The sequence below is a fragment of the Allobosea sp. 05T433 genome, from assembly GCF_056396065.1.
The window spans coordinates 1-54,959 of sequence record NZ_JBFTKS010000014.1 but is presented as its reverse complement, the minus strand read 5'-3'; the positions used below and the strand labels follow the sequence as shown (position 1 = coordinate 54,959).

The following is a 54,959-nucleotide window of genomic DNA, read 5'->3' as shown; positions in this document are numbered from 1 at the left end:
CATGCGCGGACAGCGAGCCGTTGTTGATGATCCGGCCACCCTGAGGCGTCTGGCTCTTCATCAGCCTGAACGCCTCCTGGGTGCAGAGGAACGGGCCGGTGAGATTGGTCGAGACCGTCGTCATCCAATCCTCGTAGGCGATATCCTCGATCGATCCTCCGCGGGTGACGCCAGCATTGTTGAAGAGCACATCAAGCCGGCCAAAGCGCTGTTTGCATTGAGCGAACAGATCCCTCACGGCCTCAGGCCGCGTGACGTCGCACGAGACGCACAAGGCGTTCCCGGGCGACCCGCCGAGATCGGCCGTTTCCTGCAAGGCATCGAGCCTGCGGCCAGTCAGCACCACGTGATAGCCGCTCTTGAGAAACGCTACCGCCGTGGCGCGGCCGATGCCGGATCCGGCGCCCGTAACGAGCGCTACCTTCTGAAGAGATGGCATATCCGCCTCCTTGGCCGATATCGATGTCAGGCGTCGACAGCGCCGGATGTGGTCAAATCGTAGATCGTCAGCGCGATCACTTCGATCGCGGCCATCAGCTCGTCATCCGAGACCGTGGGATCGCCCGCCTCGATCACGACCTTGCCGTGGTCGACGGCGCCGGGGGTGTATGCGACGGCCGCGCTGCCCCAGCCCGCCGTGAAATAGTGAAGTCCAAGATAATGCGACCAGACGATCGAACGGGCCTCACGTCCGGTGACGGCCTTCAGGTTGTCGCTCAGCGCCTTGTGCAAGGGATGCTCAGGCGGCGTGTACGAACTCGAAACAGTGTGGGGGAAGGAGACCTCCATTCGCATTCCGGTCTCGCGCGAAGCGTCAGCGACGAGTTCCCTCAGCGCCGCCATCGCATCGTCCAGCTTCTCCTCGGGATTCATGCGCCGATCGACATAGAGTGCGCATTCGTCCGGGATGAACGTCACGTCCAGGTTGGCCGCGATGCGGCACATGACGATCGTCGGCGTGTTGGCATGCGCCGGAACGATCTCCAGGGGCGTCTTGATCGCCGTAAATTCCTGAGCGAGTTTCCGAACTCTGTCCTGTACCGCCATCATGCCTTCGATGGCATTCACGCCTTCCGTTGGCCGCGAACCATGCGTTGCCTTGCCGAAAGCGGTGATCTTCGCCCAGAAGTGGCCTTTATAGCCGGCCGTGACGATATCCGGGCCGCCCAGGCTGCTGGCCAGAACGACCGGGCTGCGACCCATGCCCTGCTGCACCAGATAGCCCGCGCCGGTCTCCCCGCCGATATAAGCGTCGGGCGTGGCAGAGAGGAAAGCCGATTTGTCGAGCTTCACACCGCTCTTGGCGACGGCCTTGAGCGCCAGAATTTGGGCGATCGAGCCGGCGCGTTCCTTTCGCGGTCCCCAGTAAAGATCGTAGTTGTTGTTCAGATGGATGCCGATCTCGTCGCTTCGACCCGGCAGCATCGCCGTGACAAGCACGCGCGGAGCAGCGCGGTACACCGGCAGATACTCGCGTGAAAGCGACAGATCGCTTCCCCAATGGTCATCGAGATAGCTTTGTGGAATGTCGATCTCTTCGGTGGGAGCAAAGGTGGCGAGCTGCTTCTTCAGATAGGCAACTGTTTCGGGGTAGCCGGTCCCCGTCGTCGCATCGGCCGGAATGGCCGTCATGTCTTTCAGCATCACGAGCGCTTCTGCGCGCAACGCTTTGGCCGCCTCGGCGACCTTAAGTCTATTCTGCTCAGACAAGCTGCTCTCCATGGCCGAGATTGCAAGCCTCCAACGGGCTTTGGTCTTAGTAATATGTTACCGGTTACATACTGTAAGTCAACAGCGATCGACGCTCTGTTCCGCGGGAATGCTGGCTGTTCCGGCCCAGAGGCCGCGGGTATGCCGAAGGTGCCGCCCCATGAGCTCCCGGGCTGCCGGGACATCGCCAGCCTCGATGAGATCGATCAGCGCGCGGTGCTCCTTCGCCGAGGACAGCAGTTCGTGCGAGCCTCGCAAGCGCGTCAGGCCGTGGAGGCGTGTCTGATCTCTCAGGGTCGCAACCATCTCCACCAACCGGGAATTGCCCGTCTCTGAGAGCAAGAGCACGTGAAATTGCCGGTCAGCGGTGAGAAACGAGAGAAGGTCGCCCTCGGCTGCCGCTTTCTCGGTCTGCGACGCCAAGTCGACGAGGAGGGCACGTCCGGCGAGCCTGGATTTCTGCGTGAGGCTCACGATTGCCGGCACTTCGAGATAATGCCGACATTCGGCCAGTTCATCGAGGTCGTGGTCATCGATCTCGCGAACCGAAAAGCCTCGATTCCGGACCATGACGATCAGGCGCTCGCCGGCGAGATGGAGCAGGGCTTCCCGCACTGGAGTCGGCGACACCTTGAGCTGTTCGGCAATCTCTCCGATCGAATAGAGGCGGCCGGGCGCAAGCGCGCCAATCAGGATCTGGGTGCGAAGAATCTGGATCGCCTGCTGTCGAAGGCTGACCCCAGACAGGCCTTCGGCAGCGGCATAGGTGAGCGTCATCGAAATCAACCTCACGGGAAGACGAGCCCAGGTATCCCCGTGGCCTCAGGTTTGATGTGCGCCTGCCATTCCCGCGAAATGGCAGGCCCGACCCTATCGGTTCTGGCAGAGCGACTGCGCGGTCACGCTGACCGGGGCGATGTCATTCTCGCCAAGGCCGAATGGCGCCATGATCCTCAGCGCCTCTCCTGATTGCCGGGCCGCGCGCAGCCAGGCGTTCCATGCGCCCAGAAGCTCGGTATCGCCTTGCCGGAAGCCCATGCCTGCATAGGCGGTCACCGACTGGCCCTTTTCATCCACGGGTTGCTGGGAGAGTTCGGCAAACTCGACCTCCGGGCTGTTGATCTTCGACAGAATGTATTTCAGTGCAACGCTGGCACCGGCCGCCGCCTCGACGCGGCCTGCTTGCAGCCCTGCAACCGACTTGTCGAAGTCAGGGAACAGAATCTGCTGATCCCTGGTCACCCCAGCAATGTCAGCGAAACGGATTTGCCCGGCGCCGGTCAGCATTCCCAGCCGGGCGTTCCTGTTGTCAGCCACATCCTTGAAGCTCTTCAGCGCAAGTGGGTTGCCCTTCTTGACGACAAATCCTTGAAGCAACTGCATCTCCGGGTCACCGAAGGCGATCTGCTCGCAGCGCCGCGGCTGGATTTGCATCGCGACCGCGATCATGTCGAACCGCTGCGCCTGCAGGCCTCCGATCAGTGAGCCGAATTCGCCGACCACTCCTTCGACCTTTTCGACGCCGAGGCTCTTGAAGAACGCCTTCGCCAATTCGGGGGAGGAGCCAGTGATCTCACCCCCAGGCCCAACGAAAGACGTCGGAGCGAAATTTGAGAAGCCGACCCTGACCGATTTCTGGCTCTTGATCCGCTCAAGGGTGTTCTGGGCATAAGACGGGCTAATCAGGCCGGCGACGGCGATTCCGCTAAGGAACGCGAGGCCGAGTACACGGGAAAGCGGTCGCAAAAATCGGATCTGCATGTGCGAAATCTCCTGACGGCAGAAATCTTCAAGCTGTGCGAGGCGCCATGCCTTAACGGGATCTCCCGTCGCAGTGGCACTAAGACGTAAGGCGTAACATATTACTGCTACGCCCAATTGATTGCAGGGTCAACGCAGTGCGCTTCGGTGGTCGCCGCCACCGGCCATGGCGGGGCTGTTTGCCGGGAGTTGGGGCGGTGAATATCACCCGCGCCATGACCGCAGCTCTCAGTGAGGTGCCAAACCTGCGGCGCACTGCCGGTCAGCATCGGGTGAAATCGGCCTTCTTCGGGCTATTGCCGTCCGTGGGCGGAACTGGAAGGCGCTCGAGGACAGGTCCGCCGCTTTAGCTGGGGCGCGGACTCTCGGCTCAATGACGGACGGGGGCGGCCTGCGCCGTGCCAGCTGGAGGGAAGGCGTGCCTCGGATTTCGCCATCCCGATCATCAAGCCGGACCCACCGGCCCTTGTGACAAGCCGATAGGCCGCGTATCGACGACCGAGCGAGGGCGATCTCGGCTCTCTGCACCACAAAGTTGCATGGAAGCCGCACCTGGCAGCTTTCGGATTCCCGGCGCGCCGGAGGACTCCATCTCGGACCGATGATTTGGTATCGCTGTGGGTGAAGAGCTTTGGCGCACCGAGGTCGACTTTGCCTAAGTAAACACCGGTCTCAATCCAGTTTCACCCGTACTGTCGGATAGCAACGCGCTGTCCGCGTATGATCATGTTCATCGGGTGGCGGCAAGAGACCGGTTTGGCATTGTTATTTTGTGCCATGAGCAGCGCCGCTGTCTCAGCTCTTCAGCCGCCCGAAACATCGCCACACCGTGCCCGCAAGGGTCGTCTCATGCACCCTCTTGGTGGACTTCCGAACGGAAGACCAAGACGTCATGTGCAATGCATTTCGGGTTCGATGGACCATCATCCCCCAGACTGCTCCCCAGCCTTGGATTGCCTGCAGCGGATGCGGGGGCTTGAGAGCCTTCCAATCCAGCGGCAAGATCCGGCTCAACGCCAACGGTCGCAAGCTTGATGCGTGGCTGATCTACAAATGCCTGAGCTGCGATAAGACATGGAACCGACCGATCTTCGAGCGGCAGAATGTCCGCGACATCGATCCTGCCGTGCTGGAAGCGCTACACGCGAACGATCCGCAATGGATCCGGAGAGAGACCTTCAATCTCGAAGCATTGAGGCGCAAGGCGCAGCGCGTCGAAGAATTCCCCGAGTTTGATATCCAAAAGGAGGTCCTGCGCGACACCCTGAATTGGACGACATTGGAAATCGACCTGAAGGTTACGCTTCCGACCAGCACGCGCCTTGACCGGCTGCTGGCGTCCGAGCTGCGGGTCTCGCGTGCACGGCTCCAAACGCTTCACGAGGGCGGCGCGCTTCGGACGAGTCCGGACCGCACCGACATCCTGAAGCGGCGTATCAGAACGGGTACGCAGGTGACGATCGACCTCTCCACCGAGGCTGACCGGGAACACGCATGGAGACCCCTGGCGCAGGGCGGTCCGCTGTAACGACGTCACGTGGGCCTGAAATCTCAGGCCCACGTGACGTCATGGTTCATTCGCAACGGGCGTCCTGGCCTCCTGGATCGCGCGCCAGATCCGGGCCGGGGTCGCCGGCATGTCGATGTGGCTGACGCCGAGCGGGCGCAGCGCATCGAGGATCGCGTGGATCACCGTCTGCGGCGCCCCGATGCAGCCGGCCTGCCCGGMGCCCTTGACGCCGAGCGGGTTGGCCGTCGTCGGCAGCTCGACCAGCGAGAGCTCGAAACAGGGTAGGTCGGCTGCGCGCGGCAGCGCGTAGTCCATGAAGGTCGCGCTGAGGAGCTGGCCGCCTTCCGGATCGTAGCGGATGTCCTCCATCAGCGCCTGGCCGATGCCCTGCGCCAGGCCGCCATGGACCTGGGCCTCTGTCAGGAGCGGGTTGATCAGGGTGCCGTAGTCGTCGACGGCGACATAGCGCAGCAGCGTCACTGCGCCGGTCTCGGGATCGATCTCGACCTCGGCCGTCTGCGCGCCGTTCGGGAAGGTGAGGGGGGCGTCGCGATGGGCGCCATGGCCTGAGAGCGCCCGGCCGGTCGTCTCCCCGATATGGCGCGCGACCGTCGCGAGAGCGACGTTGCCGGCGCCGGGCGCACGGAACCAGCCGTCCTGGAAGAGCACGGCCTCGGTTGGGGCCTGGAGCAACTCTGCGGCGGCGGGTTTGGCGGCCCGGATCAAGGCACGCGCCGCCAGGACGAGGGCGCCGCCCCCCATATGCAGCGAGCGGGCGCCGCCATGGCCGCCGCCGGTGGGGACGCGCGCCGTGTCGCCCTGCACGAGATGGAAATGCTCGGCCGGCAGGCCGAGCTGTTGCGACAGGACCTGCGCAAAGCTCGTCTCGTGCCCCTGGCCGTTCGACTGGGTGCCGACCGCCATCTCGACCCGGCCGTCGGCGCGGAAGCTGAGCCAGGCATCCTCATTCGGTCCGCCGCGCGCGGTTTCCAGGAAGCAGCCGATGCCGAAGCCCCGCAATTGTCCGCGCCGGCGCGAGACGGCGCGGCGGCGGCGGAAGCCGGCGCGGTCGGCCGCCGCCAGCACGCGCTCGAGATTCCCCGTGAAGGCACCGCAGTCGAGGACAGCGCCAAAGGGCTTTCGATAGGGGAAGCTGCGGATGAAATTGCGTTTGCGCAGCACGGCCGGATCGATCCGCAGCAGATGCGCCGCCTCATCGGCCAGCCGTTCGATCAGGTAGTTCGCTTCCGGCTTGCCGGCGCCACGATAGGCGTCGACCGGCGCGGTGTTGGTGAAGACGCAGCGGACATCCATGCTCATCGCCGGAATGTCGTAGAGCCCGCCCATGGCGGGCGTCGGCGCGGTCGTCGAACTGCCGGGCCCGAGCGAGGAGACATAGGCGCCGAGATTGGCGATGGTTTCCACCGCCAGCGCCAGGAAACGGCCTCTGGCATCGAGGGCAAGCCGCCCCGTCGTCAGGTTGTCGCGGGCATGGGCGCCGCCGGCGAAATCCTCGATCCGCTCGGCAAGCCAGCGCACCGGCCGGCCCAGGCGCTGCGCCGCGATCAGCACGAGCGCATATTCGGGGTAGGTGACATTCTTCATGCCAAAGCCGCCGCCGACATCGGGGCAGGCGACATCGATCCGCTCGGGCCCGACCTTGAGAACGAGGCCAAGCTCGCGGCGGATGTCGTGAACGGAGGCGCCGCTGAGCGAGAGCCGGTAGCGGCCGCTCTCCGCGTCGAAGCGCCCGAGCGCCGCCCGCGGCTCGAGGGCGGCAGCCGTGATCCGGTTGTTCACGAGCCGGCAGGTCACGACATGTGCGGCGCGGCGGAATGCGGCGGCGACGGCATCGTCATCGCCGAGACGGTAGCGCAGGGCGAGATTGCCCGCGGCTTGCGGCCAGATCTCTGGAGCGGCGGGCTCGGCAGCTGCGGCGAGCTCCGTGACCGCAGGCAGGATCTCGTAATCGACGGCAATCAGCTCGCAGGCCTGGCGCGCCGCGTCCGCGCTTTCGGCCACGACGAAGGCGACGGGGTCCCCGACATGGCGGACGCGCCCGCGCGCCAGGGGGAAACGCGGCGGCACGATCAGCGGCGGCTCGGCCTTCAGCGCGAGCGAGCAGGGCAGTGGGCCGAGATCCTCGATCTCCGCTGCGGTATAGATGGCTGTGACCCCAGGCAGGCTTTTCGCGGCTTGCGCATCGATTGCAAGGATTTCGGCATGGGCATGGGGTGAGCGCAGCACCACGGCGTGCAGGGCACCGGGCACGTGCTCATCGTCCTGGTACTGACCCCGACCCGTGAGGAAGCGCTCATCTTCGAAACGACGCAACGATCGTGGATCTGTTGCCGCATCCGAAACCACATCGATCGTCGCCACGCCGATATCATTCATAGGCCGGTATCATTCATGTCGTCTCGCCAACCCCCAGCCGTCCCATCCTGCCGTAGGGCAGCGACCGGCGCGAAGGATGCGAACATGGCATTCGGGGTCGGCTTTTGAAACAGGGCAGCGCCGACCCACGAAGCGTCGGGTGCGTCGTCGCCCGGCCATGGAGCAGCCTGGTCTCGCGGCAATCGCCGCAGCGCTGCGCAAAGGCGGGCGCTACCGAAAGTGCGCCGGTGCCTAGGAACGCTGGTTGGCGGCCCGCTGCCGCGCCACTTCGCGGATGAACGGCATGAAGGCGGGCGGAATCTCGACCGGCGCCAGGGCCTCCTGGCGGATGTCGAACTCGGCGATGGCCTCGGTCAGCATCTCGAATTCATGGTCTTCGTCGGAGCCCCTCGCGCTTTGGAGCAGCGCGGCCGCTCTCAGGACGGCGGCCTTGCGTTCCTCGAAGGAGCCAATCGTCACGGTGTCGGCGTTCGGCATAGCCACCTCCCGTTCAAGATCCTCGCTTGCTAGGCTAGCGACGGAATGGGGGCTTGACGAGTCAAACGAATCAAAATTCGCGGACCTGCGACCGGAAGGCGAGGGCGCGTTCGCGGTGCCGTGGCGCGGCGGTTCGGTGAACGCAGGGAGTTCTTTTACCACGCGGTCAAGGCGCCCGAGCCGGCGGCTCAGTCACGCCAGCGTGGTCCGCTTCCCAGATCCGAATAGCCTCCCTGAGCGCTATCGATTCGCGGTAGCTGCTGCCGTCCTGCACGGTGAGCGCTTTGAGGCGGCGCCTTGCGATCTTATAATCTTCAACAGTCTCGATCGTGAACATCGGCGGGTCCGACCTGCAGGATTCCGGCCCGTGCTTGATTGTCGTTTTCATTGCCGCCTCCGCGATTCAGAATATCCGACAGTGGGGTATCCTCAACTGATGCTACTGCACGTGTGGCTGCTCGGCTTTGCGACAGAACAATGTCACCGCAAGCCACTGCGTGACGCATGACGTCTCGGATTGCTCGCCGTCGGGTCATGCAGAGCCTCGCTCCGCCAAGTCTGTTGCTGCCGGCCAAGTGCTGGCAGCGCAGGAACGCGATGCGGGCAGGAGGTCTACGCATAGAGCTGACCGACGAGTAAAATCGGGCCGTTATTGCGGTAGGTCAACGCAAACCTGTCTTGGCCGTGGTGGCACAGCGACATCGACTGCAAGGAGCGTTGTCATGTCATCCTACGCGAGCCTGATGGTGAATCTGGATCTCGGCCCTCATGCGGCCAGCCGGACTGCGCTTGCGGTCGGCTTGGCAGAGCGCTTCCATGCGCGCTTGATCGGCTCGGCATCGCGCTGCATCATTCCCGCGCTCCCCTTGGAGGCCGGTTTTTCCGCCCAGACGCTGATCGAGCAATGGCGCGAGATCGCTGCGGAAGAATTGCAGCAGATCGAGGCCAATTTCATCAAGGTCGCCAAGTCCGGCGAAAGCACGTCGTTGCGAACCGGTATGGACGAGACGGCACCATTTCTTCTCGAGCAGGCCTCTGCTGCCGATCTCCTGATCGTCGGCCGACAGGGGAGCGGCGACCACCGGGACTGGCGCTTCGCCGTCGATCCCGGGGCGATCGTGCTGGAAGCCGGGCGCCCTGTCCTGCTCGTGCCGCCAACCTCTGACCGCCTTTCGGCGCAGCGTATCGTCATTGCCTGGAAGAACACGCGTGAAGCGCGCCGCGCGGTCTGCGATGCGTTGCCCTTCCTGAAGACTGCCGAAGGCGTGTTCGTCGTCACAGCCGGAGAAAGCGCCGAGAGATCGAGCGCGCAAGACCTGCAGGACTATTTGCGTCATCACGGCATCACCGCCGATCTTGTCCAGGACAGCGCGATGCGGGAAGCCCGCATCGCCGACGAACTGATCCACCGGGCCCGGCAGGAAGGCGCGGACCTCTTGGTGTCCGGTGCCTATGGTCACAGCCGAACGCGCGAGTGGATATTCGGCGGCGTCACGCGTGATCTCCTCGATCATGCGTCGATCTGCTGTTTGATGAGCCATTGATCGTGGCGGCGTCCGGGGGGCGCTGCGTCGATCAGAACCAATCATGTGGGGGGCGGTTCGGAGCTTCGCTGATGGCAAGGCACGTCATCCCGCCCCTTGGCCATCAAGTGCGGGGGGACGCCCGGATGTTGTCCGCCTGCCTTTCGGTGAGATCGCAGACGCAGGCATCGCTGATCTGGGCGCGCTGCGGACTTGGCAGTCGCAGCACAGGAAGGCAGCCCGGCGTGGCGATGCCCCTCTGGGACTCATCGAAACAAACATGTTATCATTCCGTTAAGGAATTCACCGAATTGCGTCGCGGACAAGCCCAGCCGCGTCTGCAATCCAGTGGTGGGCTTTGCGCAGGTGAAGTCATGAATACGCTCCTTGCCCTCCCTGTTGTCGCCCTGATTGGCGTTGGCGGTCTCGTCTTCACCGCGAGTGATGCCGAAGCCCAACACCGTGGTATCGGCGCCGGTGGATACCGAGGCACTGCCATTGGCGGTGGCTACCGCGTTGGATATCGTGGCGCGTACCGTGCCGGATACCGTGGAGCTTACCGTGGGGCGGCATACCGTGGCGGTTACTACGGCAACCGTTACTACGGTGGTCGGGCGCTCGCAGCGGGCGTCGGACTCGCAGCAGGTGCAGCCTATTACGGCAGCGGCTACGGTTCAGGCTACGGCTACGGTTCGGGCTATGGCTACGCCGCTCCCGCCGCATACGGCTATAATGCCTATGGCGGCTATGGCGACGCTACCTATGCCACCACCACATATTCCGGCAGTGCATATTGCGATCCGGGAATCGCGAGCGGCTATCCGCAGACCGTCTATTACAACACACCGGCCTCAACTTACTACGGCGGTAGCGGCTATTATGGCGGCGGATACTACGGGAGAAGCTACTATGGCGGCGGCTATTATGGCCGACCTGTCGTTCGTGCGGGCATCCGCCGCGCCGCATACTACAATAACCGACCAGTTGTTGGGTACTACGGTAGGCGCTGGTAGATCTCCAACACCTGTAGGGCATCAGCGCACGCGTCGCGGTCCTGGTTGCTTCTGGGGCGAACTGCGCGCAGCGACGATCGCTTCAAGCCGAGCCCTATCCGAAGCCGTAATGTCGATGCTGATACCAGTACGCATCCCGCAATGTCGCATGCCGCAGCGGCGCGGGGAATCCCAAACAGGACTCTTCCGTCCCGATCAATCCACTAGATTGAGATCTTTGGTTGTTGAGGGTTTCAGAGTTTCAGTCCTCGGACCATCGTAAAAGAGTGGTCCCAGAAAGGGGCCACTCAGCTGGCCATCATTTAATATGCTGCTACGACTTGGCGACCGCCTCTATCGCGCTCGTCAGCGTGGCAGCGGGATTCGCTTTGCAATAGTCAGCGATCTTCTGGGCATTGGCATGCGCCTTGTCACCGTCCACCATGGCATTGCCGGCTTTGCCATGGACATAGCCGTTCACCCACATGGCGACGCCAATAGTCTGCGCGGCAGGCATAGCGCCAACCTCCTTGCAAGTGAGCTTCGACATGTCCACTTCCGCCGCCCTTACTTGGCCTGCCAAAACGATAGTTGAAGCGGCGAGTGCGATCGGAAAACAGAGTTTCATGGTCACGACCTCCTTCTAGAAGTCCCCCGCCTTGCAAGAAGCGCTAGTGCCCTGTTGGAAATATGACAGTCGTGCCAAATTTACCGGGACAGCTTTGTGGCCCCAGCGACGATCGCTTCAAGCCGAGCCCTGTCCGAAGCCGTAATGTCGATGCTGATACCGGTATGCATCCCGCAATGTCGCATGCTGCAGCGGCGCGGGGAATTCCAACCAGGACTCTTCCGTCCCGATCAATCCACCAGGCTTTTTGAGCCTTGGAGGATGCCGATTATGCCGAAGAAGACAGACAGGCCATTTCTTCTGACCTCCGTCGGCTCAAAGGCCATACCTCCGGGAGGGCCACTTTTCAGGGAGGCAGGCCACTGTCCTCCGGTCTTGAAACCATGTCCGGCTTCTCCATCTTATTTGGACTAGCGCGCAACTTTCCGATCGAGGAAGCGCCAGGATCAGCTGGCCTCCGACACTTCAGAGCGGGCCGCCGATGATCATCGTCTTGGCGGGCAGCAGTGAGAATCAAGCGTCTTCCTCTTCGTGCCTGACGAAGGAAGATATAAAATGGCAAAGGTTGTTTGCGTCCTCTATGACGATCCAGCCGACGGTTACCCGGCAGGATATGCGCGGGACGGTCTGCCGGAACTCGACCGCTACCCCGGCGGCCAGACACTTCCCACGCCGAAGGCGATCGACTTTGAACCGGGGGTTCTGCTCGGCAGTGTGTCGGGCGAACTCGGCCTGAGGAAATTTCTCGAAAGCGCCGGGCACAGCCTGGTTGTGACCTCGGACAAAGACGGTCCCGGCAGCGTTTTCGAACGCGAGCTCCCCGACGCCGAAATCGTGATCTCGCAGCCCTTCTGGCCGGCCTATCTGACCGAAGAGCGCATTGCCAAGGCGAGCAAACTGAAGCTTGCGATCACGGCCGGCATTGGATCAGACCATGTCGACCTTCAAGCCGCGATGGATCGTGGTGTAACGGTTGCCGAGGTGACCTACTGCAACTCGATCAGCGTCTCTGAACATGTGGTCATGATGATCCTGGCGCTCGTGCGAAACTACATCCCCTCCTATCAGTGGGTGCTCCGTGGGGGCTGGAACATCGCCGATTGCGTCGCGCGCTCTTACGATGTCGAGGGGATGCAGATCGGAACCGTCGGTGCCGGCCGGATCGGCAGCGCCGTGCTGCGCCGGTTGAAGCCGTTCGACGTGAAGCTGCACTACACCGACCGCCACCGTCTTCCGCTGGCGGTCGAGCAGGAACTTGGCGTTACCTTCCACGCGGACGCGGCATCCATGGTTGGCTTTTGCGATGTCGTCACGATCAATGCACCTCTGCATCCGGAGACAGAGAATCTCTTCGACGAGGCGATGATCGCCAGGATGAAACGCGGCGCCTATCTGGTGAACACGGCGCGCGGCAAGATCTGCAATCGTGACGCTGTGGCCCGCGCTCTGGAGGGCGGGCAGCTCGGCGGCTATGCTGGCGATGTCTGGTTCCCGCAGCCGGCCCCCCAGGACCATCCTTGGCGATCAATGTCGCATCACGGCATGACGCCGCATATCTCGGGATCTACGCTCTCCGCCCAAGCCCGCTACGCCGCAGGCACGCGCGAAATCCTGGAATGCTGGTTCGAGGGCCGGCCGATCCGGGAGGAATATCTGATCGTCGATGGCGGCAAGCTCGCGGGCGCTGGCGCGCATTCTTATAGCGCCGGCGACGCCACCCATGGTTCGGAAGAGGCGGCGCGCTTCAAGACCAGGACGTGATCCAATCGGAATCTGTTCCGCAAGCGGCAAACCTGAGACGGACAGCCGCTGGCTTCCGAGGTCAATGCGGGCTCCCTGAGGCGCCGTTGCCTTGGCCATTCCGAGAGCTTGCGCGCCTTCGCCGTTGTTCCGGAGAGGGGAGACGGCTCCGCCATCTTCAGCGATGCGCGGTTTCGCCAGCGACCTTGCGCAGAGCCATTCCGATCTGACCGCCGCAATAGGTTTCGTCGCCATAGTCCCTGCGGGCCTTCTCGGCCAATGCGGCCAAGGGGGGCAGGGCGGAGACGCGGCGCGCGAGCCCGCTCGTGAGCGGCGCGGTCTCCTCGAGGATCGATGCGAGGACCGGGAAGCGATCGGCCATCGTCGTCCACAAGGTTGCGGTCACGACATCGGCGATGCCCGGCGCCTTGCCGCCGAGGAGAAAACCAGCCTCTGCCGTCAGCCCGTGCCGACGCCCGGTCTCTTCCCAGAACGACATCCACTTCTCGAGGCGCGGCACGAATTCGCGCCAGCGCTCTTGCGTCCACATCGACTGGCCGCCTTGCAGCGTGATTTCGTCGATGACGTCATTGGCGTCGTTGACGATCTTCATGGTCAACGCCCGCAAGGGCGGCGTGGCCGGCATGAGGCCGAGCGTCTCGCCGAGATAGAGAATGATGGCGGGCATCTGCGCGATGGCGAAGCCGTCCGCGTTGTCGATCAGCAGCGGCGGCCCCATGAACGGGACCGGCACGAGCTCGACCGGCTCGTCCATGAGCTTTGCGATCTCGCCGTCGCCGGCTTCGCGCCAGGTCTTGCCGGCCCATGCCAGCACCGCCCGCACGAACTGACCGCGAAACGGGACCGACCAGTAATAGAGCGTGTAGTCCTGCATGGAGCTGGCCTCCTTCGCGATCGGTCTCCGCCGGCGAATACTTTTGTCGGAGCCTCGAGACCTGTCAGGTCAGGCACCCAATCCCCTCATTTCGGCACGCCATTGATGACGAAGAGGGCACGGATGAACTGATCCGGCGGGAAGCTTCCAAAACTGCGGGCATAGATCTGCTTCACGCGATCGGTGCGATAGAGCTCCGCCAGCGTGGCATCGACAAGCAGGCGCAGCTTTTCATCGCCGCGCGGCAGAGCCAGCGCATAGGTCTCGAAGGTGAAATACTGGTCGGAGAGCTTCATGCCGGAGCGGTTCTCGCTGTTGAGCAGGTGATAGCTCAGGATCCCGCGATCGGCGAAATAGGCGTCGATCTTTCCCGCCGCCAGGCTGCGGACCCCGTCGGGATGAGCCAGCATCGGAACGATCTCGGCTTCGATCCCGAGTTGCGTCAAAGTCGTCTTCAGAACCTCCTCGGTCGTCGTGCCCCGGAGCACGCCGATCTTCTTGCCGCGCAGGTCCTCGAGCCGCGTCAGTTCATTGGTCCGATGCAGGACGCCGGCGCCATCGATGAAGGTCGGGAGCGAGAAATCGACCATGGCGCGGCGCGACATGGTCATCGATGTCGGATCGCAGAGAATATCGATCTTGCCGTCGCGCAACGCCTCCAGGCGAGCCGTGGACGAGACCTCGACATAGTCGATCTTGAGCGCCGGCAGACCCTGCGCCTTCTTCACGCCGGCGGCGACTTCGCGGCAGAGATCGACGATATAGCCGGAGGGTTCGCCGCTGGTCGTCCGATAGGAATACGGGGGCGCATCGACCCGGAAGCCAAGCCGCAATGTCCCGGTCTCGCGGGCCCGTGCCAGGGTGTCCGCCGCCAGGCTTGCCGCCGATGTCGCCACGCAGAGAAATGCGATCAATAAAGCTTGCATAGTCGCGTTCCGCCCTTTGGTCATGGCGCACACTAAGCCGGTCGGATGGATCGAAGAACGTCGTTTCTGGCGGCCGGGGCTTGCGATGCGTGCGTATCGGTTCTCGTATTCTTGCCGTGTCTTCTTGCCGATGAGTGCTCCATCGAGGATGCGCCGCGCCTCATGACAATCCAGCAGAACGACATCGCCGGCATCACCATGTTATGCAGCTTGTCACGCAGCGGCAAGAATGCCTGTTCTCGATCCTTCGGGGATCGCAGGAGCCGGGTCGGGACCGTGACGCGATCCGAGAGATGATCGCCCCGGCGGCGCAGTCAGACTGGATGCGATTGCGCCCTATTGCCGGGGAGATCCACGCACAGAACGGCGCCGGCAACCAGCGATGCGGCGGCGATGCTCAGGGAGATGTCGAACGCCTGGGTACGGGCATAGATCGCATTGGCCATGAGCGGGCCGACGATCTGCCCGATGCCGAAGGAGGCGGTCATCAGCGCCAGCATGTTGAAACGGACCGCCGCCGCCACCTTGCGCGCGGCCGGCATGGCGATCGTCGCCGTGCCCATGAAGGTGCCGCCGACGAGCAATGCGCTCAGCACGTAGGCTGCGGGCGTGTGCAGCACAGGCAGTGCGACGCCGATCGCTTGAACGACCAGATTGCTCGCCAGGCTCCGACGTGTGCCGAAGCGCTCGTGCATGGCATGCCAGAAGAAGCAGGACGGCACGGCGCCAAGTCCGAAGACCGCCCAGATATGCACGGGATCGGTGGCCGTGAGCACCTGTCCGACCAGAAGGGGGAGATAGGTCGCGGTGACGATGTAGCCGAATCCGGCCAGCCCATAGATCACGATCAGCCGCAGGGGAGCGAGCAACTGCGCACTATGGGCTTGCCCATGCGCCGACAGCGGTTGGGGCGCCACCGCCGGTGCCCGGTCGCTGCGCCGCTGCAGGTTCAGGGCAGCAGCTGCGAGAGCCGCTGCCGCCACGGCAAGGGTGAGCCAGATCGCCCGGCTCGACAATGCGTTGAGATGCGCAAGGGCGATCAGCTCCGCCGACACCACGATGCCGATGCCGACGCCGGCGAAGAGGGCGGGCGCTCCCTGATGGTGCTTGCGATCGTGAATCAGCCAATGCGAGGCGGCCACCATGGCAAACGCGCTCGAGATGCCGGCAAGGCCGCGCACGGTGACGATCGCCCGTTCCGGCAATGGCAGGGCGAGCGCGCCGAGCAGGGCGACGGTTGAAACGACGGCGAGAGCGCAAAGCCTCCGGCTCGGGATGCCGGTCAGGACCGCGCTCAGCAATGCGCCGGCCAGATATCCGGCATAATTGGCTGCGGCTGCATAGGATCCGGCCTGCACGGAGATGGTGTGATCGGAAATCATCAGCGGATAGAGGCCGGTGAAGGCGAACCGGCCAAAGCCCATGCCGATGACGAGCACGAGCGCGGCCGCGATCGTGGCCTCTCGTTCATGGGTTCTCGGCATTGGCCCGAACCTCGATGGCCCCAACCTCGATGTCGGAGAAACCGGCAAGCAGGTCGCGGAATGCGGTGAAGGCGGGCGTCGAAAATCCCGGCCGGCAGGCAAGATAGGTATCGACCCGCATCAACGCCTTCTCCTCGACGGCGCCTGTGTGACGCAGAAGATCGAGCACGGAGCGGGGCATGATGCTGAAGCAGGAGCCCGCGGCCGTGCAGGCGAACATGGCGTGATAGGAGCGGACCTCATGGATGGAGAAACGCCCCTTCACCGTGCCGAAGCCGGTCAGCCATTCCTCGGCGAGCATGCGGTAGGTGCAGCCCGGCGCAAAGGCGGCGAGCGCCTTGGGCTTGAGGTCTGCTGCGTGCCGTACCTCGGGATGCCCCGGCGGAAGCACGAGCACGAGGTCCTCGCGGAAGACCGGCAGCGTGTCGAGATCCTGCGGGCCTAGCCACCACTCGCCCGATGGGACAGCGATCAGTGCGGCATCGATGCGATGGGCGAGGAGAGAGTCGATCAACTGCCGGGTCGGCGCCGTCGACAGATCGAGCGTGACCTCGGGCCAGCGTTGATTGAAGCGGGCCAGCGGCACGGGCAGCCGGCTTGCGACGGTGCATTCCATCGAGCCGATGCGCAGCACGCCGGCCGGCCCCGCCGGATTGACGACCTGAATGGCCTCGTCCGCGAGGTTCAGGATCCGGTCGGCATAGTCGAGATAGGTCCGTCCTGCCGCGGTCAGCGTCATGCCCTTCCGCTCGCGCAGGAACAGCGGCACGCCGACCGCCTCCTCGATCTGCTGGATGCGGGTCGTGACATTCGAAGGCACACGCCCAAGCAGCTCCGCGGCGCGGGTGATGCTCTGCTCCCTGGCGACGGTCCGGAAGACCGCGAGCGCGGCGAAATCCATTTCAATTCTCCATTGAGAAATCAATTTGGATGTGTATTCTCTTTTTGAGAATTAAAGTCAACGATGGTGCGGAGCGCGGGAGGCCGGGATGTTGAGCAAGCTGGGCGTTGAGGTGCCGATCGTGCAGGCGCCGATGGCGGGTGTTTCGACCCCCGCCCTTGCTGCCGCCGTGTCCAATGTGGGCGGGCTCGGCTCGATCGGTGTTGGCGCGACGGATGCCGCAGGCGCCCGCGCGATGATCGCGGATCTGAGGGCGCGGACCGAGCGCGCGTTCAACGTCAATGTCTTCGTGCACGGCCCGGCAAAGCCGGATCCGGAGCGCGAGGCGGCGTGGCTGCACTGGCTGTCGCCGCTCTTTTCGGAGTTTGGCGCCGCGCCTCCGGCGGCACTGCGCACGATCTACAAGAGCTTTGCCGATGATGCCGACATGCTTTCGATGCTCGTCGAGGCGAGGCCGCCGGTCGTCAGTTTCCATTTCGGCCTGCCGTCGCCGCAAGCCATTCAGCGCTTGAAGGGGGCGGGCACCACACTCTTCGCCACGGCGACCAACCTCGAAGAGGCAAGGCAGATCGAGACCGCCGGGATCGACGCGATCGTGGCACAGGGCATCGAGGCCGGCGGGCATCGCGGCGTGTTCGATCCGGCGGCTCCCGATGAGGCCCTGGGAACCGTCGCCCTGACACGCCTCCTGGTGGCGAACAGCACGCTGCCGGTCATCGCCGCCGGCGGCATCATGGATGGGGCCGGCATTGCTGCCGCACTCGACCTCGGTGCTGTCGCCGCTCAGCTCGGCACGGCTTTCATCGCCTGTCCGGAATCGGCTGCCGATGATGCCTATCGCGCGGCGCTCGCGGGCCCCGGCGCCTATCACACCCGGCTGACAGCGCTGATCTCCGGTCGGCCGGCGCGCTGCCTCGCCAATCGCTTCACGGACCTCCATGAAAGCGTGGCAGCCCGGCTGCCGCCGGATTACCCGATCGCCTATGACGCCGGAAAGGCTCTCCATGCCGCCGCAAAGGCCAAGGGCGAGCACGGCTTCGGCGCCCAATGGGCCGGGCAGGGCGCTCCGCTCGCCCGCGCCATGCCGGCGGCCGAACTCGTCGCCACATTGCTGCGCGAGCTGAAGGCGGCCTCCGAAGCGGCGCGATGACGGGCCGCTGACATCTGCTGTCGCTCGGCATCCTCAGAGTGCCGCGACCGTCCACCCCGTCAGGTAGCCTTGGCCATGTCCGCTCGCGATCGTCACACCCTCTCAGCCTCCGTCTTCGTCGCCTTATGCAGGGGCGACGAGGTCCTCTTGCTGCGGAGGACGGCGACAGGATGGATGGACGGTGCCTTCAGTCTTCCCGCTGGAGGGCTTGAGGCCGGCGAGACGATCGCCCAAGCGGCGATCCGAGAAGCCCTGGAAGAGGTCGGCGTGCGCATCGCGCCTGCTGATCTCGTCCACGTCCATACATTTCACAGCCTGACGGAGGGCCGGGACTGGGTCGGTCACGTCTTCACCGCAGCGCGATGGGACGGCACGCCCAGGCTGATGGAAACCGAAAAGCACGCTGATCTCGGCTGGTGGCCGTTCGGATCATTGCCGCCCGAGACCATTCCCTATGTCCGGCAGGCCCTTTTGAACGTCAGCCAGGCCGTCTCCTATTCCGAGTATGGCTGGGGCGGCGCCCGGCAGAACAATGCCTTGCTGGAGGGATAGCCGGGCTCGCTGCCCACCTGGCCAACAGCGAAGCGCGGCCCGCCTATCGCCATGCCTTTGAGGCTCAACGGGTCGTGAACACCGCCCAGCAACCGACCGGCTGATCGGGCTCCGGCTCGCATTCGTCATCTGCGTGGATGGGGCTGCCGACACTCGCCGATTTCATGGGGTTGGCAGGAGGGTTAGGGCATCTGCCTGAAAAGTGGATTGCGGATATGGGGAAAGCCGATGCGGACACAGGCTCGAGGTGGTTTGCGGAAGATCGGATCATCAAGCAGATTGCCGCGTACCGCAATTGCTGACGAGAGATCGTGGACGAGTTTCAGGAAACGCTAAGCCTTCGGATGCTCACGATCCCGGCCGGCATCGTGGCGCTGAGGGACGACCGCATCCAGCGGCGCTGGGATGTCGCGCTGGAATCCTACAGGATTGGAGCCGCCCCGGTGACGCAGGCACTCTACGCCGAGGTCACGGGGAGTTGGCCTTCGTCCCATGTGGACGCCAGATGCCCTGTAGAAAGCGTCTCCTGGCTCGACGCGGTTGCGTTCTGCAATCAACTGTCCGGAAAACGGGGCCTCACTGCGGCTTATGTCATCCACGACGACGCGCAAGGAGCGGATCTCCTCGCCGATGCCGACGGATATCGCCTTCCCACCGAGGCAGAGTGGGAACACGCCTGCCGTGCGGGAACGCGCGGGCCTCGCTATGGCGACCTCGGCGATATCGCCTGGTTCGCCGATAACTCGGGCGAGCGGCCCCAGCCTGTTGGCGGCAAGCAATCCAATGCCTGGGGTCTTTACGATATGCTCGGCAACGTATGGGAGTGGTGCTCCGACCAGTACGACCCACAGGTCTACGGCGCCTACCGCATCTTCCGTGGCGGCGGTTGGGCAGACGGCGAAAGAGGTTGCCTGGCAACCAATCGCCGTCGAAGCCATCCCACCTTCCGGATAGACGATCTGGGCTTTCGCCTCTGCGCAAACGCCGGAGTGTCGGGAACAGACGGACGGATGGGCAGCTAAAGCATCGGCCCGAAAAGTGGATTGCGGTTTTCGGGGCAAAGCCGATGCAAAGACAAAGGGTTAGATCATCGGACTGGATACGATATCCGGTCCGATGATCCAGGGGTGAGAACGGAAGCAGGCCCTCTCAATGAAGAGCGCCTGCCTCGGAACCATGCCCGGGTATCTAGCCGCAGCGTCCAGGGATCAATAGGTCGGGGGCGTGATGGCGCTGATGATCTCGCTCGGTTCCGCCGAGGCATTCCGGAACCGGTGCGGCTCCCGGCTGTCGAAATAATAACCATCGCCAGGCTGCAGGACCGATGACCGGCCCGCGACGGTGACCTCGACCGCGCCGCGGATGACGAGGCCGCCTTCCTGGGCCGAATGGGAGAAGGCCTCGCCCGTGTCGGCGCCGGGGGCGTAGGTCTCGTGCAGCATCAGCATCGAGCGGTTGGGAAAGCCCGTTCCGATGACGCGGTAGGAGATCGCGTCGGCCCGGCCGATTTCCGTCATTTCAGCCGCCCGGCAGAAAGGATTTGGCGGCGAGGCCGCATGAAAATCCAGAAAGAAGCCCGACATGGTCGTGCCGAGCGCGTCGAGCACGGCATGCAGCGTGTCGAGCGAAGGGCTGATCAGGTCCCGCTCGATCAGCGAAATCGACGAGTGGGAAATCCCTGAACGCAAGGCGACGGCGCGGACGCTGAGCTGACGGCGGAGCCGTAGCTCCCTCAAACGGTCGCCGATCTTCATGGAAGGCCTCCTTCAGCTGAGCGCCGCATCTGAGCCCAGCTGGTGAATATCTTCAACGCCCCTGCTGGCCTCCTTGCCTTGTCGCTGCGTGGCGCAGAAGCTTGGCCAGCTCGATCCCGCTCACCGGAAGCAGCCTGCATGTCCAAATCCGATCTCGCCCTGGAAGCCCGGATCACGCGCATCAAGGCGCCCCAGCGCAGCGCCTGGAGCGACAACACCCCGGTCGAGGCCACCGTGAAGGCGGTTCTGGAGGCGGTGCGACGGGACGGCGACGCGGCCCTGCGGCACTATTCCCGCGAGTTCGACAAGCTCGAGATCGACGCCTTCGAAGTCTCGCCCTCGGAGCGTGCCGCCGCGCTGGACGGATTGGAGACGCGGACCCGGGCCGACACCGAGTTCGCGATCGAGCGCGTGCGGGCCTTCGCCGAAGCCCAGCGCCAGACCCTGCTGCCCCTCGAGATCGAGCCGCTGCCGGGCCTGCATCTCGGCCACCGCATCATCCCGATCGCCCGCGTCGGCGCCTATGTCCCGGGCGGGCGCTATCCGCTGCTCTCGGCGCCGATCATGACGATCGTGCCGGCCAAGGTCGCGGGCTGTGACGAGGTCATCGCCTGCCTGCCGCCCGGCGCCCATCCGGCGATGATCGCCGGCTGCCATCTCTCCGGCGCCGACCGGATCTTTCGCATCGGCGGCGCGCAGGCGATTGCCGCGATGGCCTTCGGCACGGAGAGCATTCCGGCAGTCGACAAGATCGTCGGCCCGGGCAATGCCTATGTGAATGAGGCCAAGCGCCAGGTTTTTGGGCTGGTCGGTATCGACCAGCTCGCCGGTCCCAGCGAGATCTTCGTCGTCGCCGACGAGACCGGCGATGCCGTGACGATCGCGGTCGACCTCTTGGCGCAAGCCGAGCATGACGTGCGCACCCGCGTCGGCCTGATCACCACGGACCGCGCCCTGGCGGATAAGGTGCTCGTCGAGATCGAGCGGCAGCTCGGCAATCTTTCGACCGCGCCGGTCGCCGCCGCCGCCTGGCGCGACTATGGCGAGATCGTCGTCTGCGCCGACGAGACCGCCATGTTGGCCTATTCCGACCATATCGCTGCGGAGCATCTGGAGGTGCATACCCGCGACGCGCATGCCACAGCGGCGAAGCTGCGCAATTACGGCTCGATCTTCATCGGGGTCGCAGCCAGCGTGGTCTATTCCGACAAGTGCTGCGGCACGAACCACACGCTGCCGACCATGGCGGCCGGGCGGTATACCGGCGGCCTCTGGGTCGGCTCCTATCTCAAGACCTGCACGCATCAATGGCTCGACGAGCGCGGCGTGGCGGCAGTCGCCCCACCGGCCATGCGCCAGAGTGCCAGCGAAGGCCTGGAAGGCCACCGGCGGGCGGCGGCGCTGCGGCTCGCGCCGGCACAGCTGCTGCGAGAGATCGGAGCCTGATCGACGCGAAGTTTTTCCGGAAACCCCTCTATCGCACCGCGATAAAGGGGGCTCCAATAGGGGCAACGACGATCCCAACCGCGAGGGGCGGGGGGATCGCTGCAGCAGAAGCAGGGAGAAGATCCATGACGTTTCTGAAGTCCATACTCGGCAGCACCGCGCTCGCGGCGGGGCTTGTCATCGCCGGCCTCGGCGCGGCGTCGGCCCGCGATCTCACCGTCGTATCCTGGGGCGGCAACTACCAGGACGCGCAGCGCAAGATCTACTTCAAGCCCTTCGCGGAAAAGACCGGCAAGCCGGTCCTCGACGAATCCTGGGACGGCGGCGTCGGCGTCGTCCAGGCCAAGGTGAAGGCCGGTACGCCGAACTGGGACGCCGTGCAGGTCGAGGCCGATGAACTCGCCATCGGTTGCGCCGACGGCCTTTACGAGAAGCTCGACTGGAGCAAGCTCGGCGGCAAAGACAAGTTCCTGCCGAGTGCGGTGAGCGATTGCGGCGTCGGGGCCATCGTCTGGTCGACGTTGCTCTCCTACGATTCCGAGAAGCTGAAGACGGCGCCGACCTCCTGGAAGGATTTCTGGGACACCAAGACCTTTCCGGGCAAGCGCGCCCTGCGCCGGGGCCCGAAATATGCGCTCGAATTCGCGCTGATGGCCGATGGCGTCGCGCCGAAGGACGTCTATAAAACGCTACGCGAGAAGGGCGGCGTCGACCGCGCCTTCAAGAAGCTCGACGAGATCAAGTCCGATATCGTCTGGTGGGAATCGGGCGCGCAGCCGCTGCAGCTGCTGAAATCCGGCCAGGTCGTGATGACCTCTGCCTATAACGGCCGCATCAGCGGCATCAACAAGACCGAGGGTACCAAGTTCAAGACCGTCTGGCCGGGCTCCATCTACGCCGTCGACAGCTGGGTGATCCTGAAGGGCAGCCCGAACAAGGACCAGGCGATGGACTTCATCGCCTTCGCCAGCCTGCCGGAGAACCAGTCCAAGCTGCCGCAGGACATCGCCTATGGCCTGCCCAACAAGGCTGCCGCGGCCGCCGTCCCGGCCGATCTCGCCGTGGATCTGCCGACCGCGCCGCAAAATCTCGAGAATGCGATCGCGATCGATGTCGACTACTGGAACGACAATATCGAGGACCTGACCAAGCGCTTCAACGCCTGGGTCGGCAAGTAGGCCGGCAAATCGGGCGGTAAGGGAGGGCGGCCACTAGCCGCCTTCGCCTGGCCGCTCGTCATGCGACGCGCCCCGGGCACGCCAGATCGTGCCCGGGGCCGCCCCCGTCCGCCGCCCGGCCTGGCGCCGTCTCCGAACGGTTCCTCGCCGCGGCCGCAACGGCTTCGCCTCATCCTCACGGGAAGATTGATCATTTGCGAGATCTGGATCCGTTCATTCATTTCGAGGCCATCAGCAAGGTATTCGGCACGGTCACGGTGGTTGATGCGCTCGACTTCCATGTCGCGCGGGGCGAGTTCGTCAGCCTTCTCGGCCCCTCGGGCTCGGGCAAGACGACGCTCCTGATGATGCTCGCCGGGTTCGAGGCGCCGTCCGGCGGGCGCATCCATGTCGACGGGCGGCGCGTCGAGCATCTGCCGCCGCACAAGCGCGAGATGGGCGTCGTCTTCCAGAATTACGCGCTCTTCCCGCATATGACGATCGCCGAGAATGTCGGCTTTCCCCTCAAGATGCGCGGCGTCGCCCGGGCGGAGCGTGAGGCGAGGGTGAAGCGCGCGCTCGATCTGGTGCGCCTGAGCCATCTCGCCGACCGCCGGCCCTCGCAGCTCTCCGGCGGCCAGCAGCAGCGCATCGCGCTCTCGCGCGCCCTGGTCTACGAGCCCAAGGTCGTGCTGATGGACGAGCCGCTGAGCGCGCTCGACAAGCAGTTGCGCGAGCATATGCAGCTCGAGATCCGCGCGCTGCATCGCGAGCTCGGGCTGACCGTGATCTTCGTGACGCATGATCAGGGCGAGGCGCTGACCATGTCGGACCGCGTCGCGGTGCTGAACCGCGGCAAGATCGAGCAGTTCGATACGCCGTCTGGCCTCTATGACAGGCCGCGGACGCGCTTCGTCGCCGAATTCATCGGCGAGACCAATCTGCTGGCGGGGCGCGTCGCGCAGCGCCAGGGCGAGGCCACGACGGTGGCGCTCGCATCCGGTGGGAGCGTGACCTGCGACAGGGCAGTGTCGTTTGAACCCGACAGCGAGGTGATGGTCTCGGTTCGTCCCGAAATGCTGCATCTCGTGCAGGATGCTGCTGCCGCCAACGCCTTGCCGGTGACGGTCGAGGACCATGTCTATCATGGCGATCATATCCGCCTGCATCTCGCCTTCGGGGAGAGCCGTCTGGTCGCACGGGCCGGGCGGCGCGATGCGGCACCACCTGTCGGCAGCACGGCCTTCGCCAGCTTCGCGCCCGGCGATTGCTCGCTGGTGGCGCCATGAGCGCGCGCCTCAAGGCTCTGCTCCTGGTCCTGCCGCTGGTCGTCTTCCTCGGCCTGTTCTTCCTCTGGCCGCTCTGGATGATGGTCTCCACGGCGGTGCAGGGCGGCACGGTGCGCCTCGCCTTTCCACAGACGGCGACCGCGATCGCGAACTGGGATGGAGCAGGCCCGCCGTCGGCTGCCTTGCAAGCGGCGCTCGTCCGGGATTTGCGGACCGACACGCCGCAGGAGCGCTTCGGCGATGCGGTGCGCACGCTGAACAGCCAGCAGGCCGGTTTCCGCACGCTGCTCCCCCGCACGGCGCGGGCCGTGCGCGAGGCCGGCGAAGCGGACGTGGTCGATCTCGTCGCCCTCGACCCGCGTTGGAGCGAGCAGAGCTATTGGCTGGCGCTGAAGCGCAGCATGCCGGCCTATACGGATGCCAATCTGCTGGCGGCGGTCGACCTCAAGCGCAATGACGAGGCGCGGATCGAGCCCGTCGAAGCCGATTTCGCCGTCAACCGCGCGATCATGCTGCGGACCTTCGTCATTGCCGGCCAGGTCACGCTGCTTTGCGCGGCGATCGGCTTGCCCTTCGCGATGCTGGCGGCGAGCGTGTCGGGCTGGAAGCGCAATGCGCTGCTCATCGCCGTGCTGCTGCCGCTCTGGACATCGCTTTTGGTGCGCACGGCGGCCTGGCTGATCCTGCTGCAGGATAACGGGCTGATCAACCAGACGCTGCGCGCGCTCGGGCTGATCGAGACGCCGCTCTCGTTGATCTACAACCGCACCGGCGTGCTGATCGCCATGACGCATGTCCTGCTGCCGCTGATGGTGCTGCCGATCTATGCCAGCCTGATCGCGATCCCGCGGAACCTGATGCCGGCCGCCGCGGCGCTGGGCGCAGCCCCGCTGCAGGCCTTCCGCCATGTCCTGCTGCCGCTCGCCATGCCGGGCCTGCTCTCGGGCTCGCTGCTCGTCTTCATGGTGGCGCTCGGCTACTACATCACCCCGGCTTTGACAGGCGGGGCCGGCGACCAGATGATCAGCTCGGTCATCGCCTTCTACGCGACGGGAACGGCGAACTGGGGCATGGCGGGCGCGCTCGGCCTGTTCCTGCTGGTGCCGACGACCGTGCTCTACATCCTTTACGGCCGGCTCTCGCGCACGCCGCTGGTGCAGACATGAGCGGCGTGTCTCGCCCCGGCGCTGCGGCCTTCAACGCCGTGCGGCTCGCTTTCGCCGCGCTCGCCGTCGCCTTCCTGCTACTGCCGCTCGTCGCGATCCTGCCGCTCGCCTTCACCGACAGCGTCTTCCTGGTCTATCCGATCAGCGGCCCCTCGCTGCGCTGGTTCGGCGCGCTGGCCGAAAGCCAGGCCTGGACCCGTGCGATCGTCAATTCGCTGATCATCGGCACGGGCGCGACCGTCGTCGCGACGGTGGTCGGAACGCTTGCCGCGCTTGGGCTCAGGCGCGAGCTCCTGCCGTTTTCCGGATTGTTGCGCTCGGTCTTCCTGCTGCCGATGGTGGTGCCGGCGGTCGTGCTCGGCGTCGGCATGCAGATCCTGTACGCCCGCATGGGGCTGGCCTCGAGCTATCTCGGCGTCATCATTGCGCATGCGGTGCTCTGCGTGCCCTTCGTGCTCGTCAATGTTGCGAGCTCGCTGGCCAGCATCGACCCGGCGCTGGAGCGTGCCGCAGCCAGTCTCGGCGCCTCGCCGGTCAAGGTCTTCCGCGGCGTGACGCTGCCGCTGGCCATGCCCGGCATTCTGACCGGCGCGGTCTTTGCCTTCGCGACCTCGCTCGACGAGGTGGTGATCACGCTCTTCGTCGCGGGCCCCAACCAGACCACGCTCGCCCGTCAGATGTTCTCCTCGCTCCGCGAGAACATCAGCCCGGCGATCGCGGCCGCAGCCTTCATCATCATGATCGTGACCTTCGCCTTGCTGCTTGCCGTGAAGGGCGCCTCGCTCTTCCAGGCGCTGCGCAAGAGGCAGAAGGTTCAGCCGAGTGAGGCGTGAGGCCGGCATCAGGTCGCAAAAACCACCAGATCTGGTTGCGCTCGTTTGGTAGCTCCCGGCTCCCTTCTGCCAAGGGAATGGCGTGGAATCGATCGGATGCGCTTATTGAGGTTGAAAGGCGACGCGCCCGATAGCCGGAGCCATTTCCCGCTTGGGGCATGTCTGCTTCGGGCTTCGAATGGCTTGGGGCGTCGGCGCCTCGATCTCCGCTTCGCTGGCGGGCGTGATCATCGTCAACGCCGGTTACTCAACGGCCTTCGTCAGGCTCCCCGCCTGCGGCCTCGTCTTCTATCTCGTTGCCATGCCGGAGACCCGCGGCTATGAGCCGCCGACCGACCACCGCGCCATTCCGGCGCCGGCGATGACGGGCGAAAGAGCGGCGTAACCTTCATGACGGGCTGGGGGCTCAACGCGACGCAGTTCCTCGCGATCGCGATCTTCGTCGCGACCTATGTCGCGATCGCCATCGGCCGGATGCCGGGCCTGCGCGTCGACCGGGCCGGGGCGGCGCTGGTCGGGGCCGCGCTCATGGTCGGCTGCGGCGTGCTCTCGCTGGAGGACGCCTATCGCGCGATCGACCTCGACACCATCACGCTCCTGCTCGGCATGATGATCGTCGTCGCCAATCTGCGGTTATCGGGTTTCTTTCGCATGGTAGCCGGCTGGGCCGTCGGCAAGGCGTACCACCCGGCGCTGCTGCTCGCGGCCGTCGTGGTGACGACCGGCGTGCTCTCGGCGTTTCTCGTCAACGACGCGATCTGCCTGGTGATGACGCCCATCGTCATCACGCTGACCCGCGCGCTCGACCGCAACCCGGTGCCTTATCTCATCGCAGTCGCGCTCGCCTCGAACGTAGGCTCGACCGCGACGATCACCGGTAACCCCCAGAACATGATCATCGGCAATCTCTCGGGGATCTCCTACGGCGCCTTCACTGCGGCGTTGGCGCCGGTGGCAGCACTCGGACTAATCGTCACGATCCTGCTCGTGCTCCTCCTCAACCCGCGCGAGTACTTCACCCGCCAGAGGCTGCCGACGGTCTCGATCCCCGCGCATTTCCATAGTTGGTTGGCGCTCAAATCGGCGCTCATCTCCCTGGCAATGATCGTGCTGTTCTTCCTCGGCCAGCCGGTCGCCAAGGTCGCGATCTGCGCGGCGGCCTTGCTGCTGCTGACGCGGCGCATCGAGCCGCGCAAAGTCTATGGCGATATCGACGGGCAGCTCCTGCTGATGTTCGCAGGCCTCTTCGTCGTCGTGCGCGGGCTGGAGCACGCGGTGCTGACCAAGGAGGTCCTGGCCCAGGCCGCGCATTTCGACCTCGGCAATGTCGCGGCGCTTACCGGGGTCACCGCTGTCCTGTCCAACCTCGTCAGCAATGTCCCGGCCGTGCTGGTGCTGAAGCCCTTCGTCGAGCAGTTGCAGGATCCGCAGCGCGCCTGGCTCGTCGTGGCGATGGCCTCGACGCTCGCGGGTAATTTCACGCTCCTAGGCTCCGTCGCCAACCTCATCGTCGCCGAGCGCGCTGCCAAGGAGGGCATCTCGATCGATTTCTGGACCTATTTCAAGATCGGCGCGCCACTGACCATCGCCACGCTAGCGATCGGCCTCTACATGCTGTCCTGACTTCAGAAAGCAGTCGGGGCCGCTTGGGTCGCTTCGAGAAGCCGCAGATCTCCGACACGGACCGGGGCGCGCCAGGCCTATCAAAGGGTTTGCCGCAAAGGACGACGATATCAAGAAAGGCGAACTCTACCGGCCGACGATGATGCAGCTTCCCGCGAAGCCGCTGGGTAGCCAATGATGTAAGCGATTGCCATGAGGGCGCGCTCAGAGTGCGCGCACCACGTGGAGCGCGTCGCGGACTGGCATTCCGCCTTGCGCGCCGGCCGACAGGCAGGAGAGCGCGGCCGCCTTGCAGCCGAAACGAAGGGCATCGGCGAGGGGGGAGCCTTCGTGAAGGGCAACCGCAATCGCGCCGACGAAGGTGTCGCCGGCTCCCGTGGTGTCGACTGGCACGATGGCTGGCGTCGTTGCCGTGCAAACCTGTCCATCGGCCGTATAGGCGAAGGCGCCTCGCGCACCGGCCGTGACGATGCAGGTCGTGGCGGAGCGCGTCGCGAGCTGCGCGATGTCGTCGGCGGCAACGCCCAGGATCAGGGCGATGTCGCTGGCCTCATGCTCGTTCACGACGAGAATATCGCTCGCTTCCAGCAGAGCCGTGGCCTCGTCGCCTGTCATCGCGGGAGGAACCGGGGCGCAGTTCCAGATGACGCGGCCGCCGGCCTGGCGGGTGCGGCGCGCCACGTCGAGCGAGGCCGGGAAGGGCACTTCCATCTGCAGCACGAGAACGGTGCCGCTCCTGAGCATGGCGTCCGGCACATCCCCCGCGGACAACGCGCCATTGGCGCCGCTCGCGACGGTGATCGCATTCTCCGCCTGCGCATCGACCGAGATGAAGGCGCAGCCGGTCGGGGTGTCGCAGACACGGACCAGCTCCGTCGATACGCCGTTGCGACCGAGGTTTTCGGTCGAATCCCGCCCGAAGGCATCGGCACCGACGCAAGCCGCCATCACCAAGGTGCCGGGCGCCGAGAGGCGCGCCGCAGCCACCGCCTGATTGGCGCCCTTGCCACCGAAATGCTGCTCATGGGAGCGGGCGAGCACCGTCATGCCCGGTCCCGCAATGGTGGCGACCCTTGCCACCAGATCCACGTTGATGGAGCCAAAGACCAGGATCATCGGCGGGTTCGCTCAGCCTTCCGCGTCCATCGCGTGCAGCTTGTCGACGCGGCGGCGGAAGTCCTCGTCGGTGGAGAACTCTGCCGCCAGATAGGCGTCGATCAGGTCGCTCGCCAGCCACGGGCCGATGATCTTGGCACCGATGCACATGACGTTGACATCGTCATGCTCGACGCTCTGATGGGCCGAGTGAACGTCATGGCAGACGGCCGCGCGGATGCCCTTCATCTTGTTGGCCGCGATCGAGGCGCCGACGCCGGTGCCGCAGACCATGATGCCGCGGTCGGCCTCGCCGGACGTGACCTTGCGCGCCACCTCGCGTGCGATGTCGGGGAAGTCGACCGGCTGGTCATCGAAGGATCCGACATCGAGCACATCGTGCCCGAGCGTCCTGATATGGTCGATGACGTGCTTCTTGAGAGACCATCCGGCGTGGTCCGAGCCAATGACGAGGCGCATGGGTAGTATCCTTGTTTCGAAGTGGGAGCCGGCGGCCGCAAGTGCACACCGCCGGCCTGTCTGACGTCAGCCCCGCATGTTTTCGGGCAGTTCGGTGCCGTGGAACTTCTTGTAGATGGCGTTGAGCTTGCCGTTCTTGAGGTTCTCCTGAACCCAGGCATCGAGCTTTTCGAGCAGCTTCGGCTCACCCTTCTTCACGCCGATGGCGAGATCGAAATTGGTGATCGAGACCTTCGGCTCGAAGGCGCGGGCCGGCGCCTTGACGCCGATCTGGCTGACGATCGTCGCCGAGGTCGCGATGCAGTCGGCCTGCCCGGAGATCGCTGCCGTGACCATGGTCGCATCGTCGTCATAGCGCGCGAGCTTGAGGTCGCGTTCCTTCATGTTGGTGAGCGTGGTGTCCTGCGTGGTGCCGCGCGAGACGCCGATCGTCTTGCCCTTGAGATCGTCCCAGCTCTTGACCTGATCGGACTTCAGGCAGCCGACCACCGATTGCAGGGCGGCATAGGGCTTGGAGAAGTCGATCACCTTGGCGCGTTCGGGCGTCACCGACAGCGTCGAGATGATGATGTCGGCCTTGTTGGTCTGCACATTGGGAATGCGCGTCGCGCCGGTCGTCTGCACGAATTCGAGCTGCAGGCCCCAGTCCTTGGCGAGAAGCTCGGCGGTTTCGACATCCGAGCCCGTCGGCTTCATCGTGCCGTCCATCATGCCCGACGGCGGGATCGCCAGATCCGTCGCGATGCGGATCTTCTTCGCCTTCATGATGTCGTCGAACACATCGGCGCGTGCGCCGTGCCCGGACAGCGTTGCCAGCCCAGCCGCGAGCAGCATGGTGGCGATTGCATTGCGTTTCATCCCTGGATCTCCCTTGCCTTGGATTTTTTAAAAGCCCGTTCCGACGAACTGGGCGAGTTCCGGTGTCGCCGGGGCGGCAAGGATCGAGGCTGTTCCCGTCTCGTGAACCTTGCCGGCATGCATGAACACCACCTTGTCGGCGATGCCCCTGGCAAATCCCATCTCGTGCGTGACCATCACCATGGTCATGCCGTCCGCAGCGAGCGCTTCGATGACCTTCAGCACTTCCCCGGTCAGTTCGGGGTCGAGCGCCGAGGTCACTTCGTCGAACAGCATCACCTTCGGTTGCATGGCGAGCGAGCGCGCGATCGCCGCGCGCTGCTGCTGGCCGCCGGAAAGCTGTTCGGGATAGGCGTGGAGCTTTTCCGCCAGGCCGACCTGCGCCAGCACCGCCTGGGCGCGTTCGCGGGCCTCGGCCTTGGCCATCCGCTTCACCGAGACCGGCGCCAGCGTGATGTTCTGCTCGATCGTCAGATGGGGGAAGAGATTGTAGCTCTGGAAGACGATGCCGACATCCTGGCGCAGCGCGCGCAGATCGATGTCGGGGGCATCGACACGGTGGCCGCAGACATGGATCTCGCCACTGTCGATCGTCTCGAAGCGGTCGATGCAGCGCAGTGCGGTGCTCTTGCCGGAACCGGAACGGCCGATCAGGACGAGCACATCGCCGCGCGCCACCGAGAAATCGACGCCGTCCAGCACCTTCAGGCTGCCGAAGCTCTTGTGAACATCCCTGAGGGAAACGACCGGGCTGTCCTGGGTCATCTGCGTCTCCTGCCTGGTCAAGCCGGCATCAGTTTCGTGCGACCATTGCCCATGCGTCGCTCCAGGCGACGGCTGAGCGCCGAGATCGGGAAACAGAGGGCGAAATAGATCACCGCGATGATCGCGTAGATCAGGAAGGGCTCGAACAGCGAGTTGTTGATGATCTGGCCGGCGCGGGCGAGTTCGACGAAGCCGACGACCGAGGCCAGCGAGGTGTTCTTGATGATCTGCACCATGAAGCCGACCGTCGGCGGCGTCGCGATCCGCATCGCCTGCGGCAGGATGACCTTGATCATCCGCTGCGTCCGGCTCAAGCCCAGGCCTTCGGCCGCTTCCCATTGCGGCTTCGGCACGGACTGGATGCAGCCCCGCCAGATCTCGCCGAAATAGGCGCCGACATAGATCGTCAGCGAGGCGCTGGCCGCCATCAGCGCCGAGATCGAGAAGCCCAGCGCCGAAAGGCCGAAATAGCCCAGGAACATGATCACCAGCAGCGGTGTTCCCTGGATCAGCTGGACGTAGCCGCCGCTGAGCAGGCGTATCGTGCGGCTCGGCGACACCCGCGCGAGCGCGATCAGGAAGCCGAGCAGACCACCGCCGACCAGGGCGATCGTGGACAGGCCGATCGTCCACAGTGCGCCATGGCCGAGGAACAACAGGTGATTGGCGTTGAGAGACCCACCCATCGCCGTCACAACGCCGTGCCGAGGCGCCGGCGGCGCGGAAACAGCGCAAGCCCCAGCGCCCAGAAGCCGGCTCTCAGCACGAGCGAGAGCACGACATAGGCGATCGCGACCAGGATATAGGTCTCGAAGGCGCGATAGGTGTCAGACTGGATGTAGTTGGCGACGGCGGTCAGCTCTTCCGCCGAGATCTGCGAGGTCACGGACGAGGCCAGCATCAGCAGCACGAACTGGCTGGTCAGTGCCGGATAGACCTTCTCGGTGGCCGGCAGCAGGATGACATGCCAGTAGATCTGGAAGCGCGACAGGGCGAGGCCCTCGGCCGCCTCGATCTGGCCGACGGGGATGGATTCGAAGCCCGCGCGCATGATTTCCGCGGTATAGGCGCCGACATTGATCGCGAGCGCGGCGGCCGCGACGGAAAAGGCCGAGAACTTGAAGCCGACGCTGGCGAGGCCGAAATAGACGAGGAAGATCTGGACGAGCAACGGCGTGTTGCGGATCGCCTCGACATAGAGCGTGCAGACCCGCGCGATCAGGCGGTTTCCGCTGTTGCGGCCGACGGCGCAGAAGGTGCCGATGACCCCGCCGAACAGGATCGCGAGAGCGGCGAGCTTCAGCGTCATGACCGCGCCGTCCCAGAACAGGGGCCAGCGCTCCAGAACGACGGAAAAGTCGAGGTTCAGGCCCATCGCCGCCGCCCGCCTCAGGCTCTGTTCGTCATGCGGTCATAGACGCGGAAAAGCGCCTGGTTGCCATTGGCGCCTTCGCCATGGGCGCGGGCTTCGATGTACTGGCTGGTAACCAGCGCGGTTCCGGGCAGGGGCACCGAAAGGGCCTGGGCCTGCTCCTGGACCAGCCTGAGGTCCTTCAGCATCAGGTCGATGCGGAAGCCCGCCCCGACATCGCCGGAGATCATGGCCGGGCCGAGTTTTTCGAGCATCCAGGACGCGGCCGAGCCGCCGAGCAGGACATTGCGGAGCTGCTCGAGATCGACGCCCGAGGCCCGGCCAAGCGCGATCGCCTCGCAGATCGCCTGTATATTGATGCCGCAGATCAGCTGATTGCAGAGCTTGACCGCCTGGCCGGCTCCCGGCGCACCGACATGGGTGATCGTCGTGCCCATCGCCCTGAAATAGGGCTCGGCGCGGGCAAAGGCCTCGGCCTCGCCGCCGGCCATGATCGACAGGGCCGCGTTCTTGGCGCCGATCGGCCCGCCCGACACCGGCGCATCGATGAAATCGGTGCCCGTCGCCTTGAGATCGGCATGAATGCGCCGCACGGCGACAGGCGAGATCGTGCTCATGTCGACGATGAGGCGGCCGGCGGGCGGCGAGGCGAGCAGCCCTTGCGCGCCGTAGACGACCTCCTCGACCTGCGGCGTGTCGGGCAGCATCGTGATGGCGATATCCGCGGTCGCGGCGGCCTGCGCCGGGCTTGTCGCCGCGACCGCGCCGGCGGAGGCGAGTTCTTCGACGGCGCTGCCGACGATGTCGAAGGCCGTGACGCTGTGCCCGGCCTTCAGGAGGTTGCGCGCCATCTCCCGCCCCATCGTGCCGAGGCCGATGAAGCCGACGTGCCCCTTGTCGTTTCGTCCCATAGCGCTTCTCTTCTTCTGAAAGGCTCTAGCCGGTGGCCGGTTCGCCGCTGTCCCCGTCGCCAAGCGCCGCGCGGCGCCGATATTCGTCGCCGATGGCAAAATGCCGTCGCAAGGTGACTTCGGCGCGATCGGGATCGCGCGCGACGATGGCGTCGAAGACCCTCTTATGGTCGTCGATCAGGTAGGTCTTCATCGAGCCGAACATCTGCACCAGCTCGCGCCGGCTGCGATGCGAGCGGGCGAGCAAGGTCGACATCGAATCGTGCAGGACGGCGAGCGTCTGCGAGCGCGAGGCCAGCACAATCGCCCGGTGGAAATCGTAATCGGCCAGGCTCCCGGCCTCGGCCTCGTCGATCGTCGCACCGATGCGGACGAGCGCGCGCTGCAGGCGTTCGAAATCGGCGATCATCGCGCGCTCGCAGGCCAGGCGGATCGCCTGGCATTCGATCGCGATGCGCGCCTCCATGACATCGTCGATCAGGTCGGCCTGCTGAGCGAGCGCCAGCGCGAAGAAATCCTTCAGCATCGAGATGTCGGGGCGCTTGACGATCGTGCCGATGCGATCGCGGATCTCGACGATGCCCAGCATATGCAGGGCTCGCAACGCCTCGCGCACGATCGGCCGGCTGACGCCGAGTTGCACGGCGAGTTCGCGCTCGGCGATCAACCTGTCGCCGGGCTTGAGTGTGCCGTCGAGAAGCTGTTCGCGCAAAAACGCAAAAACCTTCTCGAACCCTTTCGGGTCTTCTGCAGCCTGAGCGTCCATCCCAAGATCACTTGTTTTTTATTCTGGTCAGACCAATACGATGACCAGAGCCGGACGTCAACACCGGGCCTTGCAGCCGCCTGTGGAACGGCGATCGCGGGAAAGGCGAGGGGGAGGGCGTGCCGTGGCGGCGGTGACCACGCGAGTTGGAAACGCCAGCCGACATGGTCGCATCGTGGCTGCCGTCTCGGTGGAAGGCTCAGCCCTGCGGAAGCTTCCTGCCGGCCGCGGGGCCGTCGCTGTGGTGAGGCCTGCCTCGTTCGCCTATGGCGGCCAGCGGCCGGATCGACCTCGACCATGCGCGGAGGTTCTCCGCGCCGGCCACGGTCCCGCGTTCGCTTCGCCCGGCTGTGTCGGTTCGGGTCAGGCGGCGGACTGACACCAGTCGGCGCGCATCGGACGGCGTGAGTTGCGCGCCTCCGGATCGCGTTCGGGAACGTGGTTGTGTCGCACCATCGCGCTGTCTCGAAGCGATGTGCAGGGGTGTCGCACCGGGAGCCCGGAGGAGCTTTGCCGCCTCATAGCCGGGCCGTTCGACCATCTGCGACAGGCAGCACGGCGGCCATGCCCCAGGCTGATGCGGCATGAATCTCTGCTTCGAACCGACCAAACACCACCCGGCCGTGCGGTGGGATTGGACCCGGTTCGGGCAAACGCGTGAACAGATGAAGGTCAACCGGTCTGTTCTCTGCAAATGGCAGCCGTGCAACCAGTCGCGACGGTGCAAGCGGCTCGTTCAGTTCTGTCCATTCGGTCGCAGCAAGGACATTCTGGCCGCTTTCTGCGTCGTCTGGGCCGATCCCGTGCGGAGTGACGACCAGCCGGGCTCCGAGGCGGCGCGTCTGGCAGCGCTTGTCGTCGATCATGACCTCGCATGAAATCTCGATCAGGCCCGGCGTGGCAGGCAGGCTGATGACAGCCGCAGATGACGTTGTCTTCAGGGGGCGCAGGAGGACCTTTCCCTGCTCGATATAGCCGAACACCGGGTAAGCAGCAGATTGTTCCCGGGTAAGATGCGCCTTGCCGACGACGGAGTCGGGGACCGGGATCATCGCTCCTGCTTCATGTCGGAATTCGCCATCATCTTCGGATGAAAGAGACCGGATTCCCGGCAGTCCGCCCCATAGTTTCATCGCAAGCATGGTCGCTGCGTCTCGCTCGTCCGGCTGCGCCAGGCTTTGCGGGGCAAGCCGGTATTCGTGCATGACACCGGCCGAACAGGTCGAAAGACGAGGCGCCACCTCGCCGCCACGGGCCCAGAGCTTGAGTGTCAGGGAACGCGACGTGCAAGTCGATGCGCTGGGCAGGCGCAGAGGAAGCCAGCCCCTGCAGAGCACATCGAAGGGAACGCGCCACTGCGCCAGAAGCGTCCCCGCATCGGAGGCCTCGATCTGCGCGCACAGATGCCCGGCGCCCCGCCCGGGATCGGCGATATGCAGATCGATGCCGAGCCATCCCCTCGCGGAGCTGGGTAGCCGCTGCGCGAGGCATGGCCCGATGTCGCTGACGTCGGGCTCTTCGGGAGAGGCGGGAATGTCGACATCCGAACGGGGAAGGGGGCTGTTGAAGATGAGCTGCGGACGCCCCATGCGCAGGGTGGCGACCAATTCCTCGAGTTCCTGGGGAATGCGAACGTGATGGGTCCAGCTCTCCCGCAAGGCCGCCAGGTCACGCATCAGTAGCTGGTTGCTATGCTGCAATCGGCTTGTCTCACGCAGCGAGCGCTCGAGTATGGCTGCATCGAGCTCTGCTCTGTTCCCCACAATGCAGGGTACAGGCGTCTCTGACCCCCCGGTCTTGGTCCACCACGCCTGCAAGGCACGCAGAGAGCGTTCTTCGATCGGATCGGGAGCCCACAAGGCCCATACATTCGTGGGCGGGATCTCCAGACTGCACAGCGCTGACGGCAACGCGTCTTCCGCCTGTCCATAGTCGGTCAGGACATAGTGGTCGCACGCGACCAGCTTGCAGCCATACCAGTGAAGAGCCGATGCCGGCCTGGCGCGCGCAGGCGATGTTCCCGGGCCGCTCAGCACGATGACCTTGGGATCGGCGGAGTAGAGGCGCCGCAGCAGGTTTTTTGTCGTTTGAAGGGCCATCAGACAGCCTGCCTGGATTTCGGTGCCGTTGCGGGTTCGAACAGCGGTTTGATGCCGAAGTCTTCCAGATCAGTGCTTCGATCGGGCCAATAACGCATCTTCGTGCTTGGCATGCCGAAAGCCCGGCACAGGCGCAGGAGTTCCGCATTGCCCACGACAATATGCGTGTAAGCCTGCTCGAACGCTGAGCATGCATTCACGGCCTGGCTCGTTGCTTGATCCCCTTCAGCGTATCCGAGCAGCGCCCATGTCTCCACCTTCAGTCGACGCAACGCGCCCATCAATGTGTGTGAAACCCCGCCATCCACCGATACGGCGCGGTGATAGCCGGCCAATGTGGAAATGGCGTCATCGGTATCCAGATGCTCGAAGCAGGGCATCGGCGTCCCCTGATAGCTCCGTGTCCATGCGCGGGACAGCAGCTCCGGCAGGGGCAATGCAATGATCTGCGAAAAGCATTTTGCGCGGCCGGGAGCGAGGGCGAATTCCCTCGCGATCCCCACGAGATGAACCTCCCACCCCGCTTCGATGAGCGTCAGTGCCAGCCTTTCGGCGGTCGCAACGCTCTCGGGCTGCCCCGAGGCGAGCACCAGGGCAGCAAGGGGCCTGGCATCGGACGATCCGCCGGGGAAGGCCGACGAGAGATTGAAGAGTTCCGGGTACAGATCGCGCGGCAGCGCCGCCTGGAGCCGGTACGTGTTCGGCATCGCCGACTTCCAATCGGCAGGGTTGGCCCCGTCTCCGGCAGTGGCGATATCCCGGCACAGCCGCGTAAAGGCCTCATCGATTGGCGCGAGATCGGCCGGCGCTTCCCTCACGGCCAGATCGAGTTCGATAGCATGCTGACGCTTGCCCGGCTGTCGGGGCAGGGCATGCAGATCGAGCGCGCGCAGCGATGCGTGCTCGACGAGAAAGGATGCCTCGACGGCCAGGATATGCGTCCGATCAGATGTCAGCCGGAACCTGTCCGTCTGCTCCTGGACAATCGTCCCCTCGCTCCAGGCCAGAAGACGATCATCGTGCAATCGATCCCGCATTGAGCACGTAACGACGGTCGATCGGGCAAGCCCGCGCTCGAGCGTCCACAAGACGCCAGCCAGCAGCGATTGCGCGGCAAGCGTTTCGCATAATGAGCTGTTCATGACGACAAGCTGCCCGGGGCAGTGACCGTAAGCAGGGCGCAGCCGGGCGCGCAGCAGACGGATGACATAGTCACTGACCGTCAGGGTCGTGACGTCGTTTTCACCGGTGAAGCACCGAACCAGCCCTGTATCGGGGTGATAGATCGCATAACGCGACCGAGCCTCGGTCTCAAATGCCAGGACGTTGCGAATACCGAACAGGAGCGGATGGCGGTTGCGGATATAGCGGAGGATCGGGGTGAAATCCCGTTCTGCCGCCACCAGCATGCTTTCTCCCCGGCGGCGGTAAGCAAAACCCGCATCGGCCACGTGGACCCCGCGAAAGCCGCGCTCGAGGCCATGCAGCCAGAATTCCCAATCCTCGACGCCCTGGCGCATCTCGGTGTCAAAACGGATCGGGGCGTCGAGCATGCGCCGTGAGACCATGCTGCCTGCCTCGCAGAAATTGCGGAACAGATGCTCCAGCGGCGAATAGGGTCCCGAGGTATCGGCGAATTCGGCGAAGCCGAACTTGTCGACATCCGGATAGGCCCAGCCGATGCTCGCATCGGCCTTGCGCAAGGCGGTCAGAAGCCGCTGCAGGAGATGGGGGCCGATGCGGTTGTCGCAGTCGAGCAGGTAGACGGCCTCCAGATCCGGGAAGGCCGCCAGAGCGAAGTCAATTCCAGTGTTGCGTGCGGCGCTCAAACCTCCATTGCGCTTGTGCAAATAGAAGATCCGCCCCGGGTAGGTCGCAGCAAATGTCTGGCAGACCTCGTCTGTTTCAGGGTGAGGACATCCGTCATTCACAATGACAATGGCGAAATTGAAATCAGTGACCTGTGCCAACGCCGTATTCAGCGCCTCGGCTGTCAGCGAGGGTTGGCCATAAGCTGGGACAATGACGGCGACTTTGACATCGGCCCCATCGCTGGACGGATCGTGCAACCGGTCGCCTGCAGGCGGGAAGAGCCATGGTTCACCCGGCACGTTGCCCATATTCATGCCATATTAATCCTGAGATTTGTCATGGAGATTAGATTGTTCTGTTCGATAATCCCGATAAATGAGGTTTTATGACGCCATGGCATGGGATTGTTGCTTATTTATATCGGATAAATTCATTCGCAAATTCGAAATAAAACCACATCGATTTCGATTTGCTTGATTGACTACGTTTTTTCTATCCTGACCCAACGAGTAGACATGCCAATTGCCACTGTTGATGTTCCGAGGCTCGATGGCACCCGTTGCCTGATCATGGGTGGCGGCGGATTTCTCGGTATCAACCTGGCCAACGCTCTGGCCCGTCAAGGCGCGGTCGTCCGGGCCTTCGGGCGCGCGCCGGCCGATCGGCGGGCGCTGGACGAGCGGGTCCATTGGAGCAGCGGATATTTCGAGGATCAAGCGGCCATCACCGAAGCCGCGCGGGGGCAGGAGATCGTGTTCCATCTCCTGAGCAGTTCGGTGCCGGGAAGCCCCGGGCAAAAGCCTGTTTCCGATCTCGAGACGAATGTGCTGGGCACGTTGCGCTTCCTGGATATCTGCAACGATGCCGCCGTCAGAAGGGTCGTCTTCGCCTCGTCTGGCGGTACCGTCTATGGCCCGGCCGACAGGCATCCGATCGCGGAAACCGCGCCGACCCATCCGATATCGGCCTATGGTGTCGGCAAGCTTGCGATCGAGAAATACCTCGCCCTGTATCACCACCTTTACGGGCTCGAATATCTCGCCTTGCGCATCGCCAACGCCTATGGCCCGCTGCAATCGGCTCTGAAGCGCCAAGGCGTCGTCGCCGCGATGCTCAGTCACGCGCTCGCCGGCAAGCCGCTCGAAATCTGGGGCACGGGCGAGATCGTGCGCGATTTCATTCATATCGACGACGTCGTCTCGGCCTTTCTCTGGGCCGCGACCTATGACGGGCCTCACCGCGTCATGAATGTTGGATCGGGGGCAGGGCTCAGCATCAATCAGGTGGCGAGCGATATCGAGGCCATCACCGGCACTGCCGGCCGGTCCAGGATCTATCGCGCCGGCCGAGCCGCGGACGTGCCCGTCAACATCCTCGAAATCTCGCTGATCACCCGGGAAACGCCTTGGAGACCCAGACGCGCCTGGCTTGATGGCCTGCGCAGCACTGCTGAATGGCTGGCGGCGAAAAAGCACGCGCCGCTGATGTGATCCGACGCATGATTTCGGGGGCGCCAGGGCAATCTCCGCACGCTTCTGCGTCCGTTCTACAGCGAGACGGGGCGGCCTTCGATCGATCGGGAGCTGATGATCCGGACGCTGCTCATCGGCCGACAGAGCGCGTTGTTCGAGACGACGATCCGGCGTTGCATCGCGGACGGGCTCGCCGGCGCAGCCGGCGGTCGTAGACGGACAGTCATCAGATTGGGATGCGAGGTCATGGCGATCGACCGCGATTTCCCCCTAGATGCCCATTGTTCTCAAGAGCCGAAGCGATTGCGGCGGCCCATGCGAAGGCATGGGCGCGACTGATCCAGACGCCGAAAGCGGTGCTGTAGCCACGGCGAACCCTGAGCTGCCCCAAGCGCTAGAGCATCGGACCGGAAAGTGGAATCCGGTTTTCGGAAAATCCGATGCTTAAACAAAGAGCTAGATCGCCGCTCCTGCGTCCGAACGGACGCACGGCGATCTAGGATTGCAGTCGTTCCGGTGCATGTCGATCGGATGCGGCGGGACGGCGGGATGGACGACTGGCGCCGCCAGAAAGTGGTGCCGAAGCGGATGATGAAGCAACAGCGCGGCTGGCGAGGCAGGGACAGGCAATGACCGTGATCAGACATGTCGCGATCGCGCTCCTGGCGGTGCTGTCGGCGGGGGGCGGAGCGACCGCTGATCCCGCCGCGGGGGTGTCCGGAGAGGTTCCTGCCTCTGTTGCCCAGGCCATAGAGCGCCTCCGAGCCAAGCCGATCTTTGCCCATATGAGCTGGGGCATCCACCTCGCCGATCTCGCTACCGGCAAGACGTTGATCGATCAGGCTGGGAATAAGTCGCTGCTGCCAGCCTCGGTCATGAAGACCTACAGCGTTGCGACCGCCCTTGACCGCTATGGCGCCGACTACCGTTTCCGGACACCGGTCTACAGGCTCGGCAACCTCAAGGGCGACGTGCTCGACGGAGATCTCGTCCTCGTCGCGTCCGGTGATTTCAGTTTCGGGCTCCGCGAGCAGCCCAACGACAAGCTTGGCTTCAACAGCCTGCCGGAGGTCGACCACAACACCACCTCTACCGGCTTCCCGGGCGGCGCCTATGTCGGGAACAGCGATCCGCTCGCGGCGCTCGATGCCCTGGCCGCGCAGGTCAAGGCTGCGGGTATCCGCGAAATCACCGGCGATGTGATGATCGACGATCGTCTCTTCGAGACCTATCGGGGGTTCTCGTCCGGGCCGATCGCTCCGATCTGGGTCAACGAGAACGTCATCGACATCATGGTGACGCCGACGAAGCCCGGCGAGAAACCTAAGCTCGACTGGCGTCCCAAGAGCGCTGCCATCACCGTCGAGAACGACGTCACCACGGTTGCCGGCACGGCCGGGCCGCTTGAGGTGACGACACGGGGCGCCGGGGTGGTTCGGGTCAGCGGAAAGATCGCTTCGGACGGACCACCGATCCTGACGGTGTCCCAGATCGCCGATCCTGCCGCTTTCGCGCGCACGGTCTTCATCGAGGCGCTCATGCGGGCGGGGGTCAAGGTCGCCGCGCCTGCGCTCGGCCCCGCCAGGCCGCTGCCCGACGCGGGCGGCTATCGCGAAGCCAACCGGGTGGCGGAATATGTCTCGCCGCCGCTGTCCGAGTTCGTCAAGGTGATCCTGAAGGTGAGCTACAACCGCGGCGCCGACCTCATGGTCTGTCTTGCCGCGGTGAAGGCCGGAAGTCCCGATTGCGGCGATGGGCTGGCCGAGGTGCTGAAGCTGCTCGCCCGGCATGGCGTGTCGTCAACCGGAACCTATGTCTTCGACGGTGCCGGAAGCAGCCATAACAGCCGGACGACGCCGTCGGATCTCGCGACCTTCCTCAGGGACATCACGACCACGCCCTGGGGCAGCGCTTTTCATGATGGCATGGCCGTGCTCGGGGTCGACGGCTCGCAGGCACTGAACGGCGCGGGGTCGCCGGCGGCCGCGCATGTCCGGATCAAGGATGGCGACATGGTCGCCGGAAGTGCTGCCGGGCAACTTGTCGCGCTTGCCACCACCCAGACCGGATATATCGACGCCAGGAGCGGGCGCCGGCTTGTCTATAGCCTGATGGTCAACAACATCCCCTTCCCATCGCTGCAGGACTATTCCGCCGCCCGGGCCGATGTGGCGGCCGTCGTCGTCGCGATCCAGCAGGGCTATTGAAGTGACCGGAGATCGTCATGCCCACTGCAGCACGATCCCGCTCGTGCCTTTCTCTGGCCGCGGCGCTCATCCTCATCGCGGCCGACGCGTCGGTTGCCGAAGATTTCTCCGGCTCGGTTGCGATCGGCGCTGGCCGCAAGATCTATCTCGAATGCACTGGCGCCGGATCGCCGACGGTCGTGCTGATCTCGGGCAGGGGGAATGGCGCTGCCGACTGGAGCGAGACACTCGATCCCGCCGACCCGGCCCACCAGGCCGATTATGACGCCGTGGCCTGGGGGAAGGGCAATCTTCGCAGGGGCGGGTCGGCGGTCTTTCCGATGGTGTCCCGCTTCACCCGCGTCTGCGCCTATGACCGGCCAGGGGTGAGGCTCGACGGACCGGATCAGTCCACGCCAGTCGCCCAGCCGCATCCGGCCGACCAGGCGGCTGACGATCTCCATCGGCTGCTGACGGCAGCGGGCGAACCGCGCCCTTACGTGCTCGTGCCCCATTCCTACGGAGGTCTGATCGCCACGCTTTTTGCACGGACTTGGCCCGATGAGGTGAGCGGGCTCGTCATGGTCGACGCTGCGACACCCCTGATGCGCGAGGTGGCAAGCCCGAAGCATGTGGCGAAATGGGACGCGCTCAACAGGCAGTCCGCGCCGGCGGCTCCCGAAGCGATCATGCTCCTCGATGCCTTCGCCAAGATCGAGGCTGCCCCTCGACTGCGGGAACTGACGGCCGTCGTGCTTGCCGGCGACAAGCCATGGCAACCGCCATCCTCCCCACCGGAGCGCGACCCGGTCGGCGGCGTCTCCTTCGCGGACTGGAGGGCATCGCAGACCTTGCTCGCAACGTCACTCAACGCCAGGCTCGTCGCGAACACGAATAGCGGCCACAACATCTATGCCTATTCTCCGCAACTCGTGATCGATGCGATCCGCGAGGTCGTGGAGGCCGCGCGGGCGGGCAATGCACGGATCGGGCCCTGAAGAGCCCGATCCGTGCCTTGCCCGCCCGGCCTCATCGGCTCCGCCCGACATTGCGCGGGACCTGCAAGATCGCTTTGAATGCTGGCGCGCCTCGCAGGGGGGCTGGCGATCGCCCCCAGCATCTTGCTCGGCTTCGCATGGATGGGCCAGTTCGCCGGGGGGAGCATGCCGACTGGCCGCACGAGGTCGCTCGCTCTGGCCCTGCCGTGCGGCGGCCCGAGCTCCGGCTCAAAGCTCCAGTGCCGACTGCCCGTTCTTCTTGCGGGTGACGAAATGTGCGATCGCCTGGATGGAATCGAGGTTCCTGGGCAGGATTTCGCTATCCTCGACGGTAATCCCGAATGTGTGCTCGATGAAGCCGACAACCTCGAGCACCCCGGTCGAATCCATGATGCCATGCTCGAGGAGCGAGGCGCTGGCCTCCAGATCATCTGCATCGTCCAGGAAGAAATTTGCCGCCAGGAATGCGCGAATGGCCCCCGTGTAAATATCGCTTGTCTTCTCGATGATCATCATTGGCCTCGTGCTCAATTCAGAACCTGCTGTTTGGGCGGATGCGCCGCGATCGGACGGCGTGATCCAAAGCGCTGGGGAAGGAGTTGCGACCCCGCCCGAGACGGTCGGCCTTCGGCGGCGGCCAGAGGTCGTGCTGGCGCGGTCACGTCGGCAATCTCCGCTCGTGCAGGTGGGACGCGGCTGGCGAATAGCTCAGCGCCACGGCCTGCTCGATCAGGGGGCGGTTCGCCGAGAGATGGGGCTCCATGACGAGGTCGAGATGGCCGCCTGCGATCGGGATGACCTCCACGCCCGCCAGGGCGCTGTCCCAGCCGAGCTCCCTCGTCATTCCCTCCCGCTTGCAGCGGAACAGCGTGCCTGCCAGGGGCAGCTGCTGCTTCGGCTCGGCCAGCCACGCGAAGAAGGCGCGGGCCCGCAAGACCTCCTGCAGCTCCAGCTGGATTCTGAAGCAGGTCGCATTGAACTGCTCCTTGGTATAGCGGTCGAGCATCCCCGCCAGGCGCGCTTCGTGGCCCATCGCGGCCGTCCCCTTCGCAAGGGCGCGGCAGGCCATCCGGGAGGCCGCCACGCGATTGGTCCGTATTCGATGGAACGTGCGGGTGATGATCTCCCGATACTTGCTTCGTTCGCCCTCGAGGCTCGTGTCCAGCAATCCCAGGAACCTGACCGACCGTCCGGCGCTGAGCAGCCGCTGCGCGACCTCGTAAGCAACGGCGCCACCAAGCGAATGGCCGAGAAGGCGAACATCGCCCGAGGGCTGGGCCCGGCCGATCTGCTGGATCGCGTCGGCCGCCATGGCGGCGAGCGTGTTCTGTCCGCTCAATATCATCCGCAGACCGGGGTATTTGATCGGGACCACCCGGGTGACCTTGCCCATGGCCGCGGCGAAGGCCGCCAGGCCCGGGCCGTAACCGACCGACCCCGGGAGCAGGAACAGGATGGGAGGGTTATCCGTCCCGGTGACGCTGCCCAGGGGGGCGACCGCGGGTGCGCCGGCAGGGTTCTTCCCCATGCGTTCGTCTTGACGAAGAGGAAGAAAATCGCGATTCGAAGTGTAGTCAGAGACGTTTTGCCCGATGGAAACACCGGCGCGCTTTGCATCACTCCGGCTTTCTCGACCTGACGCCGGTGCTTGAAATGACTCCGAAACCATGGCCAGCCCCGCCTAAGGTTAGGGGCATTTATCGGATGCCACTAGAACCGCTTCATCATGCGTTTGAATGATAGCGGGTCTCGATCGAGGCTGCGGCCTGTGTCGGCGCACTTCGCGAGCCCGCGCAGAACGCGGTTAGACAGGTCTCTCCGACTTCTGTCCGGGGCCTATTCTGTAGAGCGCGATCAGATGGCCATCGAGGATTCCATCACTATTTGCATCGTGTTGGACGATCGCGCTCATGCCAATTCAGCGCAAAACGCCTTTGCGGAAAGGCGATGTAGAAGGAGCGGTGTCAGCTGTGACTGCCGTCGGACTCCCTTGCCAGAGCGTCTGGTTCCCGGCCGACCGCAGGGGCATCGGAACTTGCGATCTGGCCTCGGCGATGCGTCTAGAACCGGTAGTGCAGCCGCACGCATCCCTTGTCGACCGCCTGCGCGCTGATGAGCGTCGGGCTCGCCCGAAAGCCGGTGAGTGGAAAGAGCGGCCGGCCGCCACCGAGCATTTCCGGGATGACATAGATCTCGATCTCGTCGAGTGCGCCGCGCTCGAGGAAGGCCATCTGCAGCTGCCCGCCGCCCAGCATCCAGACGTCGCCGTCGTCCAGCCCGCGAAGTTCGTGGATCAGCGCATCGACGTCGCTGCGGACCTCCAGCGGACCCTTCGGATCGTCGATCGTCCGCGATGTGACGACGATGACGCGCTTGTCCCCATAGGCCCAGGCGGAAGCGTCTCCCGCTACGAAATCATAGGTGCTCCGCCCCATCACCACGGTGCGCATGCGCTTGAGGAAGCTGCGGTAGTCGTGCTCGCCGAGGTTCATGTCGTCGTATTTGAACAGCCAGTCGAGATTGTCGTCCTCGGTGGCGATCCGCCCATCGAGGCTGGCGGCGATATATCCCAGAATCCTGGCCATGGCGGCTTCTCCGTTGAATAATAAACGAACGTACGTTTATATATTACCATGGCAAGACGCAAAACGATCCCTGACGAGCAGGTTCTCGAGACACTTCTCGGGACGATGCTGGAGACGGGCCCCGACGGTCTCACCTTCGCCCGCGCCGCGAAGACCTGCGGCCTCTCCCCGGCGACGCTGGTGCAGCGCTACGGCAATCGCGAGGCCCTGGTTCAGGCTATTCTCCTGCACGCCTGGGACCGGCTCGACGCGGAGACCGAGGCGGCGGACGCTGAGGCACCGCCGACGCCTGAGGGCGCGATCGACCTTCTGATCCGGCTGATGCCGTCCGAAACCGCGGAACGCGACGCCACCAACGGCCTGCTGCTGCTGAGGGAAGACATCCGCAATCCCGCGCTGCGCAGCCGCGGCGCGGCCTGGGGCCGTCGCCTCGCCGAAATCCTCGGCCGCCGCCTCTCGAGCGACCGGACGCGGGGCGAACGCCTCGGGTGGCAGATGGCGAGCCTCTGGCAAGGCGCGCATACATGGTGGGCCTTCACGCGTGACGCGCCGGCGGAACAGGCGATCAGACGCGTGTTGGAGGAGTGGGTCAGAGGGGTGAGATGACCACCGGCCGCACCAGGGGAGGTCCCCGGACGCGGGCCGGCACCAAGTCTCCGCTCATGTCCTGGCTGTCGCCTCGTCCGAAGGATCAGCCCTGCGGCGGCTTCCAGCCGGCCGATGGGATGGTGTTGATCATCCAGGGCACGCCGAACTTGTCGACGAGCGAGCCGAAGCCGGGCGACCAGAAGGTCTCGCTGAACGGCATGACGGCCTTGCCGCCTTCCGACAATTGCTCGAACCAGCCCTTTGCCTTGGCATTGTCGTCGCTGTGCAGGGTGACGTCGAAGCCGTTCTTCGGCTTGTCGATATTGGGAGCCCATTTGACGTCCATGTCGGCGCCCATCAAGGCCTGGTCGCCGACCTCGAGCCAGCAATGCATCAGCCAGGTCTTGAACTTCTCGTCCGCGATCGGCATGCCCGGAGGCGCGTCGCCATAGGATATGGCGGCGGTGATCTTTCCGCCCAGGACCTTGGCGTAGAACTCGAACGCCTCGCGGCACTGGCCCTGGAAGCTCAGGCTGGTCACGATCTTCATGGTCGTCTCCTGTCTGATTGCAGCATTGACGCGCGCCCAGCTGTAATCCCGAGGAACGCGTCATGGCGGATGATGCGCAGCATCTGCGTCATCCCCATGGCGTCGCAGCGCAACATCTTCGGCGGGGCCGAGGCCGGCCCACCAATGTCCCGGCCGGAGCGGCCAATGTGGGAACCGACCGGCCGCGGGGTCTTCATCAGCCGGGCGGCTGGATGGCGGTGAAGACCGCCAGCTGATCCGCGAAGGCGCGCTGATAGGCGGGCCGGGCTTCGCCGCGGGCGACATAGGCTGAGAGGTTTGGACATTCCTCGAGGAGGCCCGAGCCGTGCAACCGGCGCAGCACCGTCACCATCATCAGGTCGCCGGCGCTGAACCCATCATCGAGCCAATCGGCCTCGCCAAGCCGCTGCGAAAGCTCGCCGAGCCGGACACGGACCCGATCCTCGAGGCCAGGCAGGCGCGCCTCGTACCAGGGCTTGTCGCGTTCCAGGAGCACCGCCATGCTGCGCTCGACGATCGGTGGCTCGACCGTGGCGAGCGCGGCGAACATCCATGCGATCGCGCCCGCACGGGCGTTCGCATCGGCGGGCAGCAGGCCCGGGTGACTCTCCGCGATATGGAGAACGATCGCTCCCGACTCGAACAGGACGAGATCGCCGTCTTGATAGGTCGGGATCTGCCCGAAGGGATGAAGCGCACGATGCGCGGGCTCCTTCATCGCGGGCAAGGAAAGCAGGCGAACGTCGTAGCGCTGCTCCACTTCTTCGAGCGCCCAGCGAACGCGCATGTCACGCGCCAGCCCTCTGCCGCGATCGGGGGAGCGTTCAAAGGCGGTGATGGTGATGGTCATTGCAAGGCTCCGGCTTGTTGGACGGTGCACCCCGCCCCACACTAAGTGTCGAGGGGCCGTTCGCTACCCCCGAATGGCGTCACCGCGCCGTATTTTCCGGCGGAATACTCCCGCCTAGGTTGCGGCGAGGGCGGTCGGCGGCTTCGTTGGCCACGATGCCCGAGCACCGACTCCGGCGGCTCCGCGATCGGCAATTGCGATGCTTGCGCTCCACGCGCCGAGCCCATTCCGGAACAAATCCCGCCCCGGCGGCTTCCTCCCCGACAGGAGGAAACCATGCAAAAGCCCCGCGAAAACCCTGCGCTGCTCGAGGACGAGCGCGCAACGCTCGCTCCGACCGAAAGTCCGATCGAGGCGGACCCGGCTACCACGGGCCGTCGCGTCAGCGACCGCACCAATATCCATGACGAAGGCAGCGATGCCAACGACACGCCGGACGGCTTGACGGAATCCGAAGAGGCCGTCCGGCAAGCAGCCGAAGATGTGCCGACGGGGGGCTCGCTGGCCGGCAGGACGGAGTCGGTGCCGGTCTTCGAACGTGCTGGGCTTCCCCCGAAACTGTGATGGCACCCACGATCTGATCGTCGGACGACCGGAGGCTCACCGTGGTCCTTCAGGCTCCAGGCTTGGCATGGCCTGGCGCCGTGAGGCAGGGCGCGGTCGAAGCCGGATCGCCCGCTAGCGCGAGCGCCGTTCGCCCATGCAGCAGCGCGCTATCAGCGACACACGCGCCGGCCGTTGATGATCGTACAGCCGCGGCGCGCCGGCGTGACGACCACGGCGCGCGGGGCAACCGGGCGTCGCACCGCGACCGCACCATTGGGCCCGGCACAACCAGCCCGGACGACCCCGCGTGCGCAAACCACGGCGCTGGCCTCTGTCGGGGCGAGGGCGGTGGCCAGAGCCAGGGCGCCCAAGCCGAAAATGGCATATTTCATGTCGTAGCCCCGTTTCGGAACTGGAGGGAGGACGGATCTCCGACGGCCGGCACGCAGCCTGCCCCGGAGGAAGTCGTCGAGAGAGTCAGAACTTGTAGAGCAGCCGCCCGACAACCTGGTTGGTGCTCAATTGCTGCTTGAAACCGACGATCCCGAGCCCGCCGACGCTAACCGGATAGGTGTAGGTATCCTCCTGGAATTGTGAGTACCGATACTCCAGGCCAGCGATCCAGTTGTTCGTGATGGCGTATTCGGCGCCGGCGCCGAGCGTCCAGCCAAGACGGGTGCTGTCGCCTGCGCCATAGGAGTAACCCGTGCCCGTCACCGTCGACTGGGCGTCGGCCAAGGCGAGGCCGCCGGTTGCGTAGATCATGAACCGGTCGAAGGCATAACCGACGCGTAGCCTGGCCGAGCCGGCCCAGTTGGTATGGGCGGTGATGAAATCGCCGGTCAGCGCGGTGAAGCGCTGCTTGCCGGTGATGAGGGCTGCGCCGTCGATCTCGCCACCGAGGACAAGTTGGCCGATCTGGTAGTTGTAGCCCGCCAGCAGACCGACCGTAGCGCCGTCCCTGTTCAGGCTCGGCAATGAAGCAACGGCGGCCCGACCGGCGATCACGGCGCCCGGCGTCAGTTCGGTTCTGGTCTGCGCCCAGCCGGCCTGGGCACCGACATAGAAACCGGTCCATGTGAAGGCAGGCGGCATGGGAATGGCAGGCTCGATCCGCCGCGACGGCAGGTCGGCAGCCTGCGCGGCGAACGAGAACAGTGCGAAAGCAAGTCCGGCACCGAATACTGTAGATGAGGTAGACATCGTCAACGCGCCCTTCGTGAATATCGGATCGATTGCATGCACCGGCCCGCAAATGGGTGCGGGCGATCAGCTTTCGTGGAGTTCGGGTCTATTCAGTTCAGATTCGACAGCGCTTTCAGTACATGAATGGTCCTGGCCCACCCCAGGGCCCGAAATCGAAGGCGTCCTGGTTCATCACCGCTGTCATCTGTTGCTCGTTGGCCAATTTCTGCGCGAAGACCATCTGGCGAAATTGGGCGTAAGCCGCCTGGCTGCCGAAGTAGACGCACTGGCAGACGATGGGATCGGCGTAGACGTAGACGATCTCAGCGTTCTTCGCCTGTTGAACGAACTTGTTGGGGGGCAGCTTTTTCATGGCCGCAAGGCGCTGCGGGGTGTTTGCGGGCTGTGGAACGAAGCCGGCGGCCGAGAGCAGATCTTCCTTCTGCTGCACGGCCTGGGGCGTGGACTGGCACCCGGCCAGGGCCAGCCCGAGCGAGACTGCAAGCGCAGCGACGACGCGCGATGTCATGACATTCTCCAGAGATAGGTTCGACTTAGGCGGCGTGTTGACGCCGGCACGCAGCGGCATTCGCCGCGCGCGTCGGAGGTCTGACCGGCGAAGGGAGGAGTTCGGGACTTAAAGCATCGGCCCGAAAAGTGGATTGCGGTTTTCGGGGCAAAGCCGATGCAAAGACAAAGGGTTAGATCATCGGACTGGATACGATATCCGGTCCAATGATCTAGTTGCCGACGGCGGAGCCGAGCAGATAATCCTTCTGCAATGCCTGGTCCGACGACGGATACAGTGTCTGGCATTCCGACCAGTAGAAGGTCTTGGGCTGCCGATTGGCGGGATCGGCACAGATTGCGGCAAGCTGTGCCTGCCGCGATTGCGACGACTGGCAGCCTGCCAGGATCAGTCCAATCGATATTGCGATCCCAGCCAGGATAGGCGTGTTCATGTCGTTCCCTGTCGATTGAGGGCCTGGAGATGTGCCAATGTCATCAAGGGGGGACGCTCCATTCAAGCGCCCGCCCGTTGCTGATCCGATCGCCCGCCAACAGGCGCCTATTTCATCTCGATTCCCAGCTTGGCGCGCTCATCCTTGAACACGACGGCAAGCGCCTCGATGATCTTCTTGCCGGGATTGGCCTTGCAGTACACGATGACCTCGTGCTCGACGACCTTGCCCTTCTTCAGGTCAAGGAAATGCTTCTTGGCGAGGCCGTTATACCAGCCGCTATACCAGGCCGAGAGCGCATCGGCGTCCTCCTGAAAGGTTCCGGCCAGCTGTGCGCAGGTCAGGGCCTGAACATCGATGAAGCCGTTGGCATCGACATAGCTGGTGAGCGGAACCTGGGCCGTCGCCGCAGACGAGGCTGCGCAGACGACCGATACCGCCATGGCGGCAAGAATTCTGGACATGATGATCTCCTATTTCGAAGTGTGTGGGGTGCGGACAGGTGCCACCGATTTCCCGGTGCAATGACTACTTCACCAGCTCGATCTCGCTCGGCTGCCAGGTCTTGGCGAAGAACGGCTCGAGCGGGCTGTAGAGGCGCAGGACCGTGAACCAGCCCTTGCCGGGCATGGTCTGGATCCAGTTGCCGCGCTTCACCCCGGCCGGCTGAGCCGGGCTGAAGTAGACAGTTGTCGAGCCGTCGGCGTTCGGTTCTGCGGCCGGCGACGGGTAGCTTTGGCTGCCAGCGCGCGGGAAGCGCTGCGGCGTGTCCAGCATCGACCGCGTCATGTTGTCGTAAACGGTGAACGACCAGAAGTTCGCCTCCGGGATACCCTTGGGCAGTGTCACCGTATAAGTCTTGGCTCCGTCGAGGTTTTGCTTGTTCGCATCCAGCATGGACCAAAGATAGGTCGAGCCGATGCCGGGCAGGCGCATCGCCATGCCGGGCGTGATGCCGGTCACGCCGTAGAAGAAGTTCGCGCGCGCATCCATCGTCCGATAGCCGGTCGGCGGGAAGGGCTTGACGCCCTCGGGCGTGATCAACGGAATGGGAGTCTCGAACTCGTAGCCGGTCTCGAACAGATAGTTCTGCCATGACGAGTTTGGATAGTAGAACCAGCTTGGATCGCGCGCACTCATGAGCAGGGTGCGGGAGGTCGCGTTGGCGAGCGCGAGCGCGTCGCTCATGATCTTCTTCATGCGCGCGTCGGGAGCGAAAGGCTTGCCTTTGACAATGCCGATGGCGGCGACCGGTCCCATCAATTCCGGATCGAGCGAGGTGGCCGGCTCCCGCTGCACGATCTCGTTGARCATTTCGTAAAATGTCCAGTCGTTCGGCGGAATGGTGTTCATCACCTTGCCGCTGCCTTCGTGGAACACGGTCGGCGGCGGAGGCGTGACCCGACCGAGCCTGGCCTTGCCCGCCAGGAACTCGGCGACCGGAGTGCCGACGCCGCCCGGTTCGTAGGCGTAGACCTTGGTCGATTTCCGGATGCCTTCGACCACCGGCTTGGGATCGCCGTGGTTCTCCAGGAACGACCGGCCGAACCACACGATGGTGTTTGTGCGCGCGCGAGAGATGAAGAAGCCGCCCTCCGGCAGTTCACCCTTGTAGTCCGGCGGCACGATCAGGTACTTGCCGCCCTCTCCGCGATCGGGGCCAGGGACTCCGAGGTCGACGACCCAGCGGAACCAGGCGTCCTGCACCGCGCCGAGAAACTTGGGCGGCGTCTCGATCACCACGGGGCCCTTTGTCAGATCGAGCGAGCCCATGACATAGATCGTGTCGGCGTTGGCCGTCAGGAACAGCGACTTGGCGTCCATCAGCTGCGAGAAGACGAGCACCTCGTTGTCCTTCACGCCGATGTCGTGCATGCCCTTGCGCAGCGCGTGAATGCTGACGCCCCGCAGGTTGTCCATGAAGGCACGATAAGCGTAGGTGAAGTCGAGGTTGTCGTAGAGCTTCTCCGCCGTGGCCTTGCTTGGCACGCCGTCCTTGAATTCGAGCGGGCCGAGACGCGTTTCGGCCTTGTCCGGCGTGCTGAGCGACGGCGGTATCGGCGCCTGGGCGATAGCTGACCCTGCACCGGCGGCGAGCGTTGCGGCCAAGATGCCTGCAATTGAGGGAAGCTTACTCTGGCGGAGTTTCATGACGTATACCCGTCTTTGTCAGAACGATGAAGATGCAGTTCGTCCGTTCAGAAGGTCACACAACCGCATTGCTCACTGCGGTTGCGTCTTTTTCATCCCGGCATCCGTTGAGGATGCCGATGGCCGCCGCTGTGGCGGTCGGTCGTAGGGATACGGATGGCAGTGCGCCGCGCCGGGCGCGGCGCATGCGTTCTACGTCATGATACCCGCTTGATTCCCGGCGGCTGCCATGTCCCTGCGCCCGCCGGCAGGATCGAGGGCGGCGTCGGCTTTGGCCAATAGAGGCGCATCACGAGATAAATCTTGTCATCCGGCGCCGGAAGCCAATTGGCTTCCTTGTCGGCGCCGGGGCTGTCCTTCTGGAGGTACAGCGTCAGCGAGCCGTCCGCGTCCTTCTTCATCGCCGAAAGCATCGGAGAGTTGATGAGGTAGCGATTGATTGGGTTCTTCACCAGGAACTGGCTCTTGCCGTCATACATCGTCACGGACCAGAACGCGTTCACTGGCGGCAACTGGCCAGGTGCGAAGGTGATGGTGTATTTGTGCTTGCTGCCGTCGAGCGCCTCGCCGGCAGCATCCGTCCGGGTATAGGGGTACATGGCTTCGACGGCATCGTTGCCGAGAAGGCCGCCCTTGGCGGCGCCGGCCCGCATCAGCCAATCGCCGTTGAAGAAGGCCTCGTCGCCGAAGAACGCGCCGACATTCCAGCCGTTGATGTTCTTGTTTCCGCTGGCCAGCCATTTGTCGACCTTGTCGTCGCCCTGCTTCATGGCGATCAGGATTGCGGCCTTGTGTTCGAGCGAGAGATCCTTGAACGCGAAGGTCTTGCCGGGACCGATGCCGATCTTCGCAAGTTTTGCACGAACCGCCGTGTCGCGCGCCGTCTCGGGGATGAATTGCAGGGCCGCGTCGAGATACTCGAAGAAGTTGTCCTTGATCCCGGCCGTGGTGGCGGGAACGAAGGCGATGGTCGGCGCAGCCGCCGGGGCGGGCTGCTTGAGGAAGGCCGAAAGCGGGCGCGCCTTGTAGCCGGCCTGGACCTTTTCGACATTTGACATGTCGCCGGGGTTGAAGAGCTGGGTGCGGATCAGTGCGAGTGTGAACGGCGTCGTCGATCGGAAGACCTGTTTGATCCCGGCCGGCTTTTCGCCTTTCCAGTCGGGACCGACCACGAGATAGTCGCCGGGCTCCGTGCCCGTGGCGCGCGTGCCGATATAGCCGTAATTATAGGTGTTGCCGTCGATGAGCTGGACCGAGTAGTAGCGCTCCCTTTCGATCGCCGGCACCGAAACGACCATCGGCTCAGCGCGCAAATCCAGCCAGATGAACGAGTAAGGGGTGTCGCTGTTCGGCGTGATTACGGCCGTGTCCGCCGGGGTGGCGACGTGGTGCTGGTTTTCGATTTGGTTGAACGGTGCCTTGAACTGGCCGGAGTTCTTGTCAACGGCGAACTCTTGCATGACCGCATAGTTCATTACCAGCGGCAGGCCGTAGATGAAGCCTTCCTCGGCGATGTCCTTGGCCTCGAAGACATTGGGCCATTCGGGCTTGGACTGCGCAAAGACGGGGCTGGACCTCACTGTGGCGGCGGCGAATGCGGCCATCGCAGCAGAGCCAAGCAGATCGCGTTTCGTCAGCATGTGAGGAGCTTCCTTTTGGTTCGCAACGTGTGGTCAAGCGCGCGTAGGTCGCACGTTAACGCTACGCGACCTCGGCGATGATTGACAATGGAGGGATGACCGATCCTTGGAGCGGACATCGAATTCGACAGCCGAGGGTCAGTAGCAGGGCGGGTACGGATAATATCCGCAGGCCGGTCGATAGGCATACGGGGCGTAATACGCTGCGGCACCCAGCGCGCCGGCGGCAACCGCGCCCCTGTAATAGGCTCCTCGAAATGCGCTGCGTCGCGCCACGCCGGCGAAGGACAACGGCGTAAATGGCCGGCCGATCAGGTCGATGAAGATCGACGCAGGGCCGTCGCCGCCGGCAAGGTCTCCCTCCATCACGTCGACGTCGAATGTGACCTGGTCGCCTTCGAGTTTTGGTGTTTTCAGGACCACAACCGCGTCGCGAATACCCGAGCCATCCCTTGTGAAAGCTGACACGGTCGCGTTCGGCGGGTCCTTGTAGAAGCTGTCGGGGCTCTGGTTGCCCGGCAGCCACTCCTCAAGGATATGCGCCGTGAGTTCGTGACCAGCGGACCTCACCGGGCGGTCGGCGAAGACGATGGAGTTCGGCGACAGACCGCTCAGCACCAGCTTTCCGCCCTGCAAGGTGGCGCCGCGCGCGCTCAGGACAAATAAGGACGGCACGAGTTCGGGCTTCGCGGGCGTGCCGATCGCTTTCTGCAGCGGCACATGCGGGGGAACGGCCGGCGTCGCCTGAGCTGATGCAGAGTTGGACATCAATGTCAGGGCAGAAGCCGCGACAGCATGAAGAAAGAATAGGGCGATTGTATTTCGCGCGGTTTGCATGGCGCACTTCCTTCGTTTGAATTCGTTAGTGCGGTCTACTGGCTCTATTTCGGGAACAGGAACTGGAGCTGGGCCCGGAGTTGCCAATCGGCGGCTCCGCTGGGCTTTGCGACGTTGTAATAGGCTGCGAGCTGCGCATTGACCGGCTGATGGCCGATCTTGAACACCCGTCCGAAGCCCCCGCCGATCGGCACCGTCCAGCGGTCGCCATGGCCGGCCTCCCAGTCGGCGGTGATGATCGGGGACGAGGTCAGGTACCAGCCGCCGTGGAAATTGTAGTTCACGAAGGGCTGCAGCGTCATCGCGTTGACCGCGCTGCGGTTGCTCTTGCCCGCGA

The 54,959-nt window shown here is 64.5% G+C and carries 55 protein-coding genes and 2 pseudogenes (1 of these 57 running past the window's edge); 20 read left to right on the top strand and 37 right to left on the bottom strand.

Features of this window, described 5'->3' with window-relative positions; all coding sequences use genetic code 11:
- The 4 genes from AC1DGP_RS19650 to ehuB form a co-directional block, all read right to left on the bottom strand.
- Positions 1-439, bottom strand: the 5' portion of a protein-coding gene (locus tag AC1DGP_RS19650; RefSeq protein WP_441506759.1) for an SDR family oxidoreductase. Its footprint begins 314 nt before the window's first position; the window shows 439 of its 753 coding nt (coding positions 1-439); the start codon lies at positions 437-439; the stop codon falls past the left edge of the window.
- 26 nt (positions 440-465) lie between these two features.
- Positions 466-1,722, bottom strand: coding sequence for a peptidase dimerization domain-containing protein (locus AC1DGP_RS19645; protein WP_441506760.1), 1,257 nt, complete (start codon positions 1,720-1,722; stop codon positions 466-468).
- 66 nt (positions 1,723-1,788) lie between these two features.
- On the bottom strand, positions 1,789-2,487 hold the full coding sequence (locus tag AC1DGP_RS19640; RefSeq protein ID WP_441506761.1) for a GntR family transcriptional regulator: 699 nt from the start codon (positions 2,485-2,487) through the stop codon (positions 1,789-1,791).
- Between the two features lie 93 nt (positions 2,488-2,580).
- Complete coding sequence (gene ehuB, locus AC1DGP_RS19635) at positions 2,581-3,471, bottom strand: ectoine/hydroxyectoine ABC transporter substrate-binding protein EhuB (RefSeq protein ID WP_441506762.1); 891 nt, start codon at positions 3,469-3,471, stop codon at positions 2,581-2,583.
- An 892-nt stretch (positions 3,472-4,363) separates the two neighbouring features.
- Between ehuB and AC1DGP_RS19630 the strand changes: the two genes are divergently transcribed.
- Positions 4,364-4,999: a DUF1062 domain-containing protein gene (locus AC1DGP_RS19630; protein WP_441506804.1), complete on the top strand. Its 636-nt coding sequence runs from the start codon at positions 4,364-4,366 to the stop codon at positions 4,997-4,999.
- Between the two features lie 39 nt (positions 5,000-5,038).
- On the opposite strand, the gene AC1DGP_RS19625 is transcribed toward AC1DGP_RS19630, so the two are convergent.
- The 3 genes from AC1DGP_RS19625 to AC1DGP_RS19615 all read right to left on the bottom strand — a co-directional run bounded on the left by AC1DGP_RS19625 (position 5,039) and on the right by AC1DGP_RS19615 (position 8,243).
- Entirely contained in the window at positions 5,039-7,378 is a 2,340-nt protein-coding gene (locus AC1DGP_RS19625; RefSeq protein WP_476832434.1) for a xanthine dehydrogenase family protein molybdopterin-binding subunit, read from the bottom strand.
- A 231-nt stretch (positions 7,379-7,609) separates the two neighbouring features.
- Entirely contained in the window at positions 7,610-7,855 is a 246-nt protein-coding gene (locus tag AC1DGP_RS19620; RefSeq protein ID WP_476832433.1) for a hypothetical protein, read from the bottom strand.
- 166 nt (positions 7,856-8,021) lie between these two features.
- A complete protein-coding gene (locus tag AC1DGP_RS19615; protein ID WP_441506765.1) occupies positions 8,022-8,243 on the bottom strand; it encodes a hypothetical protein in 222 nt (73 codons plus the stop codon).
- 334 nt (positions 8,244-8,577) lie between these two features.
- Between AC1DGP_RS19615 and AC1DGP_RS19610 the strand changes: the two genes are divergently transcribed.
- The gene (locus AC1DGP_RS19610) at positions 8,578-9,399 is read left to right on the top strand and encodes a universal stress protein (protein WP_441506766.1); all 822 of its coding nucleotides are present in this window, start codon (positions 8,578-8,580) and stop codon (positions 9,397-9,399) included.
- 224 nt (positions 9,400-9,623) lie between these two features.
- Positions 9,624-10,391, top strand: a complete 768-nt coding sequence (locus AC1DGP_RS19605; protein ID WP_441506767.1) for a hypothetical protein — start codon at positions 9,624-9,626, stop codon at positions 10,389-10,391.
- A 313-nt stretch (positions 10,392-10,704) separates the two neighbouring features.
- Here the strand turns inward: AC1DGP_RS19605 and AC1DGP_RS19600 are convergent, their stop codons facing one another.
- On the bottom strand, positions 10,705-10,998 hold the full coding sequence (locus AC1DGP_RS19600) for an HdeA/HdeB family chaperone (RefSeq protein ID WP_441506805.1): 294 nt from the start codon (positions 10,996-10,998) through the stop codon (positions 10,705-10,707).
- A 555-nt stretch (positions 10,999-11,553) separates the two neighbouring features.
- Between AC1DGP_RS19600 and AC1DGP_RS19595 the strand changes: the two genes are divergently transcribed.
- Entirely contained in the window at positions 11,554-12,759 is a 1,206-nt protein-coding gene (locus tag AC1DGP_RS19595) for an NAD-dependent formate dehydrogenase (protein ID WP_441506768.1), read from the top strand.
- A gap of 157 nt (positions 12,760-12,916) precedes the next feature.
- Here the strand turns inward: AC1DGP_RS19595 and AC1DGP_RS19590 are convergent, their stop codons facing one another.
- The 4 genes from AC1DGP_RS19590 to AC1DGP_RS19575 all read right to left on the bottom strand — a co-directional run bounded on the left by AC1DGP_RS19590 (position 12,917) and on the right by AC1DGP_RS19575 (position 16,944).
- Positions 12,917-13,633: a glutathione S-transferase gene (locus AC1DGP_RS19590; RefSeq protein ID WP_441506769.1), complete on the bottom strand. Its 717-nt coding sequence runs from the start codon at positions 13,631-13,633 to the stop codon at positions 12,917-12,919.
- Between the two features lie 86 nt (positions 13,634-13,719).
- Positions 13,720-14,559: an amino acid ABC transporter substrate-binding protein gene (locus tag AC1DGP_RS19585; RefSeq protein WP_441491212.1), complete on the bottom strand. Its 840-nt coding sequence runs from the start codon at positions 14,557-14,559 to the stop codon at positions 13,720-13,722.
- Between the two features lie 314 nt (positions 14,560-14,873).
- Positions 14,874-16,043: a YbfB/YjiJ family MFS transporter gene (locus tag AC1DGP_RS19580; RefSeq protein WP_441506770.1), complete on the bottom strand. Its 1,170-nt coding sequence runs from the start codon at positions 16,041-16,043 to the stop codon at positions 14,874-14,876.
- Positions 16,027-16,944 (bottom strand): LysR family transcriptional regulator, encoded by a 918-nt coding sequence (locus AC1DGP_RS19575; protein ID WP_441506771.1) that lies wholly within the window; start codon positions 16,942-16,944, stop codon positions 16,027-16,029. The genes AC1DGP_RS19580 and AC1DGP_RS19575 overlap by 17 nt, the downstream gene beginning before the upstream one ends.
- A gap of 88 nt (positions 16,945-17,032) precedes the next feature.
- Here AC1DGP_RS19575 and AC1DGP_RS19570 point away from each other — a divergent pair, with 88 nt between their 5' ends.
- The 3 genes from AC1DGP_RS19570 to AC1DGP_RS19560 all read left to right on the top strand — a co-directional run bounded on the left by AC1DGP_RS19570 (position 17,033) and on the right by AC1DGP_RS19560 (position 19,668).
- Complete coding sequence (locus tag AC1DGP_RS19570; RefSeq protein ID WP_441506772.1) at positions 17,033-18,094, top strand: NAD(P)H-dependent flavin oxidoreductase; 1,062 nt, start codon at positions 17,033-17,035, stop codon at positions 18,092-18,094.
- Between the two features lie 75 nt (positions 18,095-18,169).
- The gene (locus AC1DGP_RS19565) at positions 18,170-18,646 is read left to right on the top strand and encodes an NUDIX hydrolase (RefSeq protein WP_441506773.1); all 477 of its coding nucleotides are present in this window, start codon (positions 18,170-18,172) and stop codon (positions 18,644-18,646) included.
- A 311-nt stretch (positions 18,647-18,957) separates the two neighbouring features.
- The gene (locus tag AC1DGP_RS19560; RefSeq protein WP_441506774.1) at positions 18,958-19,668 is read left to right on the top strand and encodes a formylglycine-generating enzyme family protein; all 711 of its coding nucleotides are present in this window, start codon (positions 18,958-18,960) and stop codon (positions 19,666-19,668) included.
- Positions 19,669-19,854: 186 nt separating this feature from the next.
- Here AC1DGP_RS19560 and AC1DGP_RS19555 read toward each other — a convergent pair whose 3' ends face one another.
- On the bottom strand, positions 19,855-20,400 hold the full coding sequence (locus tag AC1DGP_RS19555) for a cupin domain-containing protein (protein ID WP_441506775.1): 546 nt from the start codon (positions 20,398-20,400) through the stop codon (positions 19,855-19,857).
- Between the two features lie 138 nt (positions 20,401-20,538).
- Between AC1DGP_RS19555 and hisD the strand changes: the two genes are divergently transcribed.
- From hisD to AC1DGP_RS19520, 7 genes are all read left to right on the top strand, one after another.
- Entirely contained in the window at positions 20,539-21,846 is a 1,308-nt protein-coding gene (gene hisD / locus AC1DGP_RS19550) for a histidinol dehydrogenase (protein ID WP_441506776.1), read from the top strand.
- A 125-nt stretch (positions 21,847-21,971) separates the two neighbouring features.
- Positions 21,972-23,024 (top strand): ABC transporter substrate-binding protein, encoded by a 1,053-nt coding sequence (locus AC1DGP_RS19545; RefSeq protein ID WP_441506777.1) that lies wholly within the window; start codon positions 21,972-21,974, stop codon positions 23,022-23,024.
- Between the two features lie 203 nt (positions 23,025-23,227).
- The gene (locus AC1DGP_RS19540; protein ID WP_441506806.1) at positions 23,228-24,292 is read left to right on the top strand and encodes an ABC transporter ATP-binding protein; all 1,065 of its coding nucleotides are present in this window, start codon (positions 23,228-23,230) and stop codon (positions 24,290-24,292) included.
- The gene (locus tag AC1DGP_RS19535; RefSeq protein WP_441506778.1) at positions 24,289-25,458 is read left to right on the top strand and encodes an ABC transporter permease; all 1,170 of its coding nucleotides are present in this window, start codon (positions 24,289-24,291) and stop codon (positions 25,456-25,458) included. Before AC1DGP_RS19540 ends, AC1DGP_RS19535 begins: the two co-directional genes overlap by 4 nt.
- A complete protein-coding gene (locus tag AC1DGP_RS19530; RefSeq protein WP_441506779.1) occupies positions 25,455-26,291 on the top strand; it encodes an ABC transporter permease in 837 nt (278 codons plus the stop codon). Before AC1DGP_RS19535 ends, AC1DGP_RS19530 begins: the two co-directional genes overlap by 4 nt.
- Positions 26,292-26,469: 178 nt before the next feature.
- Complete coding sequence (locus tag AC1DGP_RS19525) at positions 26,470-26,676, top strand: hypothetical protein (protein WP_441491223.1); 207 nt, start codon at positions 26,470-26,472, stop codon at positions 26,674-26,676.
- Positions 26,677-26,681: 5 nt separating this feature from the next.
- On the top strand, positions 26,682-27,914 hold the full coding sequence (locus AC1DGP_RS19520; protein WP_441506780.1) for an anion transporter: 1,233 nt from the start codon (positions 26,682-26,684) through the stop codon (positions 27,912-27,914).
- A gap of 204 nt (positions 27,915-28,118) precedes the next feature.
- On the opposite strand, the gene AC1DGP_RS19515 is transcribed toward AC1DGP_RS19520, so the two are convergent.
- The 10 genes from AC1DGP_RS19515 to AC1DGP_RS19470 all read right to left on the bottom strand — a co-directional run bounded on the left by AC1DGP_RS19515 (position 28,119) and on the right by AC1DGP_RS19470 (position 38,380).
- A complete protein-coding gene (locus tag AC1DGP_RS19515; protein ID WP_441506781.1) occupies positions 28,119-29,030 on the bottom strand; it encodes a ribokinase in 912 nt (303 codons plus the stop codon).
- 12 nt (positions 29,031-29,042) lie between these two features.
- A complete protein-coding gene (gene rpiB / locus AC1DGP_RS19510; protein WP_441506782.1) occupies positions 29,043-29,489 on the bottom strand; it encodes a ribose 5-phosphate isomerase B in 447 nt (148 codons plus the stop codon).
- Positions 29,490-29,555: 66 nt separating this feature from the next.
- A complete protein-coding gene (locus AC1DGP_RS19505) occupies positions 29,556-30,323 on the bottom strand; it encodes a transporter substrate-binding domain-containing protein (protein WP_441506807.1) in 768 nt (255 codons plus the stop codon).
- A gap of 51 nt (positions 30,324-30,374) precedes the next feature.
- Positions 30,375-31,112, bottom strand: coding sequence for an amino acid ABC transporter ATP-binding protein (locus AC1DGP_RS19500; protein WP_441506783.1), 738 nt, complete (start codon positions 31,110-31,112; stop codon positions 30,375-30,377).
- 17 nt (positions 31,113-31,129) lie between these two features.
- Positions 31,130-31,798 (bottom strand): amino acid ABC transporter permease, encoded by a 669-nt coding sequence (locus tag AC1DGP_RS19495; protein ID WP_441506784.1) that lies wholly within the window; start codon positions 31,796-31,798, stop codon positions 31,130-31,132.
- A gap of 5 nt (positions 31,799-31,803) precedes the next feature.
- Positions 31,804-32,487 (bottom strand): amino acid ABC transporter permease, encoded by a 684-nt coding sequence (locus AC1DGP_RS19490; protein ID WP_441491228.1) that lies wholly within the window; start codon positions 32,485-32,487, stop codon positions 31,804-31,806.
- Positions 32,488-32,501: 14 nt separating this feature from the next.
- A complete protein-coding gene (locus AC1DGP_RS19485; protein WP_476825602.1) occupies positions 32,502-33,458 on the bottom strand; it encodes an NAD(P)-dependent oxidoreductase in 957 nt (318 codons plus the stop codon).
- Entirely contained in the window at positions 33,421-34,161 is a 741-nt protein-coding gene (locus tag AC1DGP_RS19480) for a FadR/GntR family transcriptional regulator (RefSeq protein WP_441491230.1), read from the bottom strand. Before AC1DGP_RS19480 ends, AC1DGP_RS19485 begins: the two co-directional genes overlap by 38 nt.
- A 518-nt stretch (positions 34,162-34,679) precedes the next feature.
- Positions 34,680-36,260, bottom strand: a complete 1,581-nt coding sequence (locus tag AC1DGP_RS19475; RefSeq protein ID WP_476832432.1) for a DUF6212 domain-containing protein — start codon at positions 36,258-36,260, stop codon at positions 34,680-34,682.
- Complete coding sequence (locus tag AC1DGP_RS19470; RefSeq protein WP_441506787.1) at positions 36,260-38,380, bottom strand: glycosyltransferase family 2 protein; 2,121 nt, start codon at positions 38,378-38,380, stop codon at positions 36,260-36,262. Before AC1DGP_RS19470 ends, AC1DGP_RS19475 begins: the two co-directional genes overlap by 1 nt.
- A gap of 207 nt (positions 38,381-38,587) precedes the next feature.
- Between AC1DGP_RS19470 and AC1DGP_RS19465 the strand changes: the two genes are divergently transcribed.
- The 4 genes and pseudogenes from AC1DGP_RS19465 to AC1DGP_RS19450 all read left to right on the top strand — a co-directional run bounded on the left by AC1DGP_RS19465 (position 38,588) and on the right by AC1DGP_RS19450 (position 42,728).
- Positions 38,588-39,562, top strand: a complete 975-nt coding sequence (locus tag AC1DGP_RS19465; protein ID WP_441506788.1) for an NAD-dependent epimerase/dehydratase family protein — start codon at positions 38,588-38,590, stop codon at positions 39,560-39,562.
- 33 nt (positions 39,563-39,595) lie between these two features.
- Positions 39,596-39,751 (top strand): annotated as a pseudogene (locus tag AC1DGP_RS19460) (transposase); the annotation flags it as partial.
- Positions 39,752-40,173: 422 nt separating this feature from the next.
- The gene (gene dacB / locus AC1DGP_RS19455) at positions 40,174-41,751 is read left to right on the top strand and encodes a D-alanyl-D-alanine carboxypeptidase/D-alanyl-D-alanine endopeptidase (protein ID WP_441506789.1); all 1,578 of its coding nucleotides are present in this window, start codon (positions 40,174-40,176) and stop codon (positions 41,749-41,751) included.
- Positions 41,752-41,768: 17 nt separating this feature from the next.
- On the top strand, positions 41,769-42,728 hold the full coding sequence (locus AC1DGP_RS19450) for an alpha/beta fold hydrolase (RefSeq protein WP_441506790.1): 960 nt from the start codon (positions 41,769-41,771) through the stop codon (positions 42,726-42,728).
- Positions 42,729-42,956: 228 nt separating this feature from the next.
- Here AC1DGP_RS19450 and AC1DGP_RS19445 read toward each other — a convergent pair whose 3' ends face one another.
- The 3 genes from AC1DGP_RS19445 to AC1DGP_RS19435 all read right to left on the bottom strand — a co-directional run bounded on the left by AC1DGP_RS19445 (position 42,957) and on the right by AC1DGP_RS19435 (position 45,313).
- Positions 42,957-43,241, bottom strand: coding sequence for an acyl carrier protein (locus AC1DGP_RS19445; protein ID WP_441506791.1), 285 nt, complete (start codon positions 43,239-43,241; stop codon positions 42,957-42,959).
- Between the two features lie 145 nt (positions 43,242-43,386).
- A complete protein-coding gene (locus AC1DGP_RS19440) occupies positions 43,387-44,256 on the bottom strand; it encodes a thioesterase domain-containing protein (protein ID WP_476832431.1) in 870 nt (289 codons plus the stop codon).
- 532 nt (positions 44,257-44,788) lie between these two features.
- Positions 44,789-45,313, bottom strand: a complete 525-nt coding sequence (locus AC1DGP_RS19435) for a dihydrofolate reductase family protein (RefSeq protein ID WP_441506793.1) — start codon at positions 45,311-45,313, stop codon at positions 44,789-44,791.
- 48 nt (positions 45,314-45,361) lie between these two features.
- Here AC1DGP_RS19435 and AC1DGP_RS19430 point away from each other — a divergent pair, with 48 nt between their 5' ends.
- On the top strand, positions 45,362-45,919 hold the full coding sequence (locus tag AC1DGP_RS19430; protein ID WP_441491239.1) for a TetR/AcrR family transcriptional regulator: 558 nt from the start codon (positions 45,362-45,364) through the stop codon (positions 45,917-45,919).
- Between the two features lie 85 nt (positions 45,920-46,004).
- On the opposite strand, the gene AC1DGP_RS19425 is transcribed toward AC1DGP_RS19430, so the two are convergent.
- Entirely contained in the window at positions 46,005-46,451 is a 447-nt protein-coding gene (locus tag AC1DGP_RS19425; protein ID WP_441506794.1) for a VOC family protein, read from the bottom strand.
- A 196-nt stretch (positions 46,452-46,647) separates the two neighbouring features.
- Positions 46,648-47,301 carry a glutathione S-transferase family protein gene (locus AC1DGP_RS19420; RefSeq protein ID WP_441506795.1) on the bottom strand — a complete coding sequence of 218 codons (654 nt, stop codon included), beginning with the start codon at positions 47,299-47,301 and terminating at the stop codon, positions 46,648-46,650.
- A gap of 276 nt (positions 47,302-47,577) precedes the next feature.
- Between AC1DGP_RS19420 and AC1DGP_RS19415 the strand changes: the two genes are divergently transcribed.
- Positions 47,578-47,865 (top strand): hypothetical protein, encoded by a 288-nt coding sequence (locus tag AC1DGP_RS19415; RefSeq protein ID WP_441506796.1) that lies wholly within the window; start codon positions 47,578-47,580, stop codon positions 47,863-47,865.
- Between the two features lie 152 nt (positions 47,866-48,017).
- Here the strand turns inward: AC1DGP_RS19415 and AC1DGP_RS19410 are convergent, their stop codons facing one another.
- The 9 genes and pseudogenes from AC1DGP_RS19410 to AC1DGP_RS19370 all read right to left on the bottom strand — a co-directional run.
- A complete protein-coding gene (locus AC1DGP_RS19410; protein WP_441506797.1) occupies positions 48,018-48,239 on the bottom strand; it encodes a hypothetical protein in 222 nt (73 codons plus the stop codon).
- Between the two features lie 85 nt (positions 48,240-48,324).
- Positions 48,325-49,050, bottom strand: coding sequence for an outer membrane protein (locus AC1DGP_RS19405; RefSeq protein WP_441506798.1), 726 nt, complete (start codon positions 49,048-49,050; stop codon positions 48,325-48,327).
- 115 nt (positions 49,051-49,165) lie between these two features.
- On the bottom strand, positions 49,166-49,621 hold the full coding sequence (locus tag AC1DGP_RS19400; protein ID WP_476826219.1) for a hypothetical protein: 456 nt from the start codon (positions 49,619-49,621) through the stop codon (positions 49,166-49,168).
- A gap of 151 nt (positions 49,622-49,772) precedes the next feature.
- On the bottom strand, positions 49,773-49,994 hold the full coding sequence (locus AC1DGP_RS19395; RefSeq protein WP_441506799.1) for a hypothetical protein: 222 nt from the start codon (positions 49,992-49,994) through the stop codon (positions 49,773-49,775).
- A gap of 107 nt (positions 49,995-50,101) precedes the next feature.
- Complete coding sequence (locus AC1DGP_RS19390; protein ID WP_441491246.1) at positions 50,102-50,458, bottom strand: HdeA/HdeB family chaperone; 357 nt, start codon at positions 50,456-50,458, stop codon at positions 50,102-50,104.
- Between the two features lie 64 nt (positions 50,459-50,522).
- Entirely contained in the window at positions 50,523-52,145 is a 1,623-nt protein-coding gene (locus AC1DGP_RS19385) for a DUF1254 domain-containing protein (protein WP_476832430.1), read from the bottom strand.
- A 197-nt stretch (positions 52,146-52,342) separates the two neighbouring features.
- The gene (locus AC1DGP_RS19380; RefSeq protein ID WP_441506801.1) at positions 52,343-53,785 is read right to left on the bottom strand and encodes a DUF1254 domain-containing protein; all 1,443 of its coding nucleotides are present in this window, start codon (positions 53,783-53,785) and stop codon (positions 52,343-52,345) included.
- Positions 53,786-53,923: 138 nt separating this feature from the next.
- Positions 53,924-54,622, bottom strand: coding sequence for a hypothetical protein (locus AC1DGP_RS19375; RefSeq protein WP_441506802.1), 699 nt, complete (start codon positions 54,620-54,622; stop codon positions 53,924-53,926).
- A 44-nt stretch (positions 54,623-54,666) separates the two neighbouring features.
- A pseudogene (locus AC1DGP_RS19370) lies at positions 54,667-54,959 on the bottom strand (outer membrane protein); the annotation flags it as partial.

Bases quoted from the DNA above. Each gene is read 5' to 3' on its own strand.
- AC1DGP_RS19645 (WP_441506760.1), bottom strand. From the start codon at position 1,722: ATGGAGAGCAGCTTGTCTGAGCAGAATAGACTTAAGGTCGCCGAGGCG.
- AC1DGP_RS19640 (WP_441506761.1), bottom strand. From the start codon at position 2,487: ATGACGCTCACCTATGCCGCTGCCGAAGGCCTGTCTGGGGTCAGCCTT.
- ehuB (WP_441506762.1), bottom strand. From the start codon at position 3,471: ATGCAGATCCGATTTTTGCGACCGCTTTCCCGTGTACTCGGCCTCGCG.
- AC1DGP_RS19630 (WP_441506804.1), top strand. From the start codon at position 4,364: ATGTGCAATGCATTTCGGGTTCGATGGACCATCATCCCCCAGACTGCT.
- AC1DGP_RS19620 (WP_476832433.1), bottom strand. From the start codon at position 7,855: ATGCCGAACGCCGACACCGTGACGATTGGCTCCTTCGAGGAACGCAAG.
- AC1DGP_RS19615 (WP_441506765.1), bottom strand. From the start codon at position 8,243: ATGAAAACGACAATCAAGCACGGGCCGGAATCCTGCAGGTCGGACCCG.
- AC1DGP_RS19610 (WP_441506766.1), top strand. From the start codon at position 8,578: ATGTCATCCTACGCGAGCCTGATGGTGAATCTGGATCTCGGCCCTCAT.
- AC1DGP_RS19600 (WP_441506805.1), bottom strand. From the start codon at position 10,998: ATGAAACTCTGTTTTCCGATCGCACTCGCCGCTTCAACTATCGTTTTG.
- AC1DGP_RS19595 (WP_441506768.1), top strand. From the start codon at position 11,554: ATGGCAAAGGTTGTTTGCGTCCTCTATGACGATCCAGCCGACGGTTAC.
- AC1DGP_RS19590 (WP_441506769.1), bottom strand. From the start codon at position 13,633: ATGCAGGACTACACGCTCTATTACTGGTCGGTCCCGTTTCGCGGTCAG.
- AC1DGP_RS19585 (WP_441491212.1), bottom strand. From the start codon at position 14,559: ATGCAAGCTTTATTGATCGCATTTCTCTGCGTGGCGACATCGGCGGCA.
- AC1DGP_RS19580 (WP_441506770.1), bottom strand. From the start codon at position 16,043: ATGCCGAGAACCCATGAACGAGAGGCCACGATCGCGGCCGCGCTCGTG.
- AC1DGP_RS19575 (WP_441506771.1), bottom strand. From the start codon at position 16,944: ATGGATTTCGCCGCGCTCGCGGTCTTCCGGACCGTCGCCAGGGAGCAG.
- AC1DGP_RS19570 (WP_441506772.1), top strand. From the start codon at position 17,033: ATGTTGAGCAAGCTGGGCGTTGAGGTGCCGATCGTGCAGGCGCCGATG.
- AC1DGP_RS19565 (WP_441506773.1), top strand. From the start codon at position 18,170: ATGTCCGCTCGCGATCGTCACACCCTCTCAGCCTCCGTCTTCGTCGCC.
- AC1DGP_RS19555 (WP_441506775.1), bottom strand. From the start codon at position 20,400: ATGAAGATCGGCGACCGTTTGAGGGAGCTACGGCTCCGCCGTCAGCTC.
- hisD (WP_441506776.1), top strand. From the start codon at position 20,539: ATGTCCAAATCCGATCTCGCCCTGGAAGCCCGGATCACGCGCATCAAG.
- AC1DGP_RS19545 (WP_441506777.1), top strand. From the start codon at position 21,972: ATGACGTTTCTGAAGTCCATACTCGGCAGCACCGCGCTCGCGGCGGGG.
- AC1DGP_RS19535 (WP_441506778.1), top strand. From the start codon at position 24,289: ATGAGCGCGCGCCTCAAGGCTCTGCTCCTGGTCCTGCCGCTGGTCGTC.
- AC1DGP_RS19530 (WP_441506779.1), top strand. From the start codon at position 25,455: ATGAGCGGCGTGTCTCGCCCCGGCGCTGCGGCCTTCAACGCCGTGCGG.
- AC1DGP_RS19525 (WP_441491223.1), top strand. From the start codon at position 26,470: ATGGCTTGGGGCGTCGGCGCCTCGATCTCCGCTTCGCTGGCGGGCGTG.
- AC1DGP_RS19520 (WP_441506780.1), top strand. From the start codon at position 26,682: ATGACGGGCTGGGGGCTCAACGCGACGCAGTTCCTCGCGATCGCGATC.
- AC1DGP_RS19515 (WP_441506781.1), bottom strand. From the start codon at position 29,030: ATGATCCTGGTCTTTGGCTCCATCAACGTGGATCTGGTGGCAAGGGTC.
- rpiB (WP_441506782.1), bottom strand. From the start codon at position 29,489: ATGCGCCTCGTCATTGGCTCGGACCACGCCGGATGGTCTCTCAAGAAG.
- AC1DGP_RS19505 (WP_441506807.1), bottom strand. From the start codon at position 30,323: ATGCTGCTCGCGGCTGGGCTGGCAACGCTGTCCGGGCACGGCGCACGC.
- AC1DGP_RS19500 (WP_441506783.1), bottom strand. From the start codon at position 31,112: ATGACCCAGGACAGCCCGGTCGTTTCCCTCAGGGATGTTCACAAGAGC.
- AC1DGP_RS19495 (WP_441506784.1), bottom strand. From the start codon at position 31,798: ATGGGTGGGTCTCTCAACGCCAATCACCTGTTGTTCCTCGGCCATGGC.
- AC1DGP_RS19490 (WP_441491228.1), bottom strand. From the start codon at position 32,487: ATGGGCCTGAACCTCGACTTTTCCGTCGTTCTGGAGCGCTGGCCCCTG.
- AC1DGP_RS19480 (WP_441491230.1), bottom strand. From the start codon at position 34,161: ATGGACGCTCAGGCTGCAGAAGACCCGAAAGGGTTCGAGAAGGTTTTT.
- AC1DGP_RS19475 (WP_476832432.1), bottom strand. From the start codon at position 36,260: ATGGCCCTTCAAACGACAAAAAACCTGCTGCGGCGCCTCTACTCCGCC.
- AC1DGP_RS19470 (WP_441506787.1), bottom strand. From the start codon at position 38,380: ATGGGCAACGTGCCGGGTGAACCATGGCTCTTCCCGCCTGCAGGCGAC.
- AC1DGP_RS19465 (WP_441506788.1), top strand. From the start codon at position 38,588: ATGCCAATTGCCACTGTTGATGTTCCGAGGCTCGATGGCACCCGTTGC.
- dacB (WP_441506789.1), top strand. From the start codon at position 40,174: ATGACCGTGATCAGACATGTCGCGATCGCGCTCCTGGCGGTGCTGTCG.
- AC1DGP_RS19450 (WP_441506790.1), top strand. From the start codon at position 41,769: ATGCCCACTGCAGCACGATCCCGCTCGTGCCTTTCTCTGGCCGCGGCG.
- AC1DGP_RS19445 (WP_441506791.1), bottom strand. From the start codon at position 43,241: ATGATCATCGAGAAGACAAGCGATATTTACACGGGGGCCATTCGCGCA.
- AC1DGP_RS19440 (WP_476832431.1), bottom strand. From the start codon at position 44,256: ATGGGGAAGAACCCTGCCGGCGCACCCGCGGTCGCCCCCCTGGGCAGC.
- AC1DGP_RS19435 (WP_441506793.1), bottom strand. From the start codon at position 45,313: ATGGCCAGGATTCTGGGATATATCGCCGCCAGCCTCGATGGGCGGATC.
- AC1DGP_RS19430 (WP_441491239.1), top strand. From the start codon at position 45,362: ATGGCAAGACGCAAAACGATCCCTGACGAGCAGGTTCTCGAGACACTT.
- AC1DGP_RS19425 (WP_441506794.1), bottom strand. From the start codon at position 46,451: ATGAAGATCGTGACCAGCCTGAGCTTCCAGGGCCAGTGCCGCGAGGCG.
- AC1DGP_RS19420 (WP_441506795.1), bottom strand. From the start codon at position 47,301: ATGACCATCACCATCACCGCCTTTGAACGCTCCCCCGATCGCGGCAGA.
- AC1DGP_RS19415 (WP_441506796.1), top strand. From the start codon at position 47,578: ATGCAAAAGCCCCGCGAAAACCCTGCGCTGCTCGAGGACGAGCGCGCA.
- AC1DGP_RS19410 (WP_441506797.1), bottom strand. From the start codon at position 48,239: ATGAAATATGCCATTTTCGGCTTGGGCGCCCTGGCTCTGGCCACCGCC.
- AC1DGP_RS19405 (WP_441506798.1), bottom strand. From the start codon at position 49,050: ATGTCTACCTCATCTACAGTATTCGGTGCCGGACTTGCTTTCGCACTG.
- AC1DGP_RS19400 (WP_476826219.1), bottom strand. From the start codon at position 49,621: ATGCCGCTGCGTGCCGGCGTCAACACGCCGCCTAAGTCGAACCTATCT.
- AC1DGP_RS19395 (WP_441506799.1), bottom strand. From the start codon at position 49,994: ATGAACACGCCTATCCTGGCTGGGATCGCAATATCGATTGGACTGATC.
- AC1DGP_RS19390 (WP_441491246.1), bottom strand. From the start codon at position 50,458: ATGTCCAGAATTCTTGCCGCCATGGCGGTATCGGTCGTCTGCGCAGCC.
- AC1DGP_RS19380 (WP_441506801.1), bottom strand. From the start codon at position 53,785: ATGCTGACGAAACGCGATCTGCTTGGCTCTGCTGCGATGGCCGCATTC.
- AC1DGP_RS19375 (WP_441506802.1), bottom strand. From the start codon at position 54,622: ATGCAAACCGCGCGAAATACAATCGCCCTATTCTTTCTTCATGCTGTC.